Origin of the sequence: Gordonia sp. ALPHA1B1 (assembly GCF_005502615.1) — a bacterium.
Lineage (GTDB): Bacteria > Actinomycetota > Actinomycetes > Mycobacteriales > Mycobacteriaceae > Gordonia > Gordonia hongkongensis.
Map to the genome: position 1 here is coordinate 113165 of NZ_SCOC01000009.1, position 57671 is coordinate 170835.

The 57671-nt window shown below is 66.2% G+C and carries 55 protein-coding genes and 1 pseudogene (2 of these 56 running past the window's edge); 39 read left to right on the forward strand and 17 right to left on the reverse strand.

Translation table 11 applies throughout. The features are described from left to right. Together FFS52_RS08575 and FFS52_RS08580 are read right to left on the reverse strand one after the other, a co-directional pair. Nucleotides 1-427, reverse strand: the 5' portion of a protein-coding gene (locus tag FFS52_RS08575) for a HAMP domain-containing sensor histidine kinase (RefSeq protein WP_137809433.1). The gene continues 806 nt to the left of window position 1, outside the view; only the first 427 of its 1233 coding nucleotides appear in the window; it begins with the start codon at nt 425-427; its stop codon lies beyond the left edge, outside the window. Further along, nucleotides 417-1193: a response regulator transcription factor gene (locus tag FFS52_RS08580; RefSeq protein ID WP_082653036.1), complete on the reverse strand. Its 777-nt coding sequence runs from the start codon at nt 1191-1193 to the stop codon at nt 417-419. The genes FFS52_RS08575 and FFS52_RS08580 overlap by 11 nt, the downstream gene beginning before the upstream one ends. Nucleotides 1194-1400: 207 nt before the next feature. Here FFS52_RS08580 and FFS52_RS08585 point away from each other — a divergent pair, with 207 nt between their 5' ends. From FFS52_RS08585 to FFS52_RS08615, 7 genes are all read left to right on the forward strand, one after another. Then, nucleotides 1401-2534 (forward strand): PLP-dependent cysteine synthase family protein, encoded by a 1134-nt coding sequence (locus FFS52_RS08585; protein ID WP_035718250.1) that lies wholly within the window; start codon nt 1401-1403, stop codon nt 2532-2534. Nucleotides 2535-2537: 3 nt separating this feature from the next. Continuing rightward, nucleotides 2538-3806, forward strand: a complete 1269-nt coding sequence (locus FFS52_RS08590; RefSeq protein WP_006357626.1) for an MFS transporter — start codon at nt 2538-2540, stop codon at nt 3804-3806. Between the two features lie 103 nt (nt 3807-3909). Next, nucleotides 3910-4116 (forward strand): heavy metal-associated domain-containing protein, encoded by a 207-nt coding sequence (locus tag FFS52_RS08595; protein WP_006438347.1) that lies wholly within the window; start codon nt 3910-3912, stop codon nt 4114-4116. A gap of 92 nt (nt 4117-4208) precedes the next feature. Then, nucleotides 4209-5159 carry a hypothetical protein gene (locus FFS52_RS08600; protein ID WP_006357624.1) on the forward strand — a complete coding sequence of 317 codons (951 nt, stop codon included), beginning with the start codon at nt 4209-4211 and terminating at the stop codon, nt 5157-5159. Nucleotides 5160-5236: 77 nt separating this feature from the next. Then, entirely contained in the window at nt 5237-7591 is a 2355-nt protein-coding gene (locus FFS52_RS08605; RefSeq protein WP_137809388.1) for a heavy metal translocating P-type ATPase, read from the forward strand. Then, entirely contained in the window at nt 7588-9750 is a 2163-nt protein-coding gene (locus FFS52_RS08610) for a copper-translocating P-type ATPase (protein ID WP_007239617.1), read from the forward strand. The genes FFS52_RS08605 and FFS52_RS08610 overlap by 4 nt, the downstream gene beginning before the upstream one ends. Continuing rightward, on the forward strand, nt 9747-10094 hold the full coding sequence (locus FFS52_RS08615) for a metal-sensitive transcriptional regulator (RefSeq protein WP_137809389.1): 348 nt from the start codon (nt 9747-9749) through the stop codon (nt 10092-10094). The genes FFS52_RS08610 and FFS52_RS08615 overlap by 4 nt, the downstream gene beginning before the upstream one ends. Before the next feature lie 22 nt (nt 10095-10116). Here the strand turns inward: FFS52_RS08615 and FFS52_RS08620 are convergent, their stop codons facing one another. Then, nucleotides 10117-11052 carry a M23 family metallopeptidase gene (locus FFS52_RS08620; protein ID WP_005179985.1) on the reverse strand — a complete coding sequence of 312 codons (936 nt, stop codon included), beginning with the start codon at nt 11050-11052 and terminating at the stop codon, nt 10117-10119. Between the two features lie 269 nt (nt 11053-11321). Here FFS52_RS08620 and FFS52_RS08625 point away from each other — a divergent pair, with 269 nt between their 5' ends. Next, nucleotides 11322-11975: a DUF305 domain-containing protein gene (locus tag FFS52_RS08625; RefSeq protein ID WP_024499309.1), complete on the forward strand. Its 654-nt coding sequence runs from the start codon at nt 11322-11324 to the stop codon at nt 11973-11975. Nucleotides 11976-12003: 28 nt separating this feature from the next. On the opposite strand, the gene FFS52_RS08630 is transcribed toward FFS52_RS08625, so the two are convergent. Continuing rightward, entirely contained in the window at nt 12004-12954 is a 951-nt protein-coding gene (locus FFS52_RS08630; RefSeq protein ID WP_055477283.1) for a M56 family metallopeptidase, read from the reverse strand. A gap of 235 nt (nt 12955-13189) precedes the next feature. On the opposite strand from FFS52_RS08630, the gene FFS52_RS08635 reads away from it, so the two are divergent. The 8 genes and pseudogenes from FFS52_RS08635 to FFS52_RS08675 all read left to right on the forward strand — a co-directional run bounded on the left by FFS52_RS08635 (nt 13190) and on the right by FFS52_RS08675 (nt 21011). Continuing rightward, nucleotides 13190-13507: a hypothetical protein gene (locus FFS52_RS08635; RefSeq protein ID WP_010844644.1), complete on the forward strand. Its 318-nt coding sequence runs from the start codon at nt 13190-13192 to the stop codon at nt 13505-13507. Nucleotides 13508-13618: 111 nt separating this feature from the next. After that, a complete protein-coding gene (locus FFS52_RS08640) occupies nt 13619-14458 on the forward strand; it encodes a F510_1955 family glycosylhydrolase (RefSeq protein ID WP_035718240.1) in 840 nt (279 codons plus the stop codon). A gap of 301 nt (nt 14459-14759) precedes the next feature. Continuing rightward, nucleotides 14760-15002: pseudogene (locus tag FFS52_RS23865) on the forward strand (M23 family metallopeptidase); the annotation flags it as partial. 436 nt (nt 15003-15438) lie between these two features. Next, the gene (locus FFS52_RS08650) at nt 15439-16611 is read left to right on the forward strand and encodes an Ig-like domain-containing protein (protein ID WP_006357614.1); all 1173 of its coding nucleotides are present in this window, start codon (nt 15439-15441) and stop codon (nt 16609-16611) included. 1298 nt (nt 16612-17909) lie between these two features. Further along, nucleotides 17910-18140, forward strand: a complete 231-nt coding sequence (locus tag FFS52_RS08660; protein ID WP_068970854.1) for a hypothetical protein — start codon at nt 17910-17912, stop codon at nt 18138-18140. A 31-nt stretch (nt 18141-18171) separates the two neighbouring features. Continuing rightward, nucleotides 18172-18450 carry a hypothetical protein gene (locus FFS52_RS08665; RefSeq protein ID WP_068970855.1) on the forward strand — a complete coding sequence of 93 codons (279 nt, stop codon included), beginning with the start codon at nt 18172-18174 and terminating at the stop codon, nt 18448-18450. Nucleotides 18451-18549: 99 nt separating this feature from the next. Then, nucleotides 18550-20133 carry a ParB N-terminal domain-containing protein gene (locus FFS52_RS08670; protein WP_137809391.1) on the forward strand — a complete coding sequence of 528 codons (1584 nt, stop codon included), beginning with the start codon at nt 18550-18552 and terminating at the stop codon, nt 20131-20133. A 380-nt stretch (nt 20134-20513) separates the two neighbouring features. Further along, the gene (locus FFS52_RS08675) at nt 20514-21011 is read left to right on the forward strand and encodes a hypothetical protein (protein ID WP_137809392.1); all 498 of its coding nucleotides are present in this window, start codon (nt 20514-20516) and stop codon (nt 21009-21011) included. Between the two features lie 137 nt (nt 21012-21148). Here the strand turns inward: FFS52_RS08675 and FFS52_RS08680 are convergent, their stop codons facing one another. Then, nucleotides 21149-22090: an NADP-dependent oxidoreductase gene (locus FFS52_RS08680; RefSeq protein ID WP_137809393.1), complete on the reverse strand. Its 942-nt coding sequence runs from the start codon at nt 22088-22090 to the stop codon at nt 21149-21151. Between the two features lie 212 nt (nt 22091-22302). Between FFS52_RS08680 and FFS52_RS08685 the strand changes: the two genes are divergently transcribed. Further along, nucleotides 22303-22917 (forward strand): hypothetical protein, encoded by a 615-nt coding sequence (locus tag FFS52_RS08685; protein WP_249356366.1) that lies wholly within the window; start codon nt 22303-22305, stop codon nt 22915-22917. Nucleotides 22918-23023: 106 nt separating this feature from the next. Here the strand turns inward: FFS52_RS08685 and FFS52_RS08690 are convergent, their stop codons facing one another. Together FFS52_RS08690 and FFS52_RS08695 are read right to left on the reverse strand one after the other, a co-directional pair. Next, nucleotides 23024-23383 (reverse strand): DUF1761 family protein, encoded by a 360-nt coding sequence (locus FFS52_RS08690; protein ID WP_249356369.1) that lies wholly within the window; start codon nt 23381-23383, stop codon nt 23024-23026. 117 nt (nt 23384-23500) lie between these two features. Further along, entirely contained in the window at nt 23501-24076 is a 576-nt protein-coding gene (locus FFS52_RS08695) for a TetR/AcrR family transcriptional regulator (protein ID WP_171011587.1), read from the reverse strand. Nucleotides 24077-24186: 110 nt separating this feature from the next. Here FFS52_RS08695 and FFS52_RS08700 point away from each other — a divergent pair, with 110 nt between their 5' ends. Beyond that, nucleotides 24187-25989 (forward strand): ABC transporter ATP-binding protein, encoded by a 1803-nt coding sequence (locus FFS52_RS08700; protein WP_137809397.1) that lies wholly within the window; start codon nt 24187-24189, stop codon nt 25987-25989. 57 nt (nt 25990-26046) lie between these two features. Here the strand turns inward: FFS52_RS08700 and FFS52_RS08705 are convergent, their stop codons facing one another. Then, a complete protein-coding gene (locus FFS52_RS08705) occupies nt 26047-26571 on the reverse strand; it encodes a hypothetical protein (protein WP_137809398.1) in 525 nt (174 codons plus the stop codon). Then, entirely contained in the window at nt 26568-27386 is an 819-nt protein-coding gene (locus FFS52_RS08710; protein ID WP_137809399.1) for a methyltransferase domain-containing protein, read from the reverse strand. Before FFS52_RS08710 ends, FFS52_RS08705 begins: the two co-directional genes overlap by 4 nt. Before the next feature lie 189 nt (nt 27387-27575). On the opposite strand from FFS52_RS08710, the gene FFS52_RS08715 reads away from it, so the two are divergent. Both FFS52_RS08715 and rsgA read left to right on the forward strand, forming a co-directional pair. Further along, nucleotides 27576-30059: a LuxR family transcriptional regulator gene (locus FFS52_RS08715; protein WP_249356371.1), complete on the forward strand. Its 2484-nt coding sequence runs from the start codon at nt 27576-27578 to the stop codon at nt 30057-30059. A gap of 257 nt (nt 30060-30316) precedes the next feature. After that, a complete protein-coding gene (gene rsgA / locus FFS52_RS08720) occupies nt 30317-31402 on the forward strand; it encodes a ribosome small subunit-dependent GTPase A (RefSeq protein ID WP_137809400.1) in 1086 nt (361 codons plus the stop codon). Between the two features lie 164 nt (nt 31403-31566). Here rsgA and FFS52_RS08730 read toward each other — a convergent pair whose 3' ends face one another. Then, nucleotides 31567-32340, reverse strand: a complete 774-nt coding sequence (locus tag FFS52_RS08730; protein WP_137809401.1) for a DUF6319 family protein — start codon at nt 32338-32340, stop codon at nt 31567-31569. A gap of 202 nt (nt 32341-32542) precedes the next feature. Between FFS52_RS08730 and FFS52_RS23660 the strand changes: the two genes are divergently transcribed. Next, nucleotides 32543-32686: a hypothetical protein gene (locus tag FFS52_RS23660; protein ID WP_156422431.1), complete on the forward strand. Its 144-nt coding sequence runs from the start codon at nt 32543-32545 to the stop codon at nt 32684-32686. Between the two features lie 132 nt (nt 32687-32818). Here FFS52_RS23660 and FFS52_RS08735 read toward each other — a convergent pair whose 3' ends face one another. Then, nucleotides 32819-33760, reverse strand: a complete 942-nt coding sequence (locus FFS52_RS08735; RefSeq protein ID WP_137809402.1) for an SDR family oxidoreductase — start codon at nt 33758-33760, stop codon at nt 32819-32821. Nucleotides 33761-33841: 81 nt separating this feature from the next. Here FFS52_RS08735 and FFS52_RS08740 point away from each other — a divergent pair, with 81 nt between their 5' ends. Beyond that, the gene (locus FFS52_RS08740; RefSeq protein ID WP_137809403.1) at nt 33842-34717 is read left to right on the forward strand and encodes a helix-turn-helix transcriptional regulator; all 876 of its coding nucleotides are present in this window, start codon (nt 33842-33844) and stop codon (nt 34715-34717) included. Between the two features lie 40 nt (nt 34718-34757). Here FFS52_RS08740 and FFS52_RS08745 read toward each other — a convergent pair whose 3' ends face one another. Continuing rightward, entirely contained in the window at nt 34758-35549 is a 792-nt protein-coding gene (locus FFS52_RS08745; RefSeq protein ID WP_137809404.1) for a DUF1542 domain-containing protein, read from the reverse strand. Nucleotides 35550-35643: 94 nt separating this feature from the next. Between FFS52_RS08745 and FFS52_RS08750 the strand changes: the two genes are divergently transcribed. The 8 genes from FFS52_RS08750 to FFS52_RS08785 all read left to right on the forward strand — a co-directional run bounded on the left by FFS52_RS08750 (nt 35644) and on the right by FFS52_RS08785 (nt 42702). Further along, entirely contained in the window at nt 35644-36231 is a 588-nt protein-coding gene (locus FFS52_RS08750) for a GNAT family N-acetyltransferase (RefSeq protein WP_137809405.1), read from the forward strand. 56 nt (nt 36232-36287) lie between these two features. Beyond that, nucleotides 36288-36491, forward strand: coding sequence for a zinc-ribbon domain-containing protein (locus FFS52_RS08755; RefSeq protein WP_068972513.1), 204 nt, complete (start codon nt 36288-36290; stop codon nt 36489-36491). Nucleotides 36492-36581: 90 nt separating this feature from the next. Beyond that, nucleotides 36582-38090: a protein adenylyltransferase SelO gene (locus tag FFS52_RS08760; RefSeq protein WP_137809406.1), complete on the forward strand. Its 1509-nt coding sequence runs from the start codon at nt 36582-36584 to the stop codon at nt 38088-38090. Nucleotides 38091-38115: 25 nt separating this feature from the next. After that, nucleotides 38116-38487 (forward strand): TraR/DksA C4-type zinc finger protein, encoded by a 372-nt coding sequence (locus tag FFS52_RS08765; protein ID WP_137809407.1) that lies wholly within the window; start codon nt 38116-38118, stop codon nt 38485-38487. 306 nt (nt 38488-38793) lie between these two features. Beyond that, complete coding sequence (locus FFS52_RS08770; RefSeq protein ID WP_137809408.1) at nt 38794-39837, forward strand: NAD(P)-dependent alcohol dehydrogenase; 1044 nt, start codon at nt 38794-38796, stop codon at nt 39835-39837. A gap of 80 nt (nt 39838-39917) precedes the next feature. Continuing rightward, entirely contained in the window at nt 39918-40643 is a 726-nt protein-coding gene (locus FFS52_RS08775) for a 1-acyl-sn-glycerol-3-phosphate acyltransferase (RefSeq protein WP_137809409.1), read from the forward strand. Nucleotides 40644-40712: 69 nt separating this feature from the next. Next, complete coding sequence (locus tag FFS52_RS08780; RefSeq protein WP_137809410.1) at nt 40713-41804, forward strand: YihY/virulence factor BrkB family protein; 1092 nt, start codon at nt 40713-40715, stop codon at nt 41802-41804. A 79-nt stretch (nt 41805-41883) separates the two neighbouring features. After that, nucleotides 41884-42702, forward strand: coding sequence for a DUF1206 domain-containing protein (locus FFS52_RS08785; RefSeq protein WP_078113861.1), 819 nt, complete (start codon nt 41884-41886; stop codon nt 42700-42702). A gap of 29 nt (nt 42703-42731) precedes the next feature. Here FFS52_RS08785 and FFS52_RS08790 read toward each other — a convergent pair whose 3' ends face one another. From FFS52_RS08790 to FFS52_RS08805, 4 genes are all read right to left on the reverse strand, one after another. After that, nucleotides 42732-44216 carry an NAD(P)/FAD-dependent oxidoreductase gene (locus tag FFS52_RS08790; protein ID WP_137809411.1) on the reverse strand — a complete coding sequence of 495 codons (1485 nt, stop codon included), beginning with the start codon at nt 44214-44216 and terminating at the stop codon, nt 42732-42734. 84 nt (nt 44217-44300) lie between these two features. Then, the gene (locus FFS52_RS08795) at nt 44301-44741 is read right to left on the reverse strand and encodes a DUF1622 domain-containing protein (RefSeq protein ID WP_065629977.1); all 441 of its coding nucleotides are present in this window, start codon (nt 44739-44741) and stop codon (nt 44301-44303) included. Nucleotides 44742-44786: 45 nt separating this feature from the next. After that, nucleotides 44787-46586, reverse strand: a complete 1800-nt coding sequence (locus FFS52_RS08800; protein WP_137809412.1) for a thiamine pyrophosphate-requiring protein — start codon at nt 46584-46586, stop codon at nt 44787-44789. A gap of 120 nt (nt 46587-46706) precedes the next feature. Then, nucleotides 46707-47501 (reverse strand): PfkB family carbohydrate kinase, encoded by a 795-nt coding sequence (locus FFS52_RS08805; RefSeq protein WP_137809413.1) that lies wholly within the window; start codon nt 47499-47501, stop codon nt 46707-46709. A 151-nt stretch (nt 47502-47652) separates the two neighbouring features. Here FFS52_RS08805 and FFS52_RS08810 point away from each other — a divergent pair, with 151 nt between their 5' ends. Next, nucleotides 47653-48792 carry a zinc-dependent alcohol dehydrogenase gene (locus tag FFS52_RS08810; protein ID WP_137809414.1) on the forward strand — a complete coding sequence of 380 codons (1140 nt, stop codon included), beginning with the start codon at nt 47653-47655 and terminating at the stop codon, nt 48790-48792. A 457-nt stretch (nt 48793-49249) separates the two neighbouring features. After that, a complete protein-coding gene (locus FFS52_RS08820; protein WP_249356375.1) occupies nt 49250-49942 on the forward strand; it encodes a UdgX family uracil-DNA binding protein in 693 nt (230 codons plus the stop codon). 42 nt (nt 49943-49984) lie between these two features. Here FFS52_RS08820 and FFS52_RS08825 read toward each other — a convergent pair whose 3' ends face one another. Then, nucleotides 49985-50536: a helix-turn-helix domain-containing protein gene (locus FFS52_RS08825; RefSeq protein WP_171011588.1), complete on the reverse strand. Its 552-nt coding sequence runs from the start codon at nt 50534-50536 to the stop codon at nt 49985-49987. Between the two features lie 155 nt (nt 50537-50691). Here FFS52_RS08825 and FFS52_RS08830 point away from each other — a divergent pair, with 155 nt between their 5' ends. The 7 genes from FFS52_RS08830 to FFS52_RS08860 form a co-directional block, all read left to right on the forward strand. Beyond that, nucleotides 50692-51879 carry a cytochrome P450 gene (locus FFS52_RS08830; protein WP_137809418.1) on the forward strand — a complete coding sequence of 396 codons (1188 nt, stop codon included), beginning with the start codon at nt 50692-50694 and terminating at the stop codon, nt 51877-51879. Next, entirely contained in the window at nt 51876-52307 is a 432-nt protein-coding gene (locus tag FFS52_RS08835; protein ID WP_137809419.1) for a nuclear transport factor 2 family protein, read from the forward strand. Before FFS52_RS08830 ends, FFS52_RS08835 begins: the two co-directional genes overlap by 4 nt. 174 nt (nt 52308-52481) lie before the next feature. Further along, a complete protein-coding gene (locus FFS52_RS08840; RefSeq protein WP_137809420.1) occupies nt 52482-52919 on the forward strand; it encodes a nuclear transport factor 2 family protein in 438 nt (145 codons plus the stop codon). 318 nt (nt 52920-53237) lie between these two features. Continuing rightward, nucleotides 53238-54149: a haloalkane dehalogenase gene (locus tag FFS52_RS08845; protein ID WP_137809421.1), complete on the forward strand. Its 912-nt coding sequence runs from the start codon at nt 53238-53240 to the stop codon at nt 54147-54149. Beyond that, complete coding sequence (locus tag FFS52_RS08850) at nt 54146-55363, forward strand: oxidoreductase (protein WP_137809422.1); 1218 nt, start codon at nt 54146-54148, stop codon at nt 55361-55363. The genes FFS52_RS08845 and FFS52_RS08850 overlap by 4 nt, the downstream gene beginning before the upstream one ends. Before the next feature lie 38 nt (nt 55364-55401). Beyond that, on the forward strand, nt 55402-56748 hold the full coding sequence (locus FFS52_RS08855) for an LLM class flavin-dependent oxidoreductase (protein WP_137809423.1): 1347 nt from the start codon (nt 55402-55404) through the stop codon (nt 56746-56748). Nucleotides 56749-56891: 143 nt separating this feature from the next. Next, on the forward strand, nt 56892-57671 hold the 5' portion of the coding sequence (locus FFS52_RS08860; protein WP_137809424.1) for an NAD(P)H-binding protein. The gene runs 555 nt beyond the window's last position; 780 of the gene's 1335 nt are visible here — the first part of the coding sequence; its start codon is at nt 56892-56894; the stop codon falls past the right edge of the window.

Here is a 57671-nt window from a genome sequence, read left to right on the forward strand (position 1 = left end):
GTTGTGCAAGTTGGTTGATAGCTCGGCTGAGCTGGGTGAACTCGGTGCCGAGCTGGCGATCGGGTACGCGCGTGCGGTAGTTGCCGGCGCCAATAGCCACGGCTGAGCGGGCGACACTGGCGACTGACTGTTGTACGCGGCGAGCCAGGAACCAGCTGACGGCCGTGGCCAGGATCGTCGAGGTGATCAATGCGGCAGACATTGAGACGACGATCGAGGAAGTGAACGCGGCTTCGACATGGTCGGCCTGAACTGACCCTGGCTCGAGGCGAGCTTGGCCGAGGTGGTCGTGGAAGGTGTGTGGAGCCACGAATAGTGCCACGATCGCGACGCTGATGCCGCCGCCGGCGATGACGATAGCTTGAGCGAGCATGAGCCGGGAGCCGAAGCTGCCGGGGATACGTGCCCGTCGTCGATCACCGTTCATGGCTGTCTCCTCGAGGTTGGCCGTCACCCATCCGGTAGCCCACGCCGCGCACGGTACGGATGAATCGACCGGCCGCGGCGCTGTCGCCGAGTTTGCGGCGCAGGCTGGCGATATGAACTTCGACAACGTGGGCATCGCCGACCCAGTTGGGTCCCCAGATTTCGGTGAGCAGTTGTTCTCGACTGAACACCACACCGGGCCGTCGGCTCAGGGCTTCCAGAACGTCGAATTCGGTGCGGGTCAGTTCCACGAGTGTGTCTTCTACCCGCACTTCACGGCCTTGTGGGTCCAGGGTCAGCTCCCCCAGTGTCCGCGGGTGTGCTGTGTCTACCGCCGAGGTCGGGCGCGGACGGCGCAGCATGGCGTCGATGCGCGCCATCAGCTCACGAGGACGAAACGGTTTGGTGAGGTAGTCGTCGGCTCCAACCGCGAGACCGATGATGGTGTCGACCTCGTCGGCGCGGGCGGTGACCATCACGATGTAGGCGTCGGTGAAGGTGCGTAACTGCCGACACACCTCGACGCCGTCGATCGAGGGCAAACCCAGATCGAGGATGACTACCGCAGGACTCACCGTGCGTGCGGCGGCGATCCCCTCTTGGCCGTCGTGGGCGATGGTGACCACAAATCCGCTGCGCTGCAGGTAGTCGGCGACAACCTCGGCGATGTCAGGCTCATCTTCGATGACCAGCGCGTGTAGCCCGTGCGGTGGTCGGGCCGCCGGCCCACGAAGGTCGTCGTCGACGATGACGCGGTCATGAGGCACGTCCCTATGGTGGCGGTGGTTTACACGACCATCCAACCCCGCGGGCATTCTTGAGCAGATCTTGATCCCGACCGCCGATCAGCCTTGAGGTTGAGTGGGCAAGGTGGCGGTGTCGCCGCGCCGAACGATATGTCCCAGTTCCCTCTCACACTGTTGATCTGCTTTCGGCCCGGCGACATCCTGTCCATCGATGCAGAGGATGCCCGTGTGACTGTCTCCTACAGCCTCACCACCAGTGATCCATTCGCCACCACCTTCCCTGCCGAGGCCACATCGCGCCGTGCTGGGCTGAGTCGTCAGCTGGTCGGCGGCACCCCGGTACTGCGGATCGAAGAACCCTTTGCCGAGCACGGGCACGGTTTCTGGGCCAAGCTGGAGGGCTTCAACCCCGGTGGCATGAAAGACCGGCCGGCGCTGCACATGGTCGAACGCGCCCGCGCCCGCGGCGAGCTGGCCCCGGGGGCGCAGATCATCGAATCAACGAGCGGCACACTGGGATTGGGGTTAGCGCTAGCGGGCATTGTGTTCGGTCATCCGGTGACCTTGGTGACCGACCCCGGACTGGAACCGATCCTGCGGCAGATGCTCGCCGCCTACGGCGCCCGGGTCGATGTCGTCAGCGAGCCCCACCCGGTCGGGGGTTGGCAACAAGCCCGCCGCGACCGTGTGCGCGCCCTGCTCGCACTCGACGAGGCTGCGTGGTGTCCCGACCAGTATTCCAACCCCGACAACGTGACCGGTTACAGCTCACTGGGTGTGGAGCTGATCGCGCAGCTGCGCCATATCGATGTCCTGGTGTGTTCGGTGGGCACCGGTGGGCACTCAGCCGGTGTGGCTCATACTCTGCGGCAGTTCAACCCTGAGCTGGAAGTCGTGGGCGTAGACACCATCGGCTCGACGATCTTCGGCCAGCCCGCACAGTCACGGATCATGCGGGGACTCGGCTCGAGCATCTACCCCCGCAACGTCGCCTACGACCAGTTCAGTGAGGTGCACTGGGTGGCGCCGGCCGAAGCAGTCTGGGCATGCCGCACCCTGGCCGCCACGCAGTACGCCACCGGCGGCTGGAGCGTGGGCGCGGTGGCCCTGGTCTCGGGCTGGCTGGCTCGCACTCGTTCGGCCGATACGCGCATCGCGGCGGTCTTCCCCGATGGCCCCGCCCGCTACTACGGAACCATCTACAACGACGAGTACTGCCAAGCTCACGACCTGATGGACGCCCCAGCGCCCACTGCCCCCCACACCATCAACGATCCGCTGACCCAGGTCGCGAGTAGCTGGACCCGGTGCCCCACCATCATCGACCCCACTCACATGCCGCACACCGAGCCCACGAGCTGACCTATGCGACGCCTCTACCGCAGTTTCCGCAGCTTCGATCGCCCCAGCCAAGTGCTGATGGTCAACCAGTTCACCATCAACCTCGGCTTCTACATGCTCATGCCCTATCTCGCCGCCTATCTCGCCGGCCCGCTGGCCCTGGCGGCATGGGCAGTGGGCCTGGTCCTGGGGATACGCAACTTCTCCCAGCAGGGCATGTTCCTGATCGGGGGAACACTCGCTGACCGCTGGGGGTACAAACCGCTCATCATCGCCGGATGCCTGATGCGGGTCATCGGATTCATCCTACTGGCCCTGGCCAGTTCGCTGCCCGCGATCCTGATCGCCTCGGCGGCAACGGGATTCGCCGGGGCGCTGTTCAACCCCGCCGTCCGCGCCTACCTGGCCGCCGACGCCGGTGAACGTCGCATCGAAGCATTCGCCGTGTTCAACGTCTTCTACCAGGCCGGCATCCTGCTCGGGCCGCTGGTCGGACTGGCGTTGACCGCTTTGGATTTTCGGCTCACCTCCCTGTGTGCGGCAGCAGTTTTCGCGGTCCTGACCCTCGTGCAGATCAAAGCGCTACCCGCAACAACACCAGCCCCAAGCAACACCTCGATCATTCAGGACTGGCGCAGCGTCGTACGTAACCGGCGATTCCTGCTCTTCGCTGTGGCGATGGCCAGCTCGTATGTGCTGTCCTTTCAGGTCTACCTCGCGCTGCCCCTGCACGCCGACCGCATAGCGGACAACCCCACCCTCGCCACCAGCATTGTCACCGCAATGTTTGTGGTGACCGGTCTGGTGGCCATCGCCGGACAGCTACGCATCACCGCATGGTTCGGCAACCGCTGGGGCAGTACCGGCAGCCTGAGCGTGGGAATGACACTGATGGCTGCAGCTTTCCTGCCCCTAGTCGCCAGCGCCGCAACGCATCAGCGCAACATCGCCCTCAACATCGCCGCACTGCTACTCACCGCAGCCCTGCTCGCCGCCGCCACCGCAGCAGTGTTCCCATTCGAAATGGACACTGTGGTGGGACTGGCCCGCGGCACGCTTGTCGCCACCCACTACGGGCTCTACAACACCATCGTCGGGATCGGGATTCTGCTCGGCAATGCCGCGACCGGGTGGCTGTTCAGCGCGGCCACCACCCGCGACATGCCCGAACTGGTGTGGATCGCTTTGGTCCTCACCGGCATAGCGGCGGCGTCCGCCCTGTTGATGTTGCACCGCCGCGGATGGCTCAGCGTCTCCGCCCCCACCGAAGCTCAACCCACCTCCACCCATTGATTACCCTAGGGGGGTAGGGTATAAAGGTGGTGTGGCGAGACGCCACAGCGACAGGCCTCCTGAGGGTCGTCGGCACCACTGCTGTACCGAAAGGGCACATCTCATGAGCACATCGACAGTGATCGTCTCCGGAATGACGTGTGGGCACTGCGCGTCGTCGGTGCGTGAAGAAGTCGGAGCACTGGCCGGCGTGACCGACGTCGAGGTCGACGTGGCCAGCGGGCAAGTCACCATCTCCAGCTCGGCCCCGATCGAGCCCGACGCGATCCGCGTCGCGGTCGAAGAGGCCGGCTACCACCTGGCGCAGTAGCCGATGAGGGGCTGAAGTGTCTGCCCACTGGCGACTTCAGCCCTTCTCCGGGCGGCGTGTGTGTCGCCACCACCGATGACAGGAATCCAGCGATGAATGTTCCAACCAAGCTCGGCGTCTTCGCTGCGGCTCTGCTGATAGTTTTCGCCGCGGCCTATGCCATCGCCGCGGGTGTCGCACCCGATCGGCCACGACCGTCGTCGGCCGAGTCCACCCATGTCGGCCACACTGCCCAACCGTCATCATCTGCGTCCCCCGGTGCCGATCAGGTTCGCGGGGTTTCGCTGGCAGCAGGCGGCTTCATCCTGGGAAATGTGGTGGCACCCCATGCGCCCGGGATGCAAGCACCGCTGAGCTTTGAGATCCTCGACGCCGCCGGGGCCGCGGTCACCGACTTCGCCACCGAGCACGACAAGCAGCTGCACCTGATCGTCGTCCGCGCGGATGGCGCCTACTTTCGACACGTGCACCCCACTCTCTCGCCCGAAGGGCGCTGGTCGCTGCCCTGGCAGTGGGCGACGGGAGGCAGCTACCGGATCTATGCCGACTTCGTGCCCGCCGCCACCGGTCAACCCCTCACCCTGACCAGCACCGTCGAAGTCAGCGGTGACTACCAGCCGGCCCCAGCCGCCGCCGAATCACGACAGTCATCCGTCGACGGGTTCGACATCGAGCTGGCCGGGCACCTGCGCGCGGGAGCCGAGTCCGAATTGACCGTCACCGTGCGGCGAGCAGGACAACCGGTCACTACCTTGCAGCCGTATCTGGGCGCTTTCGGTCACTTGGTGGCTCTGCGTCAGGGCGACCTGGCCTACCTGCATGTTCACCCTGAGGGCGCGGCACCGACCGCCGGTCAACTCGCGGGACCACAGGTCCGCTTCGCCACCACCGCCCCCACCCCGGGCCGCTATCTGCTCTACCTCGACTTCCAGGTCGACGGCGCTGTGCACACCGCCACCTTCGTTCTCGACGCCCCCACCGGCGCCCCGGCCCCGACAACCAACTCCACGGCCCCCTCGGCCGATCCGCACGCCGGACACTAACTCGCTAACCAGCGCCACCCCGGGGCCACTGCACCGAGGCACTGCGCCGAGGCGCTCACCCTTCGAGGAACTTCCCCATGACCACCTCAGCTCCGATCCACCCACCTGCGGCCACCGCCGAGCAGACAGGCACCGTCGATGTCGAACTCGCCGTGTCGGGCATGACGTGTGCCTCGTGCGCGGCACGCATCGAACGCACACTGAACAAACTCGACGGAGTGAGCGCCTCGGTGAACTACGCCACCGAAAAAGCTCACGTCAGCGCACGCGCCGGTGTCGACCCCCACCTGCTGATCGAGACCATCGAACAGGCCGGGTACCGCGCTGCGCTGCCCGCCATTCCCACAGGCGCCGACCCCGACGACGACCCTTCGGACGACGACGGGGAGCTCGTGGCCTTGCGTCACCGACTGATCGGTGCGGTGGTTCTCTCGGTACCGGTGATCGCGCTGGCAATGGTCCCGACGTTGCAGTTCACCTACTGGCAGTGGGCGTCGTTGACGTTGGCCGCGCCGGTGATCGTGTGGGCGGCCTGGCCGTTTCATCGCGCCGCGTTGCTCAACCTGCGCCACGGCGCGGCCACGATGGACACCCTGATCTCGGTCGGCACCACCGCGGCGCTGTTGTGGTCGTTGTATGCGTTGTTCTTCGGCACCGCCGGACAACCAGGCATGACCCACGGATTCACCCTGACGGTCGGCGCCTCTGACGGTGCAGGCAACATCTACCTCGAGGTCGCCGCGGGGGTCACGATGTTCGTCCTGGCCGGCCGATACTTCGAGAAGCGGTCCAAACGGCAAGCCGGTGCGGCGTTGCGGGCCTTGTTGGAGCTGGGCGCCAAAGACGTCACGGTGGTCAGGGACGGCCACCAGCATCGGATACCGATCGGCGAGCTCGCCGTCGACGACGAGTTCATTGTGCGGCCCGGCGAGAAGATCGCCAGCGACGGTGTGGTGGTGTCTGGCACCTCGGCAGTTGACGCCAGCATGGTCACCGGCGAGTCGATGCCAGTCCAGGTTGCCCCCGCCGACACCGTGACCGGCGGAACGGTCAACGCCGGCGGGCACCTGCGGGTGCGGGCGACCCGCGTGGGAGCGGACACCCAACTCGCGCAAATGGCCGCGATGGTCGAACGCGCCCAGACCGGCAAAGCCCACGCCCAGCGACTGGCCGACCGGATCTCAAGTGTCTTCGTGCCGGTGGTCATCGCCGTCGCCATCGCTGTCCTCGGCGCGTGGATCGGCGCCGGCTATCCCCTGCAAGCGGCGTTCACCGCCGCGGTCGCTGTGCTGATCATCGCCTGCCCCTGCGCTCTGGGACTGGCCACCCCGACCGCACTTCTGGTCGGTACCGGCCGCGGAGCCCAACTCGGCATCGTGATCAAAGGCCCCGAAGTCCTGGAATCCACCCGAACCGTCGACACCGTTGTCCTCGACAAAACCGGCACGGTCACCACGGGACAGATGACACTCGTCCAGGTCACCACTGCTCCCTCCACCACTCGCGAAGACGTGCTCGCCCTCGCGGGGGCGGTGGAGAATGCCTCCGAGCACCCCGTCGCGGCCGCCATCGCTGCTGGTGCAGCCGCCGAAGTCGGGCCGCTCGACGAGGTCGACGACTTCCGCAACTTCGAAGGTCGAGGCGTGCGCGGTCTGGTCCAGGGACGTGTGGTCACCGTCGGGCGTCCGACGCTGCTGGCCGAACACGGCATCGCCGTGGATGACCCTCACCTCAACGAGGCGCAGACCGCCGCCGAAGAAGCCGGACAGACCGCCGTACTCGTCGCCTGGGACGGCCGCGCCCATGCGGTCCTGGCGGTCGCCGATGCGATCAAACCCACCAGCGCACACGCCATCGCCCGGCTCGCCGCACTGGGTATGACGCCCATCCTGTTGACCGGCGACAACCAGACCGTCGCCGATGCCGTGGCCGCTGAGGTCGGTATCGACACCGTCATCGCTAACGTCTTGCCGGCCGACAAAGCCGCCGTCATCACCGACCTGCAATCCGACGGCAAGGTTGTGGCCATGATCGGCGACGGCGTCAACGACGCCGCTGCCCTGGCCCACGCCGATCTCGGGCTGGCGATGGGCACCGGCACCGACGCCGCCATGCATGCCGCTGACATCACCCTGGTCCGCGGCGACCTCAACGCTGCCGCCGACGCGATCGCCTTGGCACGCACCACTCTGAAAACGATCAAAATGAACCTGTTCTGGGCATTCGCCTACAACGTCGCCGCGATACCGCTGGCCGCGCTGGGACTGCTCAACCCCATGCTGGCTGGGGCCGCCATGGCGTTGTCCAGCGTGTTCGTCGTCAGCAACAGCCTGCGGCTGCGCGCCTTCACCAGCCCGCCCCACTCATCGTCCACAGTTCCACCCACCAACCCCTCGACATATACCCCCCAGGGGTATAAGGTAGCGGCATGAACGAGCACTCTTCCCCTGAGCACGTCGGTCACGACGCCGCCGATGAACGCCACCACGGCCAACTCGCCGCAGCGTCACACAACCACCACGATCACCATGCTGAGCGCGCCCGCGCAGACCATGATCACGCTGGGCATGGGGGGCATGGTGATCACGTCGGGCAGTTCCGGCGGCTGTTCTGGATCATGCTGGCCCTGGCTGTGCCGGTCGTGGCCTTTTCGCCCATGTTCGCGATGCTCATCGGCTATGACCTACCCGATGGTGAAGTGTTGAAGTGGGTCTCACCGGTGCTGGGTACGGTGATGTACTGCTGGGGTGGGCGGCCGTTCCTGGTAGGCGCCTATTCAGAACTGCGGTCGCGTGCACCGGGAATGATGCTGTTGATCGCCTTGGCGATCACGGTGGCCTTCGTGGCGTCCTGGGGTGCGAGCATCGGTGTGTTGCACCACGAACTGGACTTCTGGTGGGAACTGGCGCTGCTCATCGTGATCATGCTGTTGGGGCATTGGATCGAGATGCGGTCGCTGGCCCAGACGACCTCGGCCCTGGACTCGCTGGCCGCGCTGCTGCCCGATGAGGCCGAACGCGTCGATGGCGACCAGATCACCACGGTTGCTCCCAGTGAGCTGCAGGTCGGAGATGTGGTGATCGTGCGCCCGGGGGCCAGCGTGCCGGCCGACGGTCGCGTCGTAGACGGCTCGGCCGAGCTCGATGAATCCATGGTCACCGGAGAATCGCGCACGGTGCGCCGCGGCATCGGCGATCAGGTGGTGGCCGGCACGGTGGCCACCGACTCGGGGCTGCGGGTCCAGATCACCGCCACCGGCGATGACACGGCGCTGGCCGGGATTCAGCGCCTGGTGGCAGACGCGCAGAACTCCACCTCCCGCGCCCAGCGGCTGGCCGATTCCGCTGCAGCGCTGCTGTTCTGGTTCGCGCTCGGCTCAGCGATCATCACCGCCATCGTGTGGACGGTCATCGGCCAACCCGACCAGGCGGTGATTCGAACCATCACCGTGCTGGTCATCGCCTGCCCGCACGCACTCGGCTTGGCTATCCCCCTGGTGGTGGCCATTGCCACCGAACGCGCCGCCCGCGGCGGCGTGCTGGTTAAAGACCGGTTGGCACTTGAGGCCATGCGCACTGTGGATGCGGTGCTGTTCGACAAGACCGGAACCCTGACCAAGGGTGAGCCCACGGTCATCGAGATCGCGGCCGCCGACGGCGTCGATGAGGACACCGTGCTCGCCCTGGCCGCCAGCGCCGAAGCCGACAGTGAGCACCCGTTGGCGCGAGCGATTGTCGCAGCTGCCGGAGACCGCGCGCGGCCGGTGCCGGCGGCCACCGACTTCACCTCGTCACCGGCGGTCGGTGTGACCGCTCGCGTCGAGGGCGCCACAGTGCGGGTGGGCGGGCCCCGCATGCTCGAGGAACAGGGCCATCAGGAACTGGCCATCGCTGATCGCTGGCGCGCCGACGGCGCAATCATCCTGCATGTCACCCGCGACACTGAGCTGATTGGAGCTCTCAAACTTGCTGATGAGGTGCGCGGGGAATCCCGCCAAGCCGTCGAGGTGCTGCACGCCCGCGGGGTCGAGGTTGTGATGATTACCGGCGACGCCGAAGCAGTGGCGCACACCGTCGCTCACGACCTCGGTATCGATCGGGTGTTCGCCGGTGTACGGCCGGAAGACAAAGCCAGCAAGGTGGCCGAACTGCAGCACGAAGGCCGCAAGGTGGCGATGGTGGGCGACGGCGTCAACGACGCCCCCGCCCTGGCCCAGGCCGATGTGGGCATCGCGATCGGGGCCGGCACCGACGTCGCGATCGCCTCGGCCGGGGTCATCCTCGCCAGCGACGACCCCCGCTCGGTGCTGTCGGTCATCGAGCTGTCGGACGCCAGCTACCGAAAAATGAAGCAGAACCTGTGGTGGGCAGCGGGATACAACCTGATCTCTGTACCGCTGGCCGCCGGAATTCTCGCGCCCATCGGGTTCGTCCTGCCGATGTCGGTCGGAGCGATTCTGATGTCAGCCTCGACGGTCGTGGTCGCACTCAACGCGCAACTGTTACGCCGACTCGACCTGCAGCCAGGCGCGAGTACAGTGCGTGGACTGCAGCACAACCGACCGAGATCCATTGAGAAGGTGAGTCCATGACCGCTGCGTCCGCACCGGGACAATCCTCCACCCCGGAAGAATCCTCTGCCTCGGAACACTCTTCCCACGGTTACATCAGCGATAAGGGCAAATACCTGGCCCGCCTCAAGCGCATCGAAGGCCAATCCCGAGGTATCCACCGGATGGTCGACGAGGAGCAGTACTGCATCGACATCCTGACCCAGATCTCGGCGCTGACCAAGGCACTGGAGGGGGTCGCGCTGGGTTTGCTCGACGACCACCTCACCCACTGCGTGCTCGATGCCGCCCACTCCGGCGGCGACGAGGCACAGGAGAAGATCGCTGAAGCCTCGGCGGCCATCGCTCGCCTCGTTCGTTCCTGAGCCACCCACCACGCCGGGTTCGTCACAGGCGTGGTTCGCCGACCCACTGCGGCACCACCGGCCCCGGCGCGCGGGCGTCTGCATCAGCGGCCATCGCCAGAACCACCCCGCGATCGGCCAGCCACTGTGCCGGATCGACGTTGACTCCCGTCGGGTCGAGAACCTCGAAATGCAGATGCGGGCCGGTCGAGACCCCACGGTTGCCCACTGTGGCGATCGATTGGCCCATCCGTACTCGCGCGCCCTGCTCGAGCAGATTCTCGTCGTTGTGGCCGTAGGTGGTGATCGTGCCGTCATCGTGCCGGATCCGCATCCACAACCCGAACCCCTCGGCAGGTCCGGAGGTGATGACCTCCCCGTCAGCTACCGCGACAATGGGCGCGCCCAGATCATTGCCGATATCAATGCCCTGATGGCCCCGTCCGTCACCGAAGGTGGACGTGATCTCGCCCGCAGTCGGCGCCACCGCACCGCCACTACCGGGCAGCAGCGGTGTCGGCGTTCCGGGTTCCTGCGGCTGGGGGCCATGCGGCTCGTTCGGATCGTGCGGCACGATTGCGGCGATCAGGGTGGCTACCAGCCGAGCCAGCGGTAACGCGTCGATGATCCGGAACCCGTCTATCGGATCAATGAGCGAAAACGTGCCGAAGCACTGCAGTGCGGCTGCACTGCCCGCATCGCCGACGCTGCCCGACTGGGCCTGAGCGCCCAGGCAGGACGCCGTCTGCGTGATCGGCTTCCCCAAATTCGCCGCCGCGGCACCACCCAAAGCGGCCTTCACCGAGTCCTGCACGATCGCGATCAGCTCCCCGGCCACATGTCCATCGGTTGAGGCCGCCGCCGGTGCGGTGGCAATCACAGGCGCAACGCCCACGCACACCGCCGCCGCCACCCCCAGCGCTTTGGGGCCCCACTGCTGCCCCGCCTTGACCCGTAGCGATGTCAACACCATCTGCATGCGGTCGGACCTTTCCCGCGGACGTCGTAGACCCACGCACGAGTGCCATGCGTGTACCCGCGAGATCACACCACAAGTCACTTGTGTCCCACCAGTCACACGCGGCTCCACTACGAAGCGAACTAATCAGGCATTAGCGGCTTTGTTTGCGCAGTTCACCGCCCGTTTTGTGGGTGCCGGGCAGGCGACTAACTACTATCGGTGTTAGTAGAATTGTTATCGAAGCGCCGCCGGGCGGTGGCGAAGTATCACTCTTGAGGAGGAGATCGATGAGAGTCACACGAACCGGTGTCGTCGTTGCTGCCGCGGCGGCTGTTCTGACAGTGGTGGCCGCGTGTTCGGACACCTCGACTGAGGATCATTCCTCGATGTCGGGGATGGGTACCAGCACGGTCAGTACCGAATCGTCAGCGGCGGCCTCTGCCGAACACAACAGCGCGGACATCTCGTTCGCCCAGCAGATGATCCCGCACCACACCCAGGCGATCATGATGAGCGACATCCTGTTGGAGAAGGACAACATCAACCCCCAGGTCGTCAGTCTGGCCCAGCAGATCAAAGACGCTCAGCAGCCTGAGATCGAGCAGATGCAGTCGTGGCTGAAGCAATGGGGAGCCCCACTCGAGGGCCAGGGACACAACATGGACATGGGTACCTCGATGGCGCCGGGTTCCTCCCCGATGCCGTCGATGATGGGCATGATGTCGCCAGAACAGATGCAGCAGCTACGCGACGCGCAAGGAGCCGAGGCGTCGCGCCTGTTCCTGACCCAGATGATCGAACACCATCGCGGCGCCATCGCCATGGCCAAGACCGAGATTCAAGACGGCCAATCGCCCGAGGCGATCGCTCTGGCACGTCAGATCGTCACTGATCAGGAGAGCGAAATTGCGAGGATGCAGCAGCTTCTCAACAACCCCTAGCGGTCGGACCTGCCCGGGTCGGTCTCGGCTACACACACATCGCGATCACCATCGCCGAGACGACACCGGACACCGCTAGCGTGGTCGGCACCGCCACCACACCAGCCACCGCCGCGGCAGCACCCACATGATGACGTCGCGACCGGCACCGGTGACCGGAGTCCAAGCGGCTCAACCGAGGCCCCACCGACGACGAATCGCTGATCGACAACACGCCCACCGGGCCCGCCACGGGCCCCGAACGGGCCAACGTTCCCAACGCCGAGCAGACCGCCCGCGCACCCACCAGCTGGGCCGCGCGGGCATCGGCGGCTTGCTCGACCAAGCCGGCGACCTCACGGCCCGCGCGGCTGAACAACGGAATCAGCGGGAACGCACGCCCGAGAGCGCGGGCCGCCAACACCACGGTGTGATGACGTTGCCGCCGGTGTGCGCGCTCATGAGCAACGACGGCATCGAGTTCCTCACCGGACAACGCCGCCTGCAACCCGGTCGTGGCGGCGATCCCGGCATCCTTGCCCGGCAGACAAAACGCCATCGGCCGCCCGTCGGCGAGCCACCACACGTCGGGATAGCGCTCACTGCGGGCGCCCACCAACCGCAACGACTGCAGATACTCCTCACGAGCACCACGCATCCGCACCGCCGATCGCACCGCGATCGTCACCGCTCGGACAATCGCTGCCCCGGTCACCACCGCCAGCACGCCACCGGAGATCGCCTCCACCCGCGGGGATGCGCCGTGTGACAACACCCGCAGACACGACACCACCTCGGACAACGAATGGATGCCGAAATGGCCGGGAACCGCCAGCGTCACAACAGCTCCCACCCACAACATCGCAAACACGACCTGCGCGGCCGGCCAGGCCACCAACACCCAACGAGCATCGATACGGCCCTGCACCCGAACCATCCATCGAGGCCACAACCAGCCCAGCACACCCGCGGCAACAACTAACACCACCGCTGCACTCATGGATGCTCACCCATCGTTCGCCTCGATCCTCGACGCCCCGCCGTCAGCTCGCTGAGACCCACACTCAACACACCTTCCCGGCGACCCACCACCTGCACCACCAGCCAGTATGCCCCAGAAGTTCGTCGGTGACGCCGCAACTCAGGCACCGACCGCGCCGCCAATTACTAGGTTTTATAGTAGTTAGTTGACGCGGGTTGACCCGGCCTGCGCGTACCAGTCCGAGGAATGCGCCGTGACCGAGAACCCGAAGGAGACGCACTCGCCCCCCGACGACCACCGTCGTCAGTATCTGCATGCCATGCGAGACGTCTACCGAGCACCCACGCCATACTCGACCCACCAGTTTTTCCACCGCGCCCACCACCTCAGCGTCACCTCGAACCGACGCCGCCACCTCGCCGCACACATCGGTCTCGTCCGCCACCTCGCTGCGATCGGCGACCTCTCCGGGGCACGTCACCACCTCGGCAACGTCCTCATCTCCCTCGTCCTCCAAAAGCATTGCGGCCAAAAGCCTTCACAGCCTTCCACCCCCATCCAGAAGTCGTGACCACGACACCCCCAGAGGGTTAGGGCGGCTCCTACCCGGTCTCGCCACCACCCCGATCACCACACCACCCACGCCCGAACTCAGTCCTACCCACACGAAAGTCCTAGCCGCTTGCCTGCCTCAAACCCGTCCAACCGCACCGCTGCGGTCGTCCTCGCAGTCATCGCCACGCTGATTGTGCTAACCGGCTGCTCCACCCGGGAACAACCCACATCCCCACCACCGTCGGCAACCTCAGCAGAGAGCGCAACACTGACCCCAGAACTCGATCACCTCCACGCCCTGCACATCCGCGCCGACGGCACTATCCTCGCCGGAACTCACACCGGCGTAATCGCCCTCACCGCAGATGGAACCACCAGCCGGGTCGGCGTCTCCGACGACGACTTCATGGGACTGGCCGGGGTAACCGGCTCTGATCGGATCTTCGCCTCCGGCCATCCCGGCCCGCGGAGCTCGGCACCCAACCCGCTGGGACTCGTCGCCAGCGAAGATGGCGGGCAGACATGGACACCGAGATCGGTGGCCGGCGACATCGACTTCCACGCGCTCGCCACCAACGGACAACTACTCGTAGGCTTCGACGGAATCAACGGCCTGCTCGTATCGACCGATGACGGGAGAAGCTGGACCCCCGGCGCGCCCCTGGCCGCAGCAGCACTCGCGATCACCGACCGCGGCGTATGGGCGACTACCCCAGATGGCCTGCAACACAGCACCGACGACGCCCAGACCTTCACAACCGTTCCCGATGCGCCGGCCCTAGCTCTCCTGGCGGCCGCACCCGATGGCACGCTCTGGGGCATCGACACCGCCGACACCGTCTGGCGCAGCCCAGACGGCACACACTGGGAACAACGCAGCACCATCAATAGTGTCAACGCGCTGGTCGCCAGAAACGCCGAAAATGCATACGCCGCAAACGAACAATTGCTCTACACGCTCAGCTAACGGACTCGTGTGGAGCAACGAAGGAAGGAGGCGACTCAGATCCGGACGCGCTTTTGATCACGTCCACTCCACCCACTCCACGAGCAGGATCTGACAGACGGTGGCACCCGGCCGACCTGGGTGGTCACTCTCGACCACCTGACGGCACCCAGAAACGCCACGTCTTCGAAGACGTCACTGTCGTTATCGATGAGACGAGCAGCCCCGACTACCCCACGAACTTGCTGCGCGTGTCACAGCTGCGTGAGCACACCGAACCCGCGACCTCAAAGATCGCCTTGGGCGGGGACGGTTATCGAAGGCCGCCGGCCTCGGGCTGTGGATGCGAGTGCTGCAAGACGACGGCACGATCGGCGTGTATGGGCACATCAGCGAGACACTGGTGAGCGTCTGGCAGCGAGTCCTGGCCGGCGCGCAGATCGTAACGGTAGGAAACCGCGGCTACTCCACCGGCCCACACCTGCACTACAAGGTGTGGCAGCAAGATGGACCCAAACTCGATCCTGCACCGTGGTTGAGAACCCGGGGAGTCTACGTCGTCGGACGACCCGCCTTATCGGCGCGCGGGAGGTATGAGGACGAGTGGTCCCGCAGGTGTCGCGAGAGTTGTCGCACCACGGCCTCGACGTCGGCGAGCGGTGGCGAACACGCATCGGCGGGGACTACCTGTGGGGTGTCGCCACACGGCAATAATGAGGTCGACGTGACCGCTCGGCGGTCGCCCACCACGAAGACGTTTCGAACCTTCTCTCGCGCTGTGCAGCGGGTAGAGGAGCGCACAGCATTCAACTACTATCGTGGATAGTAAACCTAGTCCAGGCGCCGAGTGAGAGGGTTCGCCACAATCGATGGGCCGCGTAAGAAGGACTCGAGCTATCGAAGAGCCACGTGATCTCTTGGCGGCTTACGGTGCGCAGCCGCAGTGCTCGAGCGCTCGTGGATGCCGCGGGTCGGTCCGGGCAGGTATTCCGCGACTGCTGATGCTCGCAGCCCTGACGGCTGTGGTGATGTTATTGACCTCGTGCAGCTCAACCGGAGGCGCCGCCTACAGCAACGAGATTCAGGCCGTTGACAGCTTCGCCGACATCGCACAGCCTTCCATTGCTGTGGCCACCGAAGGTGGCGGTCGACTCGCGCCCAACGCGGTTGTCGAACCTGGGCTTCCTATTGTTGTCACGGCCAGCCGCGGCGCGTTGACAAACGTCCGTATCCCCACAGCCAGCGGCCGTCCCTTGGCGGGCTCACTGAGCGAGGACGGCTCAACGTGGACAAGCACCCAACCCCTGGGATATTCGAAGCGGTATTCCGTTCAAGCCGAGGCCGTGGGCGTGGGCGGTCGATCGGTCGTCTCGCAGCGCTTCACCACGACCTCACCGGAGTCACTGACCAGCGCTGCCATCCTCGGCGAGAAAACCGTCGGGATCGCCCACACAGTCGGGGTGCGGTTCGCCGATCCCATCCCCGACCGAAAGAAGGCACAGGCGGCGATCACCGTGTCGTCTGACCCCCAGATGCGGGGTGCGTTCTATTGGATCAGCGACTCCGAAGTCCGGTGGAGGCCCGAACGCTTCTGGACGCCGGGCACCAAAGTCAGTGTCGCCGTCAACATTTACGGAGTCGACCTCGGCGACGGGCTCTACGGCGACGAGAACTTGTCCTACGACTTCACGATTGGCCGAGCTCAGGAAATCGTTGCCGACGACAACACCAAAACGATAGTCGTCAAACGAGACGGCAAGGTCATCCGCACGATGCCGACCTCGTTCGGCAAAGACAGCACTCCGACGCCCCGCGGTATCTACATGATCGGAGATCGCGTCGAGCACATCATCATGGACTCGTCCACCTACGGAGTGCCTGTCGAGTCCGCAGCGGGATACCGCACACCCGTTCAATGGGCGGTGCAAATGTCCTACAGCGGCATTTACATGCACGGCGCACCGTGGTCGATGTCGGCGCAAGGCAGCAGCAACGTCAGCAACGGTTGCCCAAACCTGAGTCCCACTGACGCGGAATGGCTCGTGAAGAACACCCTGCGCGGTGACCCCGTCACGGTCAAGAACACCAACGCCGACACACTGCCGGGAGTTGATGGACTCGGCGATTGGAACATCCCGTGGCCACAATGGAAGAACGGCAACGCAGACACCTAGGCGCCCCCGCCTGGCTGGAGTTCGTCGACGCTCAGCACGTTCTTCCGACCATGCACGGCCGGGGCGAGTTCACGACGGGCTCACCCGCTCACTGTCTCAGGCGCTTCTCGCGGTGTACAGAACTTCGCTCGAATGCAGCACACCACCACTCGCGACGAGTGCTACTACCGGTCACCCACTGAGCCAGGGGTTAATTCACGAGGGCCGTTGGTCAGTCATGTCGAGACCCTGTGCGGGCGAACCGGTGCCGTGAGGATCAACATCAATAACGAGCAGCGGCGGCATAGCGTCCGTCGGTACTACCTGTGCGAGGCGAGGCTGATCTGGCCGCGTGGGACGACAACCACGCCGCGCGCCGTTCGGGTCTTCTTGGCCGATCCCGGCGTTCGTTTGGCCGGCGGACCGTGCACGGAGTGTCGTCAGAGACGTCAACCCGCACTTCGCCACCTTCGGTGCCAGCTCCCTTGCGGTTACCAACATTCTCGCCGACCCGCACGTCGACACCATCGACGACGACCCTACGGTCGATCCACCGCGCTACCTCTGATGGCCGAGCATTTCGGAGAGGACCCTAAAGACCTTGTTGTTGATGCGGTCGATGACCGGTGCGGCGATGGGCTAACCCCACTTTCCGGCTTCATATCCAGCATCCGCCCAAATGTCCATAATAGGTTCGTTGACAGGATGTGCGCCAGTTGTGGGGTAAATGAGCCATTCTGAAACGAATTAAAGCGACCTTTGCCGTCCGGTGTCACGATCTCATCGGAGTCTGGGTAGGCCAGGTATCCGCACTGAGCTTCGAGGCCACCCGCCGTGGCTTCTACGTCAGTACTGATCGACTCGGCATCCGCCGCCGCACCCACCACGAGGGCGTGAGCGCCACGAGATGCGCCCACTTTCAAAGACGACGTTGTGCTGCCGCGACACCGAGCCCTACCGCGGCCCGCGTCGCTCCCGCACAATCACCCCGACTGCCTTGTGCGTCCGGTGTGCCCGACCTCCCGAGACGAGGTCGCCGGCCCCGACCGGTTGCGGTTTGTCTGCCGGCTGCGCCGTCACCTCATCGGAGCGGCTACGCCGCGCCCTGAGCCCTTCGGGCTGAGTTGGTTTGCGTTGCCCTGCCGCATTCTCTTACCTCCACTCGCGGCCCGCAAGGGCGTGAAAAACTAACCCGCCCTACGGGTTTGCAGGCCTACGGCCCGGATGACTTTTTCACTTCCTCCCTTGCAGCCCACTCCCTCCGGCAAAGAGATGGCCAGTGCAAACGCAAACCAGCACTCACAACGGGAGGGGTCACCATGACCAGCGCCACCACCACCGCCTACCAGCTGTGCAACAGCTGCGCGGTCGCCGTCGCCTACGGAGACATGACCGCCCTCAACACCGAGAGCACCGCCCAGGTCCTGGCGTTCATGGCCGATCACGGTTACCTGACCCAGGCCGACGACATCGACCCACCCGGCTACTGGCTCTGCGAATGCTGCGGAATCGACCAACTCGGCGCAGGCCGCACCTTCACCCACGACTAACCCGCACAACAACCCGAAAGGACCCACCGACATGAACGCCTGGATCGCCACCAAGGACCCCGCCAACGTCGACGCCGCCGCCGACCAGATCGCCCAGCACGAACCGAACCGCCTCACCGAGGCCGACGGCGACCGCGAATTCGCCGTGTGGATGTACGGAGTCGACCGAGCAATCCGCAGACGCACCAACGGATTCAGCCACCGCGACCTGCCCGATTTCGGCTGGAAAGACGCATACAACAACGACCTGTCCCCCGCCCTCGCCGCCGCCGACGCGATCGCCCACTGGGAAGAGATCGGCGACCTGTAAAAGAAGCTTCCGCGTCGCAATCCGGTACGCGGACAAAAGAAAACCCGGCCAGGGTCAAGCTGGCCGGGGTCTCACCCACCACAGTAAGGGAGAAACCCCATGACACACAACACCACCACCGAGACCGTCACCGCGACGGGCGAGCTGCGCCACCTCAACCCGGCCGATCTGGTCATCGACACCAACATTCGCACCGAGGCCGAGGCCACCCTGACCGCCGAGTTCGTCGATTCGATCCGCGACGGCGTGCGCCAACCCATCCTCGCTGTCGAGGTCGACGGCGAGGTCCGGGTACGCGACGGGCAGCGCCGCACGCTGGCCGCGCGCGAAACCGAGCTTGCCACCGTCCCGGTCTACGTCGTGCCGGTCGCGTCCGACGCCGACGACAAGGCGTTGACCATCGACCGGATCGTGGAGCAGCTGGCCAGCTTCCAGCGCGAAGGACTCCGCACCCGCGACCGCGTGGCCGCGATCGAACAACTCTCCCTGGCCGGGATGTCGGCGACCAAGATCGCCAAGACGATCCGCACCAAGAAGAAGGACGTGGACGCCACCCTCGCGTTGGCGAAGTCCGAAACGACCCTGGATTTGATCGAGCAGGGAGCGGGGTTGACGTTGGAGCAGTCCGCGACCGTCGCGGCCTACGACCACGACCCCGAAGCGCAGCAATGGCTCCTAGACGCCGCCGCACGCGGCGTGTTCGAGCATCAGGCCAAGCAGTTGGCCGACAACGCCGACGAGCGGGTCGAGCTGCTGGCCCAGGTCGCCGTCTACACCGCCGACGGCATCGAGGCCGTGACCCGTAGACCCGAGCACCGGCACACCCGCGCCCAGTTGGAACACATCGAGACCGCCGAGGGTAAGCCCGTACAGATTGAGGACGTGCCAGTGAGTCAGCGTCTCGCCTACGTGTGGGCCGACGTGACCGAAGGGTGGGTCGACGCCGAGGGCAACAGCATCGACGAGCACCTGATCGACTTGGACCTCACCGACGAGGACACCCCCGCTGACGCCCAGCCCGACGAGGGATTGCACGACCCGCGTGCCCTCACTCGCCAGGCGAGCCGGTCAATCGAGACCACTTGGTATGTCAGCGAGTTCCGCGACCTAGGAATGAGGTTCCGTACCTACAGCACCCCGAGCAGCGCAACCGCCACCGCTGACCTCAGCGATGACGAGAAGGAGGCCCGGAAGCAGGAACGTCGCCGGGTGCGGGTCCTCAACACCGCGAGCGTGACCGCCCGCGAGGTGCGGATCGAGATGCTGACCGCGTGGCTGGTCCGCAAGACCCTGCCGAAGGGCAGCGCCCCGAAGGTCGCGAAGTTCATCGCCGAATCGATGCGCGCCCATCACGACATGTTCGGAGCGAACAGCATGCAGGGCAACGCCGCCGAGATCGCGGCCACGATCCTCGGAGGCGAGCCCGCCGAGCTGATCGAGCAGGCCACCACCGCCGACCGCGCCCAGATCATCGGACTCGGCATCGCGCTTGCGTCGCGGGAAGCGCACATGTGGAAAGACGCCTGGCGCAACGTCGGTGACCGCAACTACCTCGGCGGCAGCCAGGTCAAGGCCCGCGCTGGCTACCTGCACTTCCTCGTCGAGGTGACCGGCTACACCCTCTCCGACGTCGAGCAGGTCATCGCCGGTGACAAGCAGGCCGCCGACGTGCCACTCGACTAGACACCCGACGCTAGCCGCTCTTAGACTGAGTCCTTGCCTATGTCGTGAACATGGCCGCAGGTTGCGTTTCGTCACGTGTGACGAAACGCATTGTGCAGCCGCGCGTTCCAAGTGGATTGTGCTCAGCGGCGAACCGCCCGACAGGCTTTGTCGAAGTACAGCATCCGGGGTCTGTCGAGCGATGTGACAGTCGGTGACCGGGATGACCTACCATGCCTGTGGTCGGTCTGGTTCACCGTTCGCCCCCGTCCGCCGGGCGTGTGTCCGCACACGAACCCGAATTCCGCTGAAATAGAACGACTGCAGTCGTCAGCAGCCGCCAGCGCCACCGGTTCCGACGGTGAGTTTTCACTGCCGAACACACAGGGAGGGTAATTCCTATGCCGCACAATGAGTCACGGTCCGAGCGGTCGCCGATAGCGGACAGGGTCGCACAGACCACCGGGGAAGCCATCCGTGCGGCTCGCGCCCACGACACCGAGGCGTTCGGTACCGCGACCGACCTTCTCGCGTTGCACCCCGAGTCGCGGGAGGTGCATGCACTCATGATGCGCGAACTCCTCGAGACCGTGTTCCCCGATGGTCTGACCGGCGATGATGTGTCCGAGGTGATGACCAGCACCAGCCGTGCCGCCGCCTCATGGACTTCCGCCGTCAGTCCCGCAGCGGTAGCCCTCGTGCTGACAGGCGCGTTGGGAGTGGGCGACACCGCCGACGCCGATGCGCTGCCATCCGCCGACCTACTGGGCGCCGAGGCCACCGCTGCTGCCCTGGTGGTCATCGCCGACCTCACGGCGCGTGCCGATGTCGACCCGATGGAGTACGTGACCCGGGCTGTGGAGGAGATCCGTCGCGCCCAGACGATGGAGACGCCTTGATCGGTGGTCGCACGATGACCGCGAGCCGCCTGTCGTGTTGGATGACGACCTCTGCGCGGGACCGACTGCGAGGGCCCAGCGGGGTCGAACGCACCTACGTGCAGAGGCGAACCTCGACTAGATGACCTGTGCTGTCATTAGCTCGCGACGCGTATGACGACCTTGCCGCGCACGTGACCGGACTGGCTCTGCTCGTGCGCGTCGGAAGCATCAGCGAGATCGAACACCTCCGCGATCTCCGGCGTGATCTTGCCTGCGTCGGCGAGTCGGGCGAGTTCGGCAAGATCCGCGGCGTCGGGACGCACCCAGACGTAGTGGCCGCCGAATTCGTCGCGCGCCCGCGCGTCGGTGATCGAGGCGACCGTGCCGCCGTCGCGCAACACGTCCTCGACCGAGTCGAGTGCGTCGCCGCCCACGTAGTCGAGGATGACGTCGACACCCTGCGGCTCGAGTGCCCGTACCCGGTCGGTGAGGCCCTCGCCATACGTCGTGGGCTCGGCGCCCAGACTGCGGAGATAGTCGTGGTTCGACTCCGAGGCCGTCCCGATCACGCGTGCGCCCAGGGACCGGGCGATCTGCACGGCGAACGATCCGACTCCGCCCGCGGCGGCATGGACCAGCACGGTGTTTCCGGACTGAACTCCGGCCCGGCGGATGGTCTGCAGAGCGGTGAGACCGGCCAGCGGGAGCGCCGCAGCCTCTTCGAACGACCAGTTCGACGGCTTGTGTGCCAGGGTGCGCACCGGGGCGGCGACGAACTCGGCGAACGTCCCGCCCGCCACTTCCCCACCGACGACGTCCTTGCGGACGTAACCGAACACTTCGTCGCCGACCTGGAACTCAGGTGTGTCCAGGCCGACCTGCTCGACCACTCCCGCGACGTCCCAGCCCGGGACCACCGGGAAGACGGTCTCCATGATCTCGGCGAGATAGCCCTCGCGAACCTTCCAGTCCACGGGATTCACACTCGAGGCGCGGACACGCACCAGCACGGAGTCGGGTCCGACCTTGGGCGTGGGCAGGTCGGTCAGTTCCAGGACGTCGGGACCGCCGAAGCGGTCATAAGTGATTGCTCGCATGGTGGCACCAACGGGACGCTCGACGGAATGATTCCAGCAGCTCTGCGATGTCTGCCGACGTCCCATCGTCGTGATGCGTACCGAGCGCGCCCGTTATCCGGCAGGCTGGCACGTGGTCCCATCGCGGGAACAACCAGCGCAATCCCGGCCCGAGCCTGCTGGACGAAGCCCGGTCGCAGCATGAAAAACATTGTGCCGTAGTGTTTTCACCCGTGAATTTCGCTGCTGCCGATGCCATCGTGACCGACTCCACTGCCCACGCCTGCGTGTGGTGCTCATCCAGCGACGACATCGCAGAACTCCGCGGCGAACCGCGGTGCGGGCGCTGCCGCGAGGCAGAGCAAACTATCGCGGCGGCCCGCGAGTTCGTCGGTTTCTACGGGCTACGACCTTTGGGCGCGTCGATGACGTCCGACGACGAAGAGGAACGCGAACACCGGGTGGCGGCCCGTGACGCCTGGGCAGTGCTGAATCGGACCCGCACACAGCCCCCACTGCGCGTCCGGTCCGGCCAGCGCGGTGTGACACGATCCGCGTCCACCACCACAAACAAGGACGGCAGCACAACGGCTCGCAAAGCCAAGAACGTCGGGGCCGGAAGCGCCCGCCCTGCGGACGTCTCCCGACCCGACCATGAGGAGCTCATGAGCCGTGCGCAGTCCTTGCTGGCGCAGCTCGCCGAGATCGAGGAACGGCTGGCAGTCGCGCAGGCGGACCCCGGACTGAGCGGCAAGGCCAAGGCGAGCGACTTGACCGCCAAGCGCGATTCGGTGCTGCGTACGCTCGCCGCTCTGGAAAAGGCCAAGCGGGCCCTGGAGCCGGCCTGAGTTCTCACGTGCCAGGACGGTTGTGATCCGAAAGGCGATGAACCGTCACCCGATCCTCCTCACGGAGTAGCGGACGGGGATTGTGCGGTCCACAGCGATTCCACTGTCACCGCCACAGCGACACGATCAGGACGAGGATGAGCAGCTTCAGGGCCCAATCCCCGAGGTGTACAGCTGCCGCGGACAGGGCCGTTCCCTCGTGGAAGACCGCGCCCGCGAACAGAACCAACGGGATGAGGAACAGCCCCGCAGCGAGCAGAAGTGCACCGGTGGCATCCGGATCGAGTTGCGCGACCAGACCGGCGACCAGGAGTACGAGCAGTGCGTTGCGGATGAGTTCGACAACCGGCGTCGCCCAGGCCGGTCGGTGTACTTCCGCCGCGGCGGGTGCACCCACGACGCCGTAGTACACACCGCTCACCAGGAACGCGGCGACCGTTGCGGCCACGCACGCCAGTACGTTCACGCTGCCCAATGTCTCATCCGATCGGTGGTAGGTGCAGGGTCTGACACCACCCCGATACAAAACTCATCGGTGGTAGAAGTGTTGCCCCGACCCAAAGCACACGCGTGCGTCGGCTTCTCAGTCGGCAGCGACTCCGGAGAAGAACGTCCGGACGGCGACATCGGCGGCGCGGCGACGCGACATCACCCCGCCGGCGATCGAGACCGCACCGACAAAACAGAGTGAATAGAACACCCCGGCCAGCCATCTCGTTTCGAGATCATCGGCGATGGCACCGTCTTTCTGCGCCCGAGAAAAGATCTCCGGAAGCATCTGGTCCTCTTCCTCAGCCCACTCCGGGTGGCCGTCGAACCGGTGTGGGTCGGCGAACAGGAACACGATGACGTCGTCGATGCCGATGATCACCCGCATCAGCGATTCGAGTGCTGCGCGAGCCGATTCGCACCCGTCGACCGCTTCGCTCGCCTGCCGCTCGAGAACGCTCCTCGCCTCGACGAGCGCCGTATCGACGAGAGACTGACGGTCGGGGAAGTGGCGGTGCAAGGTGCTGCGGCTGACGTCCGCCCGGTCGGCGATGTCGCCCAGGGACGTCGAGAAATCAGTTGCCCACGCCGCGATGGCGGCTGACACTATGGCCTGTCGGGTGCGCAGGCGCACGCCCGAGACGGCAGCCGGTTCCGGCGCATCGTTCACCTGGCCGAGACTATCCACCACACTCGGGTATCTGCAACACACTTGATTGAAAATGGGACACCAATGTGTCATTGTAGAGCTTGCATGTTCCGCTCGGGAGGGCTCACACCATGACGACTTCGACAACCGCGGCCGATCCCGGGCAGACCCCGGATATGCCCATGCGCGCCAAACTCGCGATCCTCTGGGACTACATACGTCCGTACCGGGGCGTCCTTGCCGTGGGCGTCGTCCTCGGGTTGCTCGGCACCGCTGCCGAACTCGCGACCCCGCTGGTCACGAAGTGGGTGCTCGACGGTCTTGCCGTGTCGGAATCTCTGGCGGCGCCGATCACAGTCCTGGCCGTGTTGCTCGTCGCCGGGTCGGTGATCGGTCTGATCCAGACGATCATGTTGGGAACCCTGGCCGAACGCATCATTCTCGCCACCCGCACCGGACTCATCGGACACCTGCTCCGCGTCGAGGTCCCCGAGCTCGCCCGTAGGTCGAGCGGCGAGATGGTCGCGCGCGTCACCTCCGACACCCTGCTGATCCGCGAAGCGACGACGTCGAGCATTGTCAACGGTGTCAACGGTTTCGTCGGTATGGTCGGCGCGCTGGTACTCATGGCGTTTCTGGACCTCCCGCTGTTCGCGACCACGATGGTCGTCGTGGTCATGGTCGGGATCGCCGCCGCCGTACTGATGCCGGGGTTGGCGAAGGCGCAGCAGGACGCGCAGGCCGAGATCGGTTTCCTGGGTGGCCGATTGGAGGGGATCCTTCGATCGATTCGCACCGTCAAGGCGAGTCGGGCCGAGGCGCGGGAATCCGACCGGATCGGAGAGTTCGCGCACCGGTCGGCGAGCAAGGGAATCCGGGCCGTGCGTATCGAAGCATGGGCCTGGACGATCACCGGGTCCGGGATCAATCTGGCGGTGATGGTCGTCCTGGCGTTCGGGGCCTGGCGCGTCGCCGACGGTTCGATGGCCGTCAGTACTCTGATCGCATTCCTGCTCTACGGATTCCAACTGATGATGCCTGTCTCGCTGCTCACCCAGAGTGTCACGGCCTTGCAGTCGGGATTGGCCGCGGCTGCGCGGATTGCCGAGATCTCCGACCTGCGAACCGAATCCGACGACGAGGTGGTGGCGAATCGCACGTCGGCTCGGGTCGACCGGACCGCGTCCGCACTCGAACTGCGCGACGTGGTGTACCGATACGCACCAGACTCCCCCGCTGCGCTCAACGGCATTGACCTGACGATCCCACGCCGCGGACACACTGCCATCGTCGGACCGTCGGGTGCCGGGAAGACGACCATCTTCTCCCTCTTCCTGAAGTTCCTACGACCGGATCGCGGCGAGATCGTGCTCGACGGTCGGCCGCTCGACCAGTGGACACTCCACGATCTGCGAGCACGCATCGCCTACGTGGAGCAGGACACCCCTCTGGTCCCCGGAACGGTCCGCGACAACCTCGTCTACGCGGCGCCCGAGGCGACAGACGACGAGGTGTGGCGTGCCCTGTCGGCCGTCCGGATGGATGAGCGTGTCCATTCCATGCCCGACGGCCTACTCACCGACGTGACCACGTCAACGCTGTCGGGCGGGGAACGGCAACGCATCGCGCTCGCCCGCGCGCTGGTCGTCGACCCAGAACTCCTCCTGCTCGACGAGGTGACCGCGCAACTCGACGGGTTGACCGAGGCGGCTGTGGCCGAGGGCATCCGGCGACAGGCCACTCGCGGAGCCGTCGTCACCATCGCGCATCGGCTCTCGACGATCATGGACGCCGACCAGATCGTCGTCCTCGAAGCCGGTCGGGTGCGGGCGGTCGGCAACCATCGGCGCTTGCTAGCCACCGATGAGCTCTATCGAGAACTGGTGGCCGCCATGCGTATCGACACCGACGTGGACGCTGCCGAGCTGAATTGATCCGACAGCCGCCCACCCGGCACAGGCCGGGTGGGCGGGTGTCGCCGGCGGGTCGGGTCAGAACCGCCCGACGACCACGTTGGTGGTCTGGACCCGTGCCCGGCAGTCGCCGTCGGTGAAACGGACCCGGGTGAACACCTCGTCGGCACCGTCCCGGTCCTCGTTGAGAACCGAGCTCGGAACGACGAACTCCCGGAGATACTCGAGCCCGCGGTCAGAAGCCCGGAGGAAACCTTCGGTCCCGACCGAGGTGCCCGGGAAGTTGCGGTCGTAGAGGTACTGCTCTCTACCGTCGTCGCCCAGCACGATGTAGTGCATTCCACCGCAACCCCGATCGTTGATGTGGGTGACGAATCCGACCGCGTCCGCTCGTGTCATCGGATACAGGCCCTGGATGATGATGCGGTTCTTGCCGGCACCGGTGATGTTCTGGTCGACGATCGTCAGCGTCGCGCCCGGTGTGCGCGCGGGTGCTGCCGAAGCCGTCGTCGCAAGCGGCGCGGCGACGCCGATGGCCGCGGCGATCGACAGGGTCGCGCCGAGACGAGCGATGGCCTTGCCACGACTCCGGGGCGCGCTCATGACCGCACCGCCTCGACGACGCGGTACTCCCAGTCGATGGAGATCCCGCCGGGGACCGGTTGCTGCCGAGACTCGGCGAGGGAGATCAGATCGGCACGCAGTGCGTGCTTGCCGTCCTCGTCGAGCTTCGACGCCGCGGCGAACGTCGGACCGTAGTAGCCGAGGAACAGGTCCGCGAAAGCGGCCGCGTCGACGAACCGAACGGTCAGTACGGCGGTGTGCGAATCGACCGAGTGCACACGATCGCCGAACAGCGATGCGACGTAATGCTGGTCGCCCCACCGGGTGGCGGGACGCGCGCCCGGCGGCGGTGTCACGTGGCGGCCGACCGCGGCGAGCATTCCACCGACGAAACCGTCTGCGGTCCAACTCGTGACCACGATCTTTCCGGCCGGACGGACGACTCGGGTCAATTCGCGCGCGGCCTGCTCGTGATCGGCGGCGAACATGATGCCGATCGACGAGATACCGGTGTCGAACGCGGCGTTGCCGAACGGCAGGACCTCGGCCGGGGCTTCCACGAAATCGACGTCGAGATGTTCTGCGGCTGCCCGACCCCGGGCGATGTCGAGTAGTGCCGGCACGTAGTCGATCGCGGTGACGTCGCCACCCTGGCGGGCAGCGGCGAGCGCGGAGTGGCCGGTGCCGGTCGCGACGTCGAGGACGCGTTCGCCGGGGATGACCGATGCCGCGACCACGGTCGCTTCGTTGACCGGCACGGTCAGCGCGGCGATACGGTTGTAATCGCCGCTGCTCCAGACCTTCTGCTGCTTCTCCCGCAGCGATACCAGGTCTGGTGAGAGAGATGTCGTCATCGGATTGTCCATTTCTGTGTGGTGGGACGACTGGCCGTCGGTGACCGTTTGTCGGTACCGGCGCACCACAACAGTCGGTCACCGGGCATACGGACGGCATCGGTGAGGACCTCCCATCTTTCGCCGAACGTCCTTCCCATGAATGGGTAGACCCACCTATTCGAGCGTCGGGCGGCCTACACTCGGACGGTGCGATTGTTGGAGAGAACCGAGCAGTTGTCGCAGATCAGCGCGGCATTTGACCGGTTGCCGGTGGGTTCGGCCTTCTCCGTCGCCGGCGAGAGCGGTGCAGGCAAGACGACGCTGATCGCGCAGGTGTGTGCGACCGCCCGGGACGTGCGTGTGCTGCGGGTGGCGTGCGATCCGCTCGACACACCACGTCCACTGGGTCCCGTCAAAGACCTGGGCATCGGTCTGCAACCGATGATGCTCGCCGACGTCTGCGAAGCCGCGTTCGCTCATCTGAGGGCTGCACCGACGCTTCTCGTGGTCGAGGATCTGCACTGGGTCGACGCCGCGTCGACCGATGTGCTGAGGTTCCTGTGTCGACGCATCGAGTCGATGCCGCTCGTTCTGCTCCTGACGCATCGAGAGCTCGAGCCCCAGGCGGCGGCGCGTGCCCTGCTCGCCGAGGGCGTGTTCCGGATCGAGCTGCCGCCGCTCAGTGTCGCGGCGATCGCGGAACTGGTCGAGGGTACGGGTCTCGATCCCGTGCGGGTCCATGCCGCGACCGGAGGTAACCCCTACTTCGCGACCGAGGTCTCCCGCGAACCCCACCTGCCGATCCCGTCGTCGGTGCGCGATGCGGTCCTGGCGCGGACGACCAAGGTCAGCGCGGCCGATTTCGAAGCCCTCCAACTGATTGCGGCGTCGCCGGAACGGGTGTCGGACACCGCGCTGCCGGTCCTGCGGATCGGTTACCCCACTCTGCAGCGTCTCGCCGACACGGGACTTCTGGAATGGGGGCCCGACGGCATCCTATTCCGACACGAATTGGCCCGTCGGGCAATCGAATCCACGATTCCGCCGGGTGGGGTGGCCCATCTGCACGCGCAGCTGCTGGACGCACTCGAGCAGCTGGGCACCGTGCACCCGTCGGTGTTGACCCACCACGCCGTCGCCGCCCGGGACTTCGACCGCGCCGTCCGTCATGCCTGCGCCGCAGCCGAGGACGCCATCCGCGGCGGAGCGCACACCGAGGCCGTCGCGTACTACGAGATCGCCAAGCAGCACCAAGTCAATGCTCCGGCTCGCGAGCGTGCCGAACTGTTGTTGGCTCTGGCCAACGAGCAGTACATGGTCAGCCGACTGCGCGATGCGATAGCCAGTGTGAACGAGACCTTCCCGTTGTGGACCGAACTGGGTGACGACACCGGGTTGGCCACGGCACATGTGGCCGTCGGGGTCTACGAGTACTACAGCGCGCACCGGCAGAGCGCGGAATCGCACCTGGGCCGTGCAGCGGAGATCGCCTACGGTACAGGGGCGTCGACGGTGTACAGCGAGGCCCAGATCCACCGCGCGTTTCTCGCGTTCATGCGGGGCGACGTGTCGGGAACGGCGTCCCTGCTGGCCGACACCGCGTCGGCATCCGACGAGGAACTGCGGCTGTGGAACAAGGTCGTCTCGGACTCGGCTGCGCTGTCCACCGGCGAAGTCGACTCTCGCAGAAGACTTCTCGATCACATGGAAACCGCCCGCACCCTCGGCTTCGACGAACTCGCCTCAACCGTCTATTCACAGGTGGCCAGTCTCGATGTCGAACAGGGAAGGTACCGGGCCGCCGACCGGATCCTCGACGCGGGTCTCCCGTTCACGGTGGAGCGCGACATCCAGATCTGTCGCCACTGGCAGACCGCTGTGCGGAGTCGCCTGCATCTGACCCGCGGACACTGGAACGGAGCCCTCGAGGACGCCGGGGCGGTCATCGACGCCGACGGGATGCCGATCGCCACGCTGTGGCCGCTCCTGGTCACCGTGCTGGTGCCGCTCCGATGCGGCGCGTCGTTCGACATCGACGAGATCGAGAACGCCTGGACCCTCGCCAACCAGATCGATGAACCCCTCCGACGGCTCGCGGTCCTGACCGCCCTGGCGGAGATCAGTTGGATGACCGGGACCGAGGACGCCCGGGTCGCCGCGGCGCACACCCTCGACGATGACGGAACAGAATGGGGCACAGGGAGCCTCGCCGTCTGGCGTGCGAGGCTCGGGTGGTCGACGCAGACCGGGCCGATCGCGGCGCCGTACCGATTGTCGCTCGACGGTCGGCACGCCGACGCCGCGCGCTGGTGGTCGGACGCGGGTGATCCGTTCGCATCGGCGATGTGCTGGTTGGATTCCGACGAACCAGCCCGTGGTGTGACGATGCTCGACGGACTCGGCGCCGCGGGTACCGCCGATCGTGCGCGTGCGTTGATGCGCGAACGGGGTTGCGCCACCGTCCCGCAGCGCCCTCGGCCCACGACACGAGTGAACCCCGGTGGCCTGACGAACAGGCAACTCGAGGTCGCCCGCCTGGTGGCGGAGGGACTGTCGAGTTCGGAGATCGCCAAGCGGCTGTACATCTCGTCGAAAACCGCGGACCATCACGTGTCCGCGGTCCTGGCGAAGCTGGGTATGACGTCGCGTCGTGAGGTGCTCGCGCAGGGCGTCGAGTTGGGGCTCCGTTAGCGCCGAACCCGCGGAACGAAAAAAGAGTGGTGGGCATCGCCGGGCGGTGTTAGCGTGAGCCGCGCTGTCCGGTGGGGCAGCACGAGACCTGGAGGTGAGTCGATGGTTGCCGTCGAGATCGCTGGCATCGTCAGCATCCGAACCATCCCTGTTCCTCCAGCCCGTTGCTGATCCTCGAACACCGTTCTCGCACAACCGACTGAGTTGCGAGTCGGATGACTCCTGGGGTCGCGGGCTTTCCTCGAAAGTCCCCAACAGTGAATTCTGCAAGTAATTCGTCTTTTCCCGTCGAGCTCGCCGCTCTCGGCTGGGACAAGCATTTCTCGACCCTGTACACCGACCGCGCGTCCGACGACGAGCTACCAGCTCGCGTCGTGCGGGTGGATCGCGGCGGGTGCGACACCATCACCGCATCAGGTCCGGTCCGCGTCATCCGCGGTGTCGGGCGCACTGCGGAGCGCGAACAGTCCGTGTGCACCGGCGATTGGGTGGTGCTGCGCCGAGACGACGGGCAGGCCCGGATCGTGCACCTGTTGCCGCGCCGGACGGCGATCGCGCGCGCGAGTTCGGATCGGACATCGAAACGGCAGGTACTCGCCGCCAACGTCGACACGGTGATCATCGCGGTGTCGGTCGCGAACAGGGTGAATGTCGGTCGCATCGAGCGCCTGCTGACGTTGGCCTACGACGCCGGCACCCGGCCGATCATCGCGTTGACCAAGTCGGATCTGGTCGACGATCCTCTTCCGGGTGAGTCGATGATCGCCGCGGTCGCTCCGGGCGCCGACATCGTGACGACGAGCACGATCACCGGCGCAGGCGTCGATCTCCTCGAGTCCACCATGACCGGCACCGCCGTCCTGTTGGGCTCGTCCGGCGCCGGCAAGTCGAGCCTGGCCAACGCATTGCTCGGTCGTGAACAGATGGCGGCCAATGAGATTCGTGCGGTCGACGGAAAGGGGCGGCACACGACGGCGCACCGCGAGCTGCTGCTCCTGCCGGGAGGCAAGGTACTCATCGACACACCTGGTCTGCGTGGGATCGGGGTACAGGATGTCGCCGAGGCGGCCGGCCGTACGTTCGCCGACATCGAGGAGTTAAGTCGTGAGTGCGCGTTTCGCGATTGCGAACACCGCAGTGAGCCGAGATGTGCCGTGCAGGAGGCGATCCGGGACGGCCGCCTCGACGCCGGCCGTCTGGAACGCTATCGCAAGCTGCTGAGGGAAAGTGAGTGGTCGGCCGCTCGGGGCGACGCCCGACAGGCGAGCAAGCGGAGCAAGCGGGACAAAGCGATCACGCGAGACATTCGCGCGATGTACCGGTTCCGGGACCGGCAGGCCTGACGGGCCCCTTCGTGACGCGCCCTCCGCAAGCTCCGGGCGCTCCTCAGGGAGCAAGGGTGGGTCGCCCTCCGCAAGCTCCGGGCGCTCCTCAGGGAGCAAGGGTTAGATCGTTCCTTCGGTTTTGGGAGCAGGGTGTGTCGCCCTCCGCAAGCTCCGGTCGCTCCTCAGCGAGCGAGGCCGCGCTGGTCGTCGACGGACCCGTCGAGGTTGGCCAGCGCGGCCCGCGCGGCTTCGAGTTCCTGACTGAGTTCGTCGATGCGGCGTTGCGCGGCCGTTCTGGCCGATTCGATGACGGCGTCGACCGCGGCGATCGCGGTCTCGTCATCGAGCTCCCGCATCGCCCGGGCCACCCGGTCGGCGGTGATCTCGACGGGTTTTGCCAGCTTTCTGGTTCCGACCGCAACCGACAGCGTCCACGTGCTCTCCCCTGCCGCGGTGATGGTGACCGTGGTCGGCGCGGTCGGCGCCTTGGCCTTTCGCGACGACCTGGTCGTCGTCGCAGGCGCCGGCGCCGACTCCGCCGCCCTCGGCGGGGCATCCGTCGTAGGACGCGCCTTTCGGGACGGGCGGGCGGAATTCGATTCCTCGACATCTGTTTTCGATGACGACGTCGGTTGTGGCTTCGGGGGCGCCGGTTCCGGTGTGCGTCGACGAACCGCAGCGGTCGCAGTGGTGGCGGCCGCCGGTCGGTTACGTCGCAGTTCGTCGGCTTCGAAGGGCAACTGGTCGTCGACGCCCCTCGGGCTCACCGTCACTGTCGTACCGTCGATCGACACGACTCGCGCCGAGGCGCCGGCCTCCAGGTTCAGCGATGGCATCGCATCGCGCAGATAGACCGTGGCTCGCTTACCGGCCGCGAGTGCCGCGGACAGCGACTCCAGGTCGTCGGGACTCAAGCCGGCCCTCGTCTGTGAACTCACCGCGCCATTGTCGCACATGCGTGCGAATCCGCGTTACCCATCACTGCGTCGCGCCGTCGGCGCTTCACCGTTCGTGCAGTTGAAACCTAGTACTTGCGACCGTTATCGTTTCGTGACCCACAGCATCGTTGTGGCCTCGAACGTCGCCGGCGGGTCTCGGGTGAACGTTCGCGGCCCTAATGTTCTCGGGGACGGTAACGGGTCTTCGGAGGGACAACTTGTGACAGAGGCCAGCACCCCGACACGCACATCGTCGGTCAAGGCACGCGAGACCCCGATCGCCGATCACGCGTATGCAGGCGTCACGATCGCGGCGCTGCTGTGCGCGACCTCGGCAGCGACATTCCTGACGCTCTTCCCCTGAACCTGCCGTCCCTCAGACTTCGAGTGGAAAGCATCACAAGTGCTCATTGCCGGTGTGTCACCTGCGTCGACTTCGGTCCGCAGGTGGCACACACCACTTGACGATCGCATATCGGCGCCAGGAGGCCCGTCTTCAGCCCGCTGTCACCCGGGTGAGCTGTTCAGACACCGCCCACAGACGCGATGCCGCTTCGTGATCACGGAACGGTTGCCAGGGTTGCCGTAATCCGGGTGGCCCGCCGGCGTCACCGGGCCACTGTGGTCCGAAGAACGCATCACCGGGCGTCTCCGGCTGCGTCGCCGCCATCAGGGCTGGGAGGGCAGCGGTTTCGACGGTGCCCACACCGACACCGTGCCGCGATATCCACTCGATCACGCGCCGGCCGCTCGTCGGGGCGGTCCTGCCGACCTCAGGACGAGCGGCGAGAAGGCTGGTCGGGGCGACTCCCGGATGTGAGATCACGCTCGTCACATCCCAACCGGCAGCGCGGCTTCGGCGTCCGAGTTCGAGTCCGAACAGCGCGCACGCGATCTTGGACTGGCGGTAGGCCTTCATTGCGTCGTAGTGGCGCTCCCAGTTCAGATCATCCCAATTGATCGAGCCTCGTTTTGCCGCGATGCTCGTCTGCGAGACCACCCGTGCCTTCCCGGACTGGAGCAGCGGAAGCACCGCGACGGTCAGGGCGAAGTGTCCTAGGTGGTTGGTGCCGAACTGGACCTCGAATCCATCGCCTGTGGTCAGGCGTTTCGGCGGAGTCATGATCCCGGCGTTGTTGATCAGGATGTCGATCGGTGTGCCGTCCGCCCGGAGCCTGCCGGCAAGCGCCTCGACCGATGCCATCGATGACAGGTCGACGTCCTCCATCGTGAGTGTGGCGGCGGGGTGACGATCACGAATGCGCTCGACCGCCCTCGCCCCCTTGTTCGGATCACGCACCGGCACGACCACTTCCGCACCGGCGCCGGCGAGCGCATTCGCGATCTCCCACCCGATGCCGTCACTCGCGCCGGTCACGACCGCTCGACGGCCCGTGAGATCGGGGATGGACAGGCTGTATCTGCTGTTTCGTGTCATGCGGAGCTCCTGACGGACTCGGAATGTTTCTCGCTTCCAGTCTTGTGTCGGTCCGCACCGTTATCCACGGCCTGTCGATCCGTGGCTCCGCGGTTCCGGGCGCGCAAGAATGGCCGAAGGATCGATCGACCCGGTCTCGCTGACTTCCTTCGGGTGAGGCGTGCCGCCCTTCAGCCCGAGGACGTCGGACTGCCTCGCGGGCAGCGCCGTCGCACAGGTGGACTCCGTCGCGAAGAGGTGGCTGCCCTGTGTCACATGTCCGCCGACTACTACTCACGACTCGAACGCGAGCGCGGCCCGCAGCCGTCGCCACAAATGGTGGCCGCCATCGCACAGGGCCTCCACCTCTCCGTCGAGGAGCGAGACCACCTGTTCCACCTCGCCGGCCACCGGCCGCCCATGCGCGGACCCGACCGCGAGCACATCTCCCCGGGCATGATGCGGATCTTCGACCGGCTCGCCGACACCCCGGCCGAGATCGTCACCGAACTCGGCGAGACGTTGCGCCAGAACCGACTCGGGGTGGCACTGGTCGGCGACCTCATGCGGTTCGACGGGCCGGCGCGGAGCATCGGCTATCGGTGGTTCACCGATCCGCGGGCTCGCCAATTGCATCCGTCCGACGACCACGACTTTTACTCACGTATGTACGTATCCGGACTACGAGGAGTGGCTGCGCTACGAGGCCCGCAGTCGTATGCGGCGTCGCTCGCGGAACGGCTTACAGGCGAGAGCGAGGAGTTCCGCGAGATCTGGGCACGGCACGAAGTGGGTGTAGCTCCTCGCGAGATCAAGAGGTACGTGCACCCCGACGTGGGATTGCTCGAACTGAGTTGCCAGATCTTGGTCGACCCGCGGTGTTCGCATTCGCTGCTCGTCTACACCGCGACCCCGGGCAGTGCGAGTGCCGAGAAGCTCCGGTTGCTGTCCGTCGTCGCGGCACCCACGGCGACCTGACACCCGGCAAGCGAAGCCGAGTCACTCGGAGGGCGGCCGCTCAGAACCCCCCGAAGTCGCCACCGCCGAAGTCGCCTCCCCCGCCGAAGTCGCCGCCACCGAAATCTCCCCCGCCGAAGTCGCCGGAGTCACCACCGCCGAAGTCGCCGGAGTCACCGTCTTCCAAGGCGCCACCGTCGGAACCGTCGCCGGCGCCACTCTCGAAGGACTGCGCGTCATAGGGGACGCCCGCCATGCCGGAGAACATCGCCGAGAACAGGAACATCGATCCGAGTCCCCAGGCGCCGGCGACCAGAGCCGGTTTCCACCACGGCTCGGAGTACCAGCCGGCGGGTACCGGCCTGCCGGCGACGCGGCCACCGGGATAGTAGTTGGGCGTCTGCTCCGACGGGTTGGGCGATGCCGCGACCTTTCGTCCCTCGAACTCCACGGTCCGGTCCTCGGTGACCGCACCGGCACTCTTCTGCCCGTCGAGCTCGGGGATCGCCGGACCGGGGTCGAGATCCATGGCGGCCCGAGCCGCACGGATGTAGTAGAGCCCCTCGATCGCAGTCTGTTTGGCCAGCCGCGCCTGCACCGGCGAATTGGCCTGCTCGATCTGAGACCCCGCCGCGGTGTATCGCTCCCCCGCGTCGGCCAGCGCCTGTTTCGATGCCGGGCCGTCGCCGACCAGCATGAACACCTGGCCGCCCAGACGTTCGATCACCTGTCGTGCGTCGGCTTTCGCGTCCTCAAGGGTGCGGGCCGTGTTGGCGCCGGAACGCTGTTGGGCGAACACCACCACCCCGACGACGATCACGACGATGACGGCGATCAGGATCAGTGCTTCCATGCTTCCCTCCGGTTTCGCGAGTCCGCAGCCCGGTGGCGGTGACGTCAGGCCGACAAAACGGACACCACTGAGCGTACCGATGCCCGCCGACCCGATGCGTGTCGACAGATGGCGAGCACCTCCGGCCTCGTCCATTCTCCGCGAGGCCGGCGGTGGTCGCGGAGTTTCTGCGGTGCCGCACGCGCAGCCGCCGACCGTCATCGGTCACCCTGGGTGGGTGACCGGTCGACACGCGGTACGAATTCAACCTTCGCAGAACTCCCACCTTGTGGCCGAGCTCCGCTGGGAGTGGGCGTACGAAGACGATCGCTCCGTCGGGCCGTGGCTTGGCGATACCGCCTTCGCCGCCGCGGTTGCGAGTTGGTTGGACGATGAGCGACGAACGCTCTGGACCGCGGGCACGGACGACATGACCGTGGGAATGGTGTGCTTGACCGAACACGCCCGGATGCCGAGTCCCCGGCAGGGCGCCGGCGGCCGATGGGGCTATCTCGGTCATCTGTACGTCCGCCCGGCATTCCGCGGTTCCGGGATCGGACGTGAACTGGTCCGGCATACCGTCGCGACCGCGGACGGCCGTGGATACGCGAAGGTGGTGCTCAACCCGACCGAAGCATCGACAGACCTGTACAAACAATGCGGTTTCACAGCCGAGAACGACCTCATGGTCCGCCGCCCGTGATCGACTACCGCGGCGCGTGACCGGCCGCCGCGAGCCGCGAACTCTACGATGGCGGCGTGTTCTTCTTGTTCGGATATGGCCGTAGGCAGAAGCATCTCGGTGCGGGTCAGACCCGCACCTGTCCCCGCTGCCACAACACCACCCAGTGGGCGCGGATGCGTGAATACAGCCAGTTCAGCGTGTTCTTCATCCCGATCGCCCGGTGGAACCGGCGCAACTTCGAGGCCTGCGGCATCTGCGGCGCGGCGCTGGCGGCCTGATCGCCGTCCGGGGCGAGTGGGGTGGACACTCCTCCCTCGCCCCTTCTGCGCAGCCGGTTTGCCGGTCCGGAAACTGGTTACCCTCGAGGGGTGTCCGTCTCTCCCGATACTCCCGCCCGCACGAGCGCCGCGATCACCGGCTTCGAGCGCACCTTCGTCGACGAGCTGACGCCTTTCACCGTGCCGTGGCAGGGTGCCGAGACGCCTGACCCCCGACTGCTCGTCGTCAACGAGTCACTCGCCGACGACCTGGGCCTCGACATCGCGGCACTGACATCCGACGACGGTGTCGCACTTCTGTCGGGTGCGGCCGCGCCCGCCGATGCCGTCCCTGTCGCCACCGCCTACTCCGGGCATCAATTCGGCGGGTACACACCGCTTCTCGGCGACGGCCGGGCGTTGCTGCTCGGGGAGCTGATCGACCGCGGCGGTCGACGAGTCGATCTACAGCTCAAGGGTTCCGGGCGTACTCCGTTCTCCCGAGGTGGCGACGGATTCGCGGTGGTCGGGCCGATGCTGCGCGAGTATGTGATCAGCGAGGCCATGCACGCCCTGGGGATCCCGACCACGCGTTCGCTGTCGGTCGTGGCCACGGGGCGAGACATTCAGCGCACCGGGGCCGAGCCCGGCGCGGTGTTGGCGCGGATCGCCGCCAGCCATCTCCGTGTCGGCACCTTCGAGTACGCAATCCGGAACACCGACCTGACGCAACAACTCGCCGACTACGCGATCAGCCGTCACTACCCGGAGCTCGCGAAAGCGTCGGAGGCCGGCGACGGCAACCGGTATCTCGCGTTCTTCGAAGCCGTACTCGAACGTCAGGCCGCCCTGGTGGCCCAGTGGATGCTGGTGGGGTTCGTGCACGGCGTGATGAACACCGACAACACGACGATCTCGGGTGAGACCATCGACTACGGGCCGTGCGCGTTCCTCGACGCCTTCGACCCGTCGGCGGTGTTCAGCTCGATCGATCACGCGGGCCGATACGCCTACGGGAATCAGCCCGCCGTCCTGAAGTGGAATCTGGCGCGGTTCGCCGAAACCCTGCTCAGGCTCATGGCCCCGACACCCGATGAGGCGATCGCTGCGGCGTCGGACGTGCTCGCCACCTACGAGGCGCGGTACGAACACCATTTCGCCACCGGCATGGCGTCGAAAATCGGTCTGACAGAAGCGCTTTCCGAACCCGAACTGGTCGCCGACCTGTTGACCCTGATGCGTGATCATCGCGCGGACTGGACAGGCACCTTCCGGGCGCTGGCCGACGAACTCCGCGGAGATCAGGTCCCGATCATCAGCCTCATGCCGCGCGAGCAGATCGGTCCGTGGCTGAAACGATGGCGCCGTGAACTCGCCCGTCTCGGTCGTGAGCCCGGTGCGGTCGCCGAGGCGATGGATACCGTGAACCCGGTGTACATCCCGCGCAACCATCAGGTCGACGCCGCTTTGCGCGCCGCGACCGACGGCGATCTGGAACCGTTCACGCGGCTGATGGATCCCGTCACGCATCCGTTCGAACGCCGCACCGAATGGGCTCACTTCGCGGCGCCGGCCCCGCAGGCGTTCAGCGACAGCTTCCAGACCTTCTGCGGCACCTGAGCGAGACGACGTCGGTGGGCCCACGGTGACCTCGAGGCAGGATGACGAGTCGCGGGATGTGCTGCTCGCAGAACGGGAACGGACCGCCGCGCTGATCGAATCGTTGTCGTCCCGGCTGGCCGCGGTGCTCGAGGCGACCAGCGACGCGGCGGCCGACGACGAGCACGACCCGGAAGGTTCGACTCTCGCGGTGGAACGCGGCCATCTGGTTGCGCAGCTGGAACGGTCGCGAGTCCGGCTCGACGAGATCGGTGCCGCCCTGGACCGGGTCGGCGCGGGTGCCTACGGCCGGTGCGAGGACTGTGGCGAACCCATCGGTGCCGAGCGCCTCGAAGTCCTGCCGGCCACCCGGCAGTGTGTGCGGTGCGCCGCTCGGAATCAGTCGCGACGATGGTGACCCGGAGTCGCAGCGTTGTCCGGTCCACCCGTACTCCAAAGTGCATCCGGTCCTCTTCCGCCTCCGGCCGTCGTCTCGGCTGATCGACTCTGCCACAGGATGTTTGACGCACCCGCCGACACGCCCGGCACGCCGCGACATCGAACTCCGTGGTCCGTCCCGGCTTCTGATCGGCATTGTCCACCTGTGCCGCGGTTCAGCAGGAATTCGCGTCTGGTTTCCCGCCGACGTATGCGCGTATCGCCATACGCGGGTAGACCGGAAGGCGGGAGAGCACGCAACGACTCGAACCGAGAGGTGTCCGGCATGAAAGCCATCCAGATCGTCAAGCCAGGAAGTCCGCCCGAGCTCCGCGAGGTCGACAAGCCGACACCCGGCCCCGGCCAGGTGTTGTTGAAGGTGACTGCCGCCGGTGCGTGCCACTCCGACGATTTCGTGCTCAACATGCCCGCCGAGGGTTTTCCCTATCCGTTACCCATGACGCTCGGGCACGAGGGAGCCGGTGTGGTCGCCGAGATCGGCAGCGGTGTGACGTCGCTGACCGAGGGAACCGCGGTGGCGGTCTACGGCCCCTGGGGTTGCGGGACCTGTCACTTCTGCTCGCGTGGGTTCGAGAACTACTGCAGTCGTGCGGCCGAACTCGGCATCACTCCCCCCGGGCTCGGCAACGAAGGTGCGATGGCCGACTACATGATCGTCGACGACGCCCGGCACCTCGTTCCGCTCGGCGACCTCGACCCGATCGCAGCGGTACCGCTCACCGACGCGGGGCTCACGCCGTATCACGCGATCAAACCGTCGCTGCCGAAGCTCGTCGGCGGCACCACGGCCGTCGTCATCGGTGCGGGCGGATTGGGGCACATCGGGATTCAGCTGTTACGGCATCTGACCCCGGCGCGCATCATCGCCCTCGACCTCAGCGAGGACAAGCTCGCGTTCGCACGCGAGGTGGGTGCCCATGAGACCGTTCTCAGCGATGCCGACGCCGTGGCGAATGTCCGGAAGATCACCGAAAACGTCGGCGCCACCGCGGTATTCGACTTCGTCGGCTTGCAGCCGACCATCGACACCGCGATGGGAATCGTCGGCACATTGGGCGACGTCGTGATCGTCGGCATCGGTGACGGTGTCGCCGCTGCGACGGTCGGCTTTTTCACCCAGCCCTACGAGGTGTCGGTTCGGGCGCCGTACTGGGGTGCGCGGCACGAACTGATCGAGGTCCTCGACCTCGCGCGCGACGGTGTCCTGGAGGTCGCCGTCGAGAAGTTCTCCCTCGACGACGGGCTCGAGGCCTACCGTCGGTTGGCCTCGAACGAACTGCGTGGCCGGGCGGTCGTCGTCCCCGACTGACCTCGGAGCTGTACCCGGGCTGTCATGCGGAGTCCCCGTTGCGGCACCGCGGCGCCGCAACCTACGGTACCGTAACTTGGGTGAAGGTCGAGCTGTCCGAGGCACAGGCGGTATACGAGCACTACCTGACCCATCAGCAGGACCGGGCCCGGGCGCGCATGATGTACGCGGTGCTGGCTGCCAGCATCCGACCGGTCGTGCGCTTTCGTTCGCGGGAGGCGATCGTCCGCACCGTGCGCAGCGGGGCGCCGCTGCTCATCGCGGCCAACCACGTCTCCGAACGGGACCCACTGGTACTGGCAGCGGCGGGCTTCCGGTCACCGCTGCGGCGCCGGATAGGCAGCCTGCGTGTCCTCGCGAAGGACGAGCTGTTCCAAGACGCGGAGCAGCGGAAGAAGATCGACACCCTGGGCGGGATCCCGGTGTTTCGCAGCAAGGACCACGGAGTGCGAGCTGCGGCCGACGCCGGGCGTCAGATGATCGCCGTCTGCGTCGAACGAATGGCACGCGGGGACAGCATCGCGGTGTTTCCTGAGGGGACCTGCAACGAGGGCGACCCGACGGAGGTTCAGCGGCTCGGCACCGGGATCGGCCACATCGCCCATCGAGCCCTGCGAGACGGTGTCGGACTGTGGTTGGTCTCCGCCGGGATCGCCTACCCGGCCGGTGGTGGCCGGCCCGTTGTCGCTCTGGGTGAACCGGTGGACCTCGGCGCCCGTCGAGACGACACACCCGCCGCCGTGACCCGCTGGATCCAGCGAGATCTGCAGGGGGCGGTCGACGACGCCTGCGGCCACGTGCGCTGACCCCACAGGTGACGGGTGCGCCGACGTCGGCCGGGTTTGGCTTGCGTGTTCGCCGGTTAAGCGCAGGGGATGAAACGAGATGACGCCGCTGAACGAGCGGACAAGGATCCGGCCTCAGCTGAACCGGACGTTCGCGACGACCCCGAATCGGCCGACCCCGATGATCCGCGCAAGCCGGACTCCCCCACTGACCTGACCAAGCCGTCCCTCCTCTTCGTGCTGAAGAAGACCGCGCGGGAGTTCTCGCGCGATCAGTGCACCGATCTGGCAGCGGCGCTCACCTATTACTCCGTGCTCTCGCTGTTCCCGGCGCTGCTCGCGCTGGTCTCGCTGCTCGGTGTGTTCGGCCAGGGCGAGAAGACGACCGACGCCGTCCTGCAGATGGTCGACGACCTCGGACCGTCGTCGGCCGTGGACACGTTGCGGGGCCCCGTCGAACAACTCGTGGCCGCCCCCAGCGCCGGTTTCGCCCTCGTACTCGGTCTGCTCGGCGCGCTCTGGTCCGCGTCGGGTTACGTGGGGGCGTTCGGACGCGCGATGAACCGGATGTACGAGATCGACGAAGGCCGTCCCATCTGGAAGCTGCGGCCGATCATGCTGCTCGTGACCCTCGTAGCACTCGTGCTCGCCGCTGCCGTGGCACTGATGCTGGCCGTCAGCGGACCGATCGCGAAATCGATCGGAGACGCCATCGGTTTCGGCGAGACCGCGCTGACCGTCTGGAACATCGTTCGATGGCCCATCCTCCTGCTGTTCGTGATCCTGATCGTCGCCATCTTGTACTGGGCGACCCCGAACGTGCAGCAGCCGAAGTTCCGGTGGATCAGCGCCGGTGCGGTGCTGGCCATCGTCACCTGGATCGTCGCGTCGGCGGCATTTGCGCTGTACGTCTCGAACTTCGGCAGCTACAACAAGACCTACGGCGCACTCGCGGGAGTCATCGTCTTCCTGCTGTGGCTGTGGCTGACGAACCTCGCGCTGCTGTTCGGGGCCGAGTTCGACTCCGAACTCGAACGTGGCCGACAGCTACAGGCGGGGATGCCGGCCGAAGAGCACCTGCAACTGCCGCCTCGGGACACCACGGCGTCGGACAAGAACGACGAGAAGGACCAGAAGTACATCGAACAGGCTCGGGCCCTTCGTAACTCGCAGGGGAAGTGAGCGACCGGCCGGCACCCCGTAACGTCAGTGGAACCGGCGGGGCACCAGCTCGGTCGAACGGCGGAAGGAACGTGGCGCGATGAGCCGCAATCAAGTGACCGGCGCGGTCGACCGCGCCACCGACAGCCCTTGGTTCGAACGCTTGGCGCGTGCCGGCCACGCCGTCAGCGGCCTGCTCCATCTGCTGATCGCCTACATCATCCTGCGCCTCGCCTTCGGTGGGGGCGGGAACGCCGACCAGTCGGGTGCGTTGGGGATCTTCGCCGACTCGTCCGGCGGCCGCGTCGTCCTGTGGGTGGCCGCGGTCGCGTTCGCAGCACTGGCGCTGTGGCGACTCGCCGAGGCCGTCGTCGGACCCCACGCCACCGAACCGGGCGAGGACAGTGATGGCGCCGAGCAGTGGTTCGATCGCGGAAAAGCGTTGTCGCTCGCCGTGGTCTACGTCGGGTTCGCCTGGTCGGCAATACGTTTCGCGACCGGCCAAGGGAAGTCGAGTGGTCAGGAGAACGCCGGACTGACAGCGCGACTCCTGCAGTCCGGTGGCGGGAAGTTCGTCCTCGTCGCGGCCGGCCTGATCATCATCGGCGTCGGCGTCTACCACGTCTACAAGGGAGCCAGCCGGTCGTTCCTCGACGATCTCAAGATCTCCGACGACAAGGCGGCGACAATCGCGGGCGTGATCGGTTACTGCGGCAAGGGTGTCGTTCTGGCCGGCACCGGCATCCTGGTCATCGTGGCTGTTGCGACTGCCGATCCGTCGAAGGCCACGGGGATCGACGGCGCGGTCAAGACACTGGCCGGCCTGCCCGCCGGGCAGGTGCTGATGATCCTGGCCGCGGTGGGTATCGCGGCCTACGGCGTCTACTGCTACTGGCTGGTGCGGTTCGCGCGGATGTGACTCAGCCGCCGTCCGGCGAGTCGTCACCGCTACCCGACCGTCGACCGCACCCGCTCCCCCGCCCGCGCGAATCGGACGTTGTCGTCGGCGACGTCACCACGGAACAATTTGCGGTCGGCGTAGTAGCTCATCGACATCACCCAGGGCTCCTCAGCTCCCTGCTTGGGCAGGGTGTCGAGGGCTCGTTGGACGTAGCCGGCCCCGAAGTCGAGCAGTGGCCGAGTCGGCATATCGGGGTCCGCGACCGCCCACACACTGTCGTATCCGTGAGAATCCATGTGCGCCAGAAGTTTGCAGAAGTATTCGCACAACAGTCCGATCTTGAGGGTCCACGACGCATTGGTGTAACCGATCGCCAGCGCGAAGTTCGGCACACCGGACAGCATCATCCCGCGGTAGACGACGGTGTCGGGAAGGGACACCGGTTCACCGTCGACGCTCAGCTCGATGCCGCCGATGATCTTGATGTTGAGCCCGGTCGCGGTGACGACGATGTCGGCCTCGAGTTCCTCCCCGCCCACTGTCCGGATGCCGTTCTCGGTGAAGGTGTCGACCCGGTCGGTGACGATCGAGGCCTTCCCGGAGCGGATGGCCCGGAACAGGTCGGCGTCGGGCACCACACACAGCCGCTGGTCCCAGGGGTTGTACGGGGGATTGAAATGCGTGTCCACCGGATAGTCCTCGGGCAGCTGAGATTCGTTGATCTTGCGGATCAGCCGACGAGCGACCGATGGGAATCGCTGGCACAGTTCGAAGAGCAACCGCTGCTGCGCGACGTTCTTGTGTCGGGTCAATGCGTATCCGCGTTCGGTGCCGAACACTTTCTTGAGGGTGTTGGCGATGGCGTCCTCGCGGGGCAGCGGGAGGATGTAGGTCGGTGTGCGCTGGAGCATGGTCACGTGCGCGGCCTGTTCCGCCATCGCGGGAAGCAGTGTGACCGCCGTTGCGCCGCTGCCGATGACCACGACCCGCTTGCCCGTGTAATCGAGGTCCTCGGGCCAGTGCTGCGGATGCACGATCTCGCCACGGAAGGTCTTGGTGCCGGCGAACTCCGGCGCGAACCCCGCGTCGTAGTCGTAGTAGCCCGAGCCACAGAAGATCCATCGCGCACTGATCTGGCTTCGCGTTCCGGTGTCGGTGCGTTCGACGTCGACCGTCCATCGCGCGGTGTCCGACGACCACGCGGCCGCCACCACCCGATGCCCATACCGGACCAGCGGAGCGAGATCGTTCTCGTCGATCGTCTCGTGGAGGTAATCGAGGATTCGCGGGGCGTCGGCGATCGCCTGTCGATCGGTCCAGGGCTTGAAGTCGTACCCGAAGGTGTGCAGGTCCGAGTCGGACCGAATCCCCGGGTAGCGGAACAGGTCCCACGTACCGCCGGCGGTATTCCGGGCCTCGAGAATCGCGATCGACTTGCCAGGGTGTTCGGTTCGCACCCAGCGGGCCGCACCGATGCCGGAGATCCCGGCACCGACGATGAGGACATCGACTTCGTCTGGGATCGTTGTCACCCGGCACTCCTTCGGTCGGTCTGTCGGTGATCGGCATCCAGGATGCCTCGCCGGTCGTTGTCGGCGCCAGACCGGGTGGCGACACTACCCGTCGACGCGTCGCGCGGTGCGTTCGGTTGTCGGTCGCGCAGCTGCTGCGTCGTTCGCGACCGCTGCACCGAGCAGTTGTCCACCGCTGGTCAGCAACGCTCGACGCCACGGCGCCACGCCCTCGATCTCGATCTGGATGGACATCGACAACACGGTACGGATGAGGACGATGAGCCCGAGGATGAGCGCATCCTCGATCGACGGTTTGGACGTGATGGTGCGGATGAGATCCGCCGCGACCAGGACTTCCAGCCCCAGGAGAATGGCTGCTCCGAGTGTGTTGCGCAGTACCGAGAAGGCAGTGTTGCCACCCTCTCCCCGACGGAGCGAACGTGCGCCCAGCACGCACGCAATGATCGCTCCCACGATCATTGCGAAGGCTCCAACTGCCTCGAACCCGACCGCTACCGCTGTGAAGAGTTCCTCACCGCTCATGCGGTGGAGAGTACGGGACCGGGGCGCAGCCGGTGTCCCGTGTAGTCAGTCGTTGTCGGACTGCCGTCCGGGTAGGAACTGGCGGATTCCCTGTCTGGCTGCGTTCTTGGCGACGGCCCATGCATCGTCATCACCCTTGACCAGCGCCTCGCCGAGGGCGAGGACCTGCTCGCGGGTCGCGTGCGGCGGGACGGGAGGCACCGTCGGGTCGCAACGCACGTCGAGCAACGCCGGTCGATCGGCGGCCAGGGCGGTGTCCCATGCGGTACCGAGACCATCCGGGTCGTCGACGTTGATCCCGACGAGTCCGATACCCCGCGCGAAGGCCGCGTAGTCGACGTCGGGGAGTTCCTGTGAGGCAGCGAATTTCGGCGATCCTGACATCGCGCGCTGTTCCCACGTGACCTGGTTCAGGTCGTTGTTGTGCAACACCACGACGACGAGCCGCGGATCCGTCCACTGCTGCCAGTAGTGCGCCACGGTGATCATCTCGGCCAGGCCGTTCATCTGCATCGCACCGTCGCCCTCGAAGGCCACCGCGGGCCGGTCGGGGTGCGCCCACTTGGCGCCGATGGCATAGGGCACCGCCGGCCCCATCGTGGCCAGCGTCCCGGACAGCGACCCCCTCATCTCGGCGCGGAAGACGATGTGCCGTGCGTACCAGTTGGCGGCACTGCCCGAATCCGCGGTGATGATGCAATTCGACGGGGCGCGTGGCGAGAACTCGTGAAAGATGCGCATCGGATTGACCGGATCCGCGTCGGTCATCGCCTGGCCGGCCGCATTCGTCCACCAGCGCTCGACGTCGGCTTCGACCTTGTCGCGCCACGAGCGGTCGGTCTTGGGTTCGAGCAGCGGGATGAGAGCTTGCAGCGTGGCGCGTGCGTCGCCGACGACATTGAGCTCATTCGGGTAGCGCATGCCGATCATCTCGGGTGAATGGTCGATCTGCACTCCCCTGGCCTGTCCGAACGACGGAAGGAACTGCGAGTACGGGAAATTCGATCCGACGGTCAGCAGGGTGTCGCAGCCCGACATCAATCGATGGCTGGCCGTCGTGCCGAGCAGGCCGATGGATCCCGTGACCCACGGCAGCGTGTCGGGGAGGACATCTCGCCCGAGAAGGGCTTTCGCGCAACCGGCGCCGAGGATGTCGGCAACCGTGATGAGCTCAGGCGCACATCCCCGTGCGCCCTGGCCGACCAGCATCGCGACCCGCTCCCCGGAGTTGAGGATCTCGGCGGCACGCGAGACCGCGTCCGGGTCCGGCGCGGAAGTCGCCGAGGTGACCCCGAGGCTGGACGGGACCTGCTTGAAGGCCTGCCGTGGTGGCTCGTAGGTCAGGTCGAGAACATCCGAGGGAAAGATCAGGGCCGTCGGCGCGCGTTCGGCGAGCGCGATCCGGATCGCCCGGTCGATGAGATTCGGAAGCTGTTCGGGCACCATGCACACCTGCACGAAGTCGCTGCAGACGTCCTTGTACAGCGCCAACATGTCGATTTCCTGCTGATACGCACCACCCATCGCGGATCGCTCGGTCTGCCCGACCAGCGCGACGACCGGTACGTGGTCGAGTTTGGCGTCGTAGAGCCCGTTGAGGAGGTGGATGCCGCCGGGATCACTGGTCGCGGCACATACACCGACCTCACCGGAGAATTTCGCGTACCCGACGGCTTGGAACGCGCTCATCTCCTCGTGGCGCGATTGGACGAACTGCGGATCGTTCTCCGCGCGAACCCAGGCCGACAGCAGGCCGTTGATGCCGTCGCCGGGGTAGCCGAAAACCTGCCGGACACCCCACTCCCGAAGGCGTTGCAGCACGATGTCGGCGACGGTCTCGGACATGGGTTCTCCTCGGGACGACATCCCGGACGGTGACGGTGACCGCCGGGCTGTCGCTCGACTACCCGGGGAGAAGCTCGCTGACACCCGACGGGCTGGGCCGACCGAGCACTCGCCCGTGGGTCACCTCGATCCGTGCCACACGGCGTCGAACGGTGCGTTCGAGGCGAGACGGCCGACGATGCCGTCGTGGGTGAACTGCTTGGCGGTGCGGATCGCGTCGAGGACCCCTGCGCCCTTGGTGAGTTCGGCGGTGGTGGCGGCCGCGAACACGCAGCCGGCTCCGGAGACCCGCTCGTCGCCCACCTTCGGGGCACGCAGGACGGTGACCTCGGAGCCGTCGAAGACGACGTCGATCGCCTCCTCGCCGGGGAGTCCGACCCCGCCCTTCACGACGACGACCTTCGGCCCGAGATCATGGATTCGCCGCGCCGCCTCGGCGAGGTCGTCTGTGCACGTCAGTTCGTCCATGCCGGCCAAGGTCGCGGCCTCGAACAGATTGGGGGTCACCACGGTGGCGAGTGGCAAGATCTCGGAGCGGAGGGCGTTGTCGGTGTCGAGTGCGGCGCCGGGTTCCTGACCCTTGCAGATCAGCACCGGATCGACGACGACGTCGCGCCACTGTCGGGAGCCGAGCGCCTGCGCGACGGTGGAGATGGTGGCCGGGGTGCCCAGCATGCCGATCTTCACGACCTCGGGTTCGTGCGCGGCGGTGGCCACCTCGATCTGATCGGCGATCACCCCGGAGTCGATCGGTACGAACCGATGGGACCACTCGTTGTTCGGGTCGAAGGACACGATGCAGGTGATGGTCCCGACACCGTAGGTACCCAGCTGCGCGAAGGTGCGCAGGTCGGCCTGGATGCCCGCTCCCCCGCTGGCCTCCGAACCGGCGATCACATAAGACACCACTGACATCGACGATCTCCTCCCGCGGCCTGTCCTGGATTCGGGTTCCTTTTCTACACCCCCGCGCGTGACACCAGTCTGCGCCCATTGCGCCGTCGCCGCGGTTGGTACGGCACCCGTGGGGGTATCCGAGCGCGCATGAGTCCAGACACCATGCGCAATGGTCTACCGCGGCCCCTACAAAGTCCGCGTGGAGTCCAAGCCCGTCCCCGCCATCGAACATCCCAACGACGCCATCGTGCGGGTGACGCACGCCGCCATCTGTGGGTCGGATCTGCACCTGTACCACGGCATGATGCCCGACACCCGGCCCGGCATGACCTTCGGACACGAGTTCATCGGCGTGGTCGAGGCAGTCGGGGGCTCGGTCCAGAACCTGCGCGTCGGCGACCGCGTGATGGTGCCCTTCAACGTCTACTGCGGAACGTGCTACTTCTGCGCGCGCGGCCTCTATTCCAACTGCCACAACGTCAATCCGAACGCCACCGCCGTCGGCGGGATCTACGGCTATTCGCACACCTGCGGTGGATACGACGGCGGCCAGGCCGAATTCGTGCGGGTCCCGTTCGCCGACGTCGGCCCCGCTGTCATTCCCGACTGGATGGACCCCGAGGACGCACTCCTACTGACCGACGCCCTCGCGACCGGCTACTTCGGAGCCCAGCTCGCCGACATCCGTCAGGGCGAGACCGTCATCGTGTTCGGTGCCGGACCGGTCGGTCTGTACGCCGCGCGGTCGGCCTGGTTCATGGGTGCCGGACGGGTCATCGTCATCGACCATCTGCAGTATCGCCTGGACAAGGCGGCTCAGTTCGCTCACGCCGAGACCTACAACTTCGCCGAATACGACGACATCATCGTCCATCTCAAGAACATCACCGACAACATCGGTGCGGATCGGGTGATCGACGCCGTCGGCGCCGAGGCCGACGGCAATTTCCTCCAGCACGTGACCGCGTCCAAGTTCAAGTTGCAGGGCGGGTCACCGATCGCCCTCAACTGGGCCATCGATGCGGTCCGCAAAGGCGGCACCGTTTCGGTCATGGGGGCGTACGGGCCGATGTTCAGCGCGGTCAAGTTCGGCGACGCCATGAACAAGGGACTCACCCTGAACATGAATCAGTGCCCGGTCAAACGGCAGTGGCCGAGACTGTTCGAACATGTGCGTGACGGGTACTTCAAGCCGAACGACATTGTGACGCACCGTATACCGCTCGAACACATCGCCGAGGGCTATCACATCTTCTCGGCGAAACTCGATGACTGCATCAAGCCCATCGTCGTCGCCGACGCCGCCTGAGGAGGACGCCATGCCCGCTTATCCCGCTGACCGACCCAACGATCCCGACACTTCCGCTCTCGTCGACCGCATACCGGGCTGGGGAGTCGATCTGGACACCGCGAACCGCCCATCGGTGCCCCGTGAACTACCCGTCGAGCCGGCGCCCGGTGTCCACTGGACCGTCCCGGACGACCAGCCCGAACGCTGGCCGCGCGAACGATCGAATGAACACGCTTTTCTCCCACCGGTTTTCGGCACGTCTACCCCCGCCACGCGGGCTCTCCGGAGCGATTCGGAAGTTCGCTTATCGTCGTCCCGTCGTGGCAGCGCCCGAGTCGACACCAACCACACCTGGATCGATCCGCTGATCGTGGGCGGTCCGTGGGTGATCACCGGGGCCCTTGCGGCCGTTGCGGCACGGCGTCTGTTGCGGTTGACTCGACGATCTCGTCGATGACACCGGCTGTGGGACATCGTGACTCCCAGAGCTGACGCGTCGCATGCGGGGGCCGCGCAGTTCGTTCCCGACTCGCACGACCTCACCGTTCTCACGTCGGCGGCGCGGGCCTGCCGCGGCTGTGACCTGTACCGCGAGGCCGACCAGACGGTCTTCGGGAAGGGCTCGCCCGGTTCGACGATCATGTTCGTCGGTGAACAGCCCGGCGATCAGGAGGATCGTGCGGGCGAACCGTTCGTCGGTCCGGCAGGCCGCTTGTTCGACCGCGCACTCGACGCTGCCGACATCGACCGGGAGACCACCTACGTCACCAATGCGGTGAAACACTTCAAGTTCACCCGTGCGGCGGGCCAGAAGAGGCGGATCCACGAGAAGCCGAATCGCGGCGAGGTCATCGCGTGCCGGCCGTGGTTGCTGGCCGAACTCGATGCGATCTCGCCTCGCATCGTCGTGTGTCTGGGTGCCACGTCCGCACAGGCCCTGCTGGGCACCGGCTTCCGGCTCACCCGGCACCTTGGCGAGCGCTTCGATCTCGGCGCCGACGGAGACCTCGGCCCAGACCACTCCGAGTCCGTGGTGGCGACCGTTCACCCCTCGTCGATCCTGCGCGGACCCGCAGATCAACGCGAGCGGGCCTTCGACGCCTTCGTCGCCGACCTCCGCGTCGTCCGGGATCTGGCGAGCGAAGCCGACTCGCAGGCGTCTCACTAGTACCGGCTCGGTGGAGTGGCACCAGCGCCTCCGGGGCGCGCATCAACGGTCGCTCCGCATGACGCCACCCACCAGCGCGTCGACCGCTGCTGACTCCTGCTCGGGTGGCATCGGCCATGTCGCCAGGGCCATGAAGCCACGAATGATCCACTGAGCTTGTGCGATGTCACGCTCGGCGAGTCCCAACAGCGTGATCGCGGCTTCGGTTATGGCCGGGGATGCCAACGCTTCCGGGGCAGTCCTGAAGAACCGTTGTGATGCCAGGAGCTGCTGGATCACTCTGTCACGGCGCACCTCTTGCAGGGCCACAGTGATGGCAGCTACCGAGCGCTCCGCGCCTTGCAAGCGCGCCGTACGCGCGGCGACGGTGGTGGTGATCCGTATCGACGACGCGGCAAGCACTGCGTCGATGATCGCCTTCTTGCCGCCAACATGTCGGTAGACGGTCGCGCGTGAACAGTGCGCACCGCGGGCCAGCTCGTTGATGTCGAAGTTGTCGACACCGTTACGGCGGATCAGTACCGCCGCTGCGGCAATGAGACGGTCTCGAGCCCGGTCGGATCGGTGCTCGTCCAGCAGCCAGTCGTGCGCCATATTCTCATCCTGAGACATTTGGCGGATATGTCGCAACCGATCGATGCAGTTGCCGACAGTGCGATGAGAAGTACACGCGCCGATCTCGACGCGCTGCCGTATCGACCTTCTGAGAAGCGTTGCGCTGCCGGTTTCGCGGCGTGCACCCTTGTGCCGTGCTTGATCTCGATGATCCGTATCCCACACTCGCCAGACTGACCCGGGCAGAACCGGTCAGCCGCATCGCGGACTCATCCTTCTATTTGGTGACGAGCTGGGACGCGATCGCGGAGGCGGTGGCGCGGACCGACGACTTCTCCTCGAATCTCACCGCGACCATGGTGTGGAAAGACGACGGAACCGTCGAGCGACACCCGATCGCCGAGCTCGGGTCCCCGCTCCACGTGCTGGCCACGGCCGACGACCCCGACCACAAACGCCACCGCGCGATGGTCATGCCCTCGCTGGTGGCCAAACGGGTTCGCGATCTGGAACCGTTCATCGACCGCACCGTCCAGCAACTGTGGGACGACGGTGTGGTCGACGGGCAGATCGACTGGGTGAGCCGGGTCGCCCAGCGTCTGCCGATGGCCGTCGTCGCGGAGTTGCTCGGGTTTCCCGCAGTCGACATCGACGACCTCGTTCGGTGGTCGTTCGCAGCGACCATCCTGCTCGACGGGGTGGTCACGACCGCCCAACTCGAGACAGCGAGCGAGGCTGTCGGTGAACTGAGCGCCTACCTGTCGAGCGCGTTCGACAGCTCGCTGCGTCAACCGCGAGAGAACGTGATGGGCGACCTGGCACGGCTGGTCGAGGTCGGCACTCTGGACCGCGACACAGCCGTCATGATCAGTCTTCAACTCGTGGCGGCCGGCGCGGAATCGACAGTGAGCCTGCTGGGTAGCGCGGTCTACCTACTCGGCCGCAACCCGCACATCGTCGACAGGCTACGCGGGGACCGTGAGCTCATCCCGCGGTTCATCGAAGAGGCCCTGCGCCTGGAATCGCCATTTCGCGGCCACTATCGGCACGTCGTCGCGGACACCGAGCTTCATGACGTCGACCTGCCCGCGGGGTCACACCTCTACCTGATGTGGGGAGCGGCCAACCGCGACCCGGACACCTTCGATGATCCCGACGAGGTCGACCTGGACAGCTCCGCGCGGCGTACACACATGGCTTTCGGAAAGGGCCTCCACCTGTGCGTGGGAGCGGCGCTGGCACGGCTCGAAGGCCGGGTGGCCATCGAGTGTCTTCTCGACAGAACGCCACGCGGCTTCACCGTCGACACTGCGAATCCCGCGTGGGAGCACAGTCTTCTCGTGCGACGTCTGCAGAGCTTGTCGATGCGGATCGTCGCGTGACGCTCCCGGCAGAGGCGGCGAAGACACATCTGCTCCAGCGCTATGCACAACTACTCGATACCGGCGAGCTGACGGCCGTCGCTGAACTGTTCGACCGTGCGGACATACTCGTTTCGGGCACGCAGATAGGCACCGGAAGCGACTTCGTCGAGCAACTGTTACGAGACACGGTGATCATCCACGCGGACGGTACGCCCGGCACGCGTCACATCGTGACGCCCCGGTCGTTCGACTTCGAAGGCGACGGTCGCGTGACCGTGCACTCTGACTACACGGTTCTACAACCTGTCCTCCGGCCGGGAGAAGTGGTCATGGTCGGCCGTCATCACGACACGCTTGTTCTCGATGCCGGAGGATGGCACTTCGACAGCCGCGATTACGGTGACATCACCTACGTGGGTGACACTTCGGCGCATTTGCGATCGTGACGCCATACCGGCGCAGTGATCCAGGCTCACGGCGAAGAGCCGGCGAGTCGCTACGGCCCCCGCGAAAGTCCGACGTGCGTCCGGGTCGGTGTCTATAGTCGGCGAGGCGGTGCTCGGCCGTGCGAAACACCGCGTCGCGGCGTGCTGGACCGCAGATCGACGGACTGGAGAACGATGGACCTGCAGGAGATCAGCGACCGGTTCGGCATCGCGGACACGTTGTACCGGTACTCACGTGCGGTCGACACCAAGAACTGGGAACTCTGGCGCTCGGTGTTCACCCCGGAGGCGGTGGTCGACTACTCGTCGACGCCCTACGGTCAGGCGGGCACCCGGGACGAGATCGCCGCGTGGCTGGAGGAGAGTTTCGCGTTCGTGTCGGTGAGTCAGCACTTCATCACCAACATCGAGTACACATTCGACGAAGACCGGGCCGACGTGCGCGCCATGTTCTACAACCCGATGCGTTTCGTCGGCATGCCCGAACTCAGCACCTGCGGCGGCAACTACCACCATTCGATGGTCCGGACCGTGGATGGCTGGAAGAGCGCGGGCCTCCTGGAGGAGTGCCTGTGGTTCGAGAATTCGCCCGTTCCGTCCAGTGACGAATGACGCGCCCGCAGCGGCGGTTCCGGGCACCGAGCGGCCGTCCTGCAGACTTAAACCTGTAGAGGTTTTAACCGGTCGCGCCTCTTGACGATGTCGGTCGAGAGATCTCCGGCGCCCCGTCATCGCCGCCCGCGCCCGACGATGTCCCAGTTCGCCGGCCCCGGACCGGTACTCGACGCCCCTGTCTGCGGGTCCTCGTCCCGTGGTCCGATCAGAGATCGTCGTCACGACTCGCGCTGAACGATCGAGTCGTGTCCGGCGCTGGGTAGTTTGTGCCCACGACCCCATCGGCCTCTGCGCCACATCTCGACAGGATCTGCGATGACCCAGACATCTCGAGCGATTCCGCTCAGCGCTTTCGGACCCGACGCCCGTAGCGTCGACACCCCGGTACTCGACTCCCACATCCACCACATCGAGCACGGTGACGGCGATCCCATCGTCTTTCTCCACGGCAGCCCCACGAGTTCGTACCTGTGGCGTCACGTGTTCACCCGACTGGCCGGGCGCGGGCGGCTCATCGCGGCCGACCTCATCGGATTCGGCGACTCCGGCCGGCCGGACATCGCCTACGAGCTCGACGACAACGTGCGCTACCTCGACGCCTGGTTCGAGGCCCTCGACCTGCGTCGCGTGACCCTCGTCCTCCAAGACTACGGGGCTGCGTTCGGAATCGACTGGGCGGCAAAGCATCCTGATCGCGTGAAAGCGGTTCTGCTCGCCGAGCCGGTGCTTCGCGACATCGCCTCTGCCGATCTGCCGGAACCGTTCGTGCAAGCGCAGCAACTCATCCGGACCCCGGGGGACGGTGAGAAGTTCGTGGTGGACGACAACCTCTTCCTCACTCAGGTCCTCCCCGGCGCGTTTCTCGAGCCTCCGGCCCAGGAAGACCTCGATGTCTATCTCGCGCCCTTCCCCACCGCCGAGGGCCGTGGACACCTCATCCGGTTCCCCCGCAACCTCCCCATCGACGGCGATCCCGCCGGCACCGTGGAGTTTCTCGATCGCAGCGCCGAATGGCTGGGGAACAGCACCGACGTGCCCAAGCTGCTGTTGACCTTCGAGCCGGGATTCCTTCTCACGCCCGAGATCCTGGCCTGGGCGACCACGCACATCGCCGATCTCGAGGTCCGGGCCGCCGGTCCCGGAGTGCACTTCGTCCAGGAAGAACAACCGCAGGCCATCGCCGACGGTGTCGTCGACCTCCTGGCCCGGGCGGGGGATGCTCGGTGACGATCTCCGCAGACCCGACTCTGTCCCCGGTGCGCCCGGGCTCGGCCGAGTTGGACGCCCTGTTGGACCGCATCGCCGCCGGCAGTTTCGAGCGTGAGCGCACCGACACGGCTCCCCACGAACAGGTCCGCTGGCTGAAGGCGGCCAGAGTCGGTGCCTACCGGCTCTCGCCCGCCGACGGGGGCGCCGGCGCCAGTATCCGCGAACTCTTCGATCTCGTCATCCGCCTCAGTCGCGCGGATTCCAACCTCGGCCATTTGCTCCGAGCGCATTTCGGCACCGTCGAGGACATCCTGCGGTGGCCGCAGTCCCCCCGTCGCGAGCTGTGGTTGCGGCGCGTCGCAGCCGGCGAGCTGATCGGCAACGGGAACAACGAACTGAACAACCGGCATGCCGGGGACTTCAACAAGGCGACCACGTTCACGCCCGACGGCGACGGCTATCGGCTCGACGGCGTCAAGTACTACTCGACCGGAACCCTGTACTCCGAGCACACCTTTGTCACCGGGGTCACGCCGGACGGACTACCCGTGCAGGCCCTGGTACCCCTGGGACGGCCAGGGATCACCGTAGAAGACGACTGGGACGGGTTCGGTCAGACCCTGACCGGCACCGGCACAACACGTTTCGACGGGGTCCGGGTGCTCGCCGATGAGGTGACCCTCCCACCCGAGGATCTGACCTCGATCCCGCGCTGGCACCTCGGGCCGTTCTATCAGCACTACCTCAACGCCGTCGTGGCCGGCAACGCTCTCGCAGTCGTCGACGATGCAGTGGATCTTCTCCGGAATCGCAAGCGCAGTTTCACCCACGGGTCCGCGGACCTCCCGCGAGAAGACCCGGTCCTGCTCGAGGTCGTCGGCGAGATCGCGTCCCTGGCACAGGCGACGCGGTCGGTGGTTCTCGACACCGCCGATACGCTGGCGCGTATCCCCGACACCGTCGTCGACGGCCGAACCGACGACACGGTGGTCCACGAGGCAGCGTTGCGTGCCTCCCAGGCACAGGTCATCGTCGACGACCTGGCGCTCCGTGCGGCCACCCTGTTGTTCGACGTGGGCGGCGCGTCCGCGGTCAAGCGGTCGGCCAACCTCGATCGGCACTGGCGCAACATCCGAACGGTTGTGTCGCACAACCCTACTCGGTTCAAGAACCGTGCCATCGGCGATCTGCTGGTCAACGGTGCGACGCTGCCCGACAACACCTATTTCTGACCCCGCTCACCCCTTCGGTAAGGAACACCGCGTCACCCATGGTTGATCGTCGCCAACTCCATCTGAACCTGTTCATCCTGTCCTCGGGACACCACGAGGCGGCGTGGCGGCACCCGAACTCGACGCCTGAGCGAATGTTCGACCCGGCTTTCTACACGGAACTGGCTCGGGCCGCCGAGGCGGCAGCTCTGGACGCGGTGTTCCTTGCCGACATCCCGAAGCTCGATGCGAACATCGAGTTCAACGCCGCAGGACGGCTCGATCCGTTGCTGACGCTGGCGACGATCGCCGGTGCGACCGACCGGATCGGTCTCGTCGCCACCGCCTCGACCACGTACTCATACGCATGGCATCTGGCCCGGGCTCTGTCGAGCCTGGACCATCTGTCTCGCGGGCGCGCGGCGTGGAACATCGTGACCACCGATTCTCCCGACGCCGCACGCAATTTCGGGTTGCCGGGCAACCCCGATGCCGCGCTGCGTTACGAACGAGCGGAGGCGTTCGTCCAAGCGGTGCTCGCGCTGTGGGATTCGTGGGATGACGACGCGATCCGCCTGGACCGGGATGCCGGACAATACGTCGATCCCAGCCGGATCACCGCACCCGGCATCAGCGGCCTCCACGTCAACGTGGCAGGGGCGCTGACCACTCCGCGTCCGCCCCAGGGTCATCCCGTACTGGTACAAGCCGGCTCCTCCAACCACGGCCGGGACTTCGCGGCTCGCCACGCCGAGGCGATCTTCACCGCCCAACAACGCATCGACGATGCCCGGTCTTTCTACGCCGACGTGAAGAGCAAGGCGACCGCGTTGGGTCGCGACCCCGAGCACATCAAGATCCTCCCCGGCCTCAGCCCGTTCATCGGTGGGACCGAAGCCGAGGCGCGCAGACTCGAGCACGAGTTCAACGAGCTCACCATCCCGGCCTTCGGGCTCATGCAGTTGAAGGACTTCGCCCATGTCGATCTCGACGGCCTCGACCTCGACGCGCCGGTACCGATCGATGCCTTCGGAGATGCCGGCGACGTCACGAACAACAAGAAGTCCCGGACGCAGGTGTACGCCGATATCGTCCGGCGCGAACGCCCGACTCTGCGCGAACTGTTGCATCGGCTCGCCGGTGCACGTGGGCACCGGGTGGTGGCGGGCACCCCCGAGCAGATCGCGGACACGATGGCGGAGTGGCTGAACACCGGTGCGGCGGACGGATTCAACATCATGCCCCCGTATCTGCCCGGCGGGTTCGACACCTTCGCCGACACGGTGGTCCCGATCCTGCGCGAACGAGGACTGTTCCGCGAGGGGTATGGGGGGCGTACCTTGCGGGACCATCTCGGACTGCCTCGTCCCGGCAGGGTTCGCGAATGGACGCGCAGCGCCGACTGAGGGTGATGACCACGAGCGGGACCATGGCGTCGTTATCGAATCGTGGCCACGGAGAACGATCCGGCACCGACCGCGCCGAGGCGACGGCGCCGAGCGGCTTCGCTCCATAGCCTGGGAGGCACACCCGAGAGCGGAGGAGTCAGGTGGACGAGTCGCGAACCTGTCTGGTCACCGGAGCGACCGGTTACGTCGGCGGCCGATTGGCGCCCCGGTTGTTGGCACGCGGGCACAGTGTGCGCGCACTGGCGCGGACGCCGGAGAAACTCGCCGACGCACCGTGGTTGTCTGATCCGACGGCCGAAGTGGTCCGGGGTGATCTGTCGGATCGCGATTCGCTGGTCAAGGCCTTCGCGGGTGTGGACGTCGTCTACCACCTGGTCCACTCGATGAGCACGGACGCGGACTTCGCGGCCGAAGAGCGGCGTGCCGCGGAGAATGTGGTGGCCGCGGCTCAGCAGAACGGCGTGTCGCGCATCGTCTACCTCGGCGGTCTCCATCCGTCGGGAACCGACCTGTCCGAACATCTGGCCTCACGCGCCGAAGTCGGCGACATCCTCATCGACTCACCCATCGAGACCGTCGCCTTGCAGGCCGGGACGCTGATCGGCTCGGGGTCGGCGTCGTTCGAACTCATCCGGCACCTCACCGAGCGACTCCCCGCGATGACCACGCCGCGGTGGGTGCACAACAAGATCCAACCGATCGCGGTCGACGACGCCCTGCACTACCTCGTGGAAGCCGCCACCGCCGCCGTCCCGTCGTCGAGGACCTGGGACATCGGCGGTCCCGACGTCCTCGAGTACGGCGACATGATGCAGGTATATGCCGAGGTCGCGGGTCTTCGACCTCGAGTCATGGTGGTACTGCCGTATCTCACGCCTGCGCTGGCGAGCCGCTGGGTCCGGTTCGTCACGCCGATTCGC

Excerpts from the sequence above, each read along its gene's own strand:
- FFS52_RS08750 (WP_137809405.1), top strand. The coding sequence starts at position 35,644 with ATGCGTGTCGACAGATGGCGAGCACCTCCGGCCTCGTCCATTCTCCGC.
- FFS52_RS08805 (WP_137809413.1), bottom strand. The coding sequence starts at position 47,501 with ATGTCAGTGGTGTCTTATGTGATCGCCGGTTCGGAGGCCAGCGGGGGA.
- FFS52_RS08615 (WP_137809389.1), top strand. The coding sequence starts at position 9,747 with ATGACCGCTGCGTCCGCACCGGGACAATCCTCCACCCCGGAAGAATCC.
- FFS52_RS08660 (WP_068970854.1), top strand. The coding sequence starts at position 17,910 with ATGACCAGCGCCACCACCACCGCCTACCAGCTGTGCAACAGCTGCGCG.
- FFS52_RS08620 (WP_005179985.1), bottom strand. The coding sequence starts at position 11,052 with ATGCAGATGGTGTTGACATCGCTACGGGTCAAGGCGGGGCAGCAGTGG.
- FFS52_RS08625 (WP_024499309.1), top strand. The coding sequence starts at position 11,322 with ATGAGAGTCACACGAACCGGTGTCGTCGTTGCTGCCGCGGCGGCTGTT.
- FFS52_RS08680 (WP_137809393.1), bottom strand. The coding sequence starts at position 22,090 with ATGCGAGCAATCACTTATGACCGCTTCGGCGGTCCCGACGTCCTGGAA.
- FFS52_RS08800 (WP_137809412.1), bottom strand. The coding sequence starts at position 46,586 with ATGTCCGAGACCGTCGCCGACATCGTGCTGCAACGCCTTCGGGAGTGG.
- FFS52_RS08605 (WP_137809388.1), top strand. The coding sequence starts at position 5,237 with ATGACCACCTCAGCTCCGATCCACCCACCTGCGGCCACCGCCGAGCAG.
- FFS52_RS08745 (WP_137809404.1), bottom strand. The coding sequence starts at position 35,549 with ATGGAAGCACTGATCCTGATCGCCGTCATCGTCGTGATCGTCGTCGGG.
- FFS52_RS08590 (WP_006357626.1), top strand. The coding sequence starts at position 2,538 with ATGCGACGCCTCTACCGCAGTTTCCGCAGCTTCGATCGCCCCAGCCAA.
- FFS52_RS08780 (WP_137809410.1), top strand. The coding sequence starts at position 40,713 with ATGAAACGAGATGACGCCGCTGAACGAGCGGACAAGGATCCGGCCTCA.
- FFS52_RS08705 (WP_137809398.1), bottom strand. The coding sequence starts at position 26,571 with ATGAGCGCGCCCCGGAGTCGTGGCAAGGCCATCGCTCGTCTCGGCGCG.
- FFS52_RS08700 (WP_137809397.1), top strand. The coding sequence starts at position 24,187 with ATGACGACTTCGACAACCGCGGCCGATCCCGGGCAGACCCCGGATATG.
- FFS52_RS08795 (WP_065629977.1), bottom strand. The coding sequence starts at position 44,741 with ATGAGCGGTGAGGAACTCTTCACAGCGGTAGCGGTCGGGTTCGAGGCA.
- FFS52_RS08770 (WP_137809408.1), top strand. The coding sequence starts at position 38,794 with ATGAAAGCCATCCAGATCGTCAAGCCAGGAAGTCCGCCCGAGCTCCGC.
- FFS52_RS08855 (WP_137809423.1), top strand. The coding sequence starts at position 55,402 with ATGGTTGATCGTCGCCAACTCCATCTGAACCTGTTCATCCTGTCCTCG.
- FFS52_RS08845 (WP_137809421.1), top strand. The coding sequence starts at position 53,238 with ATGACCCAGACATCTCGAGCGATTCCGCTCAGCGCTTTCGGACCCGAC.
- FFS52_RS08600 (WP_006357624.1), top strand. The coding sequence starts at position 4,209 with ATGAATGTTCCAACCAAGCTCGGCGTCTTCGCTGCGGCTCTGCTGATA.
- FFS52_RS08665 (WP_068970855.1), top strand. The coding sequence starts at position 18,172 with ATGAACGCCTGGATCGCCACCAAGGACCCCGCCAACGTCGACGCCGCC.
- FFS52_RS08735 (WP_137809402.1), bottom strand. The coding sequence starts at position 33,760 with ATGACACGAAACAGCAGATACAGCCTGTCCATCCCCGATCTCACGGGC.
- FFS52_RS08610 (WP_007239617.1), top strand. The coding sequence starts at position 7,588 with ATGAACGAGCACTCTTCCCCTGAGCACGTCGGTCACGACGCCGCCGAT.
- FFS52_RS08785 (WP_078113861.1), top strand. The coding sequence starts at position 41,884 with ATGAGCCGCAATCAAGTGACCGGCGCGGTCGACCGCGCCACCGACAGC.
- FFS52_RS08825 (WP_171011588.1), bottom strand. The coding sequence starts at position 50,536 with ATGGCGCACGACTGGCTGCTGGACGAGCACCGATCCGACCGGGCTCGA.
- FFS52_RS08710 (WP_137809399.1), bottom strand. The coding sequence starts at position 27,386 with ATGACGACATCTCTCTCACCAGACCTGGTATCGCTGCGGGAGAAGCAG.
- FFS52_RS08675 (WP_137809392.1), top strand. The coding sequence starts at position 20,514 with ATGCCGCACAATGAGTCACGGTCCGAGCGGTCGCCGATAGCGGACAGG.
- FFS52_RS08840 (WP_137809420.1), top strand. The coding sequence starts at position 52,482 with ATGGACCTGCAGGAGATCAGCGACCGGTTCGGCATCGCGGACACGTTG.
- FFS52_RS08650 (WP_006357614.1), top strand. The coding sequence starts at position 15,439 with ATGCTCGCAGCCCTGACGGCTGTGGTGATGTTATTGACCTCGTGCAGC.
- FFS52_RS08630 (WP_055477283.1), bottom strand. The coding sequence starts at position 12,954 with ATGAGTGCAGCGGTGGTGTTAGTTGTTGCCGCGGGTGTGCTGGGCTGG.
- FFS52_RS08730 (WP_137809401.1), bottom strand. The coding sequence starts at position 32,340 with ATGTGCGACAATGGCGCGGTGAGTTCACAGACGAGGGCCGGCTTGAGT.
- FFS52_RS08810 (WP_137809414.1), top strand. The coding sequence starts at position 47,653 with ATGGTCTACCGCGGCCCCTACAAAGTCCGCGTGGAGTCCAAGCCCGTC.
- FFS52_RS08670 (WP_137809391.1), top strand. The coding sequence starts at position 18,550 with ATGACACACAACACCACCACCGAGACCGTCACCGCGACGGGCGAGCTG.
- FFS52_RS08595 (WP_006438347.1), top strand. The coding sequence starts at position 3,910 with ATGAGCACATCGACAGTGATCGTCTCCGGAATGACGTGTGGGCACTGC.